The organism is Pseudomonadota bacterium (assembly GCA_018823135.1).
GTDB lineage: Bacteria > Desulfobacterota > Desulfobulbia > Desulfobulbales > CALZHT01 > JAHJJF01.
Genome location: JAHJJF010000101.1, coordinates 1 through 40,857, shown reverse-complemented (window position 1 = coordinate 40,857; position 40,857 = coordinate 1). Strand labels below are relative to the sequence as shown.

General features: G+C 47.7%; 41 protein-coding genes. 28 read left to right on the top strand and 13 right to left on the bottom strand.

Going from position 1 to position 40,857, the window contains the following annotated elements:
* On the top strand, positions 1-534 hold a 534-nt coding region (locus KKE17_11230), incomplete at its 5' end, for an AI-2E family transporter (GenBank protein ID MBU1710566.1).
* A 183-nt stretch (positions 535-717) separates the two neighbouring features.
* Here KKE17_11230 and KKE17_11225 read toward each other — a convergent pair.
* From KKE17_11225 to KKE17_11205, 5 genes are all read right to left on the bottom strand, one after another.
* Entirely contained in the window at positions 718-1,263 is a 546-nt protein-coding gene (locus tag KKE17_11225; GenBank protein MBU1710565.1) for a C-GCAxxG-C-C family protein, read from the bottom strand.
* 33 nt (positions 1,264-1,296) lie between these two features.
* A complete protein-coding gene (locus KKE17_11220; protein MBU1710564.1) occupies positions 1,297-1,560 on the bottom strand; it encodes a hypothetical protein in 264 nt (87 codons plus the stop codon).
* 432 nt (positions 1,561-1,992) lie between these two features.
* Positions 1,993-2,283 (bottom strand): 4Fe-4S dicluster domain-containing protein, encoded by a 291-nt coding sequence (locus KKE17_11215; protein MBU1710563.1) that lies wholly within the window; start codon positions 2,281-2,283, stop codon positions 1,993-1,995.
* 54 nt (positions 2,284-2,337) lie between these two features.
* A complete protein-coding gene (locus KKE17_11210; protein MBU1710562.1) occupies positions 2,338-3,450 on the bottom strand; it encodes a hypothetical protein in 1,113 nt (370 codons plus the stop codon).
* A gap of 202 nt (positions 3,451-3,652) precedes the next feature.
* A complete protein-coding gene (locus KKE17_11205) occupies positions 3,653-3,958 on the bottom strand; it encodes a metalloregulator ArsR/SmtB family transcription factor (protein MBU1710561.1) in 306 nt (101 codons plus the stop codon).
* Between the two features lie 356 nt (positions 3,959-4,314).
* Between KKE17_11205 and KKE17_11200 the strand changes: the two genes are divergently transcribed.
* From KKE17_11200 to KKE17_11150, 11 genes are all read left to right on the top strand, one after another.
* Positions 4,315-4,917: an RlmE family RNA methyltransferase gene (locus KKE17_11200; protein MBU1710560.1), complete on the top strand. Its 603-nt coding sequence runs from the start codon at positions 4,315-4,317 to the stop codon at positions 4,915-4,917.
* A 65-nt stretch (positions 4,918-4,982) separates the two neighbouring features.
* Positions 4,983-5,732, top strand: coding sequence for a YebC/PmpR family DNA-binding transcriptional regulator (locus tag KKE17_11195; protein ID MBU1710559.1), 750 nt, complete (start codon positions 4,983-4,985; stop codon positions 5,730-5,732).
* A 17-nt stretch (positions 5,733-5,749) separates the two neighbouring features.
* The gene (gene ruvC / locus KKE17_11190) at positions 5,750-6,235 is read left to right on the top strand and encodes a crossover junction endodeoxyribonuclease RuvC (GenBank protein ID MBU1710558.1); all 486 of its coding nucleotides are present in this window, start codon (positions 5,750-5,752) and stop codon (positions 6,233-6,235) included.
* 14 nt (positions 6,236-6,249) lie between these two features.
* Positions 6,250-6,867 carry a Holliday junction branch migration protein RuvA gene (ruvA, locus tag KKE17_11185; protein ID MBU1710557.1) on the top strand — a complete coding sequence of 206 codons (618 nt, stop codon included), beginning with the start codon at positions 6,250-6,252 and terminating at the stop codon, positions 6,865-6,867.
* On the top strand, positions 6,864-7,904 hold the full coding sequence (gene ruvB, locus KKE17_11180; GenBank protein MBU1710556.1) for a Holliday junction branch migration DNA helicase RuvB: 1,041 nt from the start codon (positions 6,864-6,866) through the stop codon (positions 7,902-7,904). The genes ruvA and ruvB overlap by 4 nt, the downstream gene beginning before the upstream one ends.
* A 169-nt stretch (positions 7,905-8,073) precedes the next feature.
* Positions 8,074-8,928 (top strand): 3-methyl-2-oxobutanoate hydroxymethyltransferase, encoded by an 855-nt coding sequence (panB, locus tag KKE17_11175; protein MBU1710555.1) that lies wholly within the window; start codon positions 8,074-8,076, stop codon positions 8,926-8,928.
* A gap of 67 nt (positions 8,929-8,995) precedes the next feature.
* On the top strand, positions 8,996-9,754 hold the full coding sequence (locus KKE17_11170; GenBank protein MBU1710554.1) for a MotA/TolQ/ExbB proton channel family protein: 759 nt from the start codon (positions 8,996-8,998) through the stop codon (positions 9,752-9,754).
* A gap of 81 nt (positions 9,755-9,835) precedes the next feature.
* Positions 9,836-10,570: an OmpA family protein gene (locus tag KKE17_11165; GenBank protein ID MBU1710553.1), complete on the top strand. Its 735-nt coding sequence runs from the start codon at positions 9,836-9,838 to the stop codon at positions 10,568-10,570.
* A gap of 42 nt (positions 10,571-10,612) precedes the next feature.
* Positions 10,613-11,215 carry a PilZ domain-containing protein gene (locus tag KKE17_11160; protein MBU1710552.1) on the top strand — a complete coding sequence of 201 codons (603 nt, stop codon included), beginning with the start codon at positions 10,613-10,615 and terminating at the stop codon, positions 11,213-11,215.
* Between the two features lie 83 nt (positions 11,216-11,298).
* Positions 11,299-12,135 carry a fumarate hydratase gene (locus KKE17_11155; protein ID MBU1710551.1) on the top strand — a complete coding sequence of 279 codons (837 nt, stop codon included), beginning with the start codon at positions 11,299-11,301 and terminating at the stop codon, positions 12,133-12,135.
* 185 nt (positions 12,136-12,320) lie between these two features.
* Positions 12,321-12,896, top strand: coding sequence for a FumA C-terminus/TtdB family hydratase beta subunit (locus KKE17_11150; protein MBU1710550.1), 576 nt, complete (start codon positions 12,321-12,323; stop codon positions 12,894-12,896).
* Between the two features lie 13 nt (positions 12,897-12,909).
* Here the strand turns inward: KKE17_11150 and KKE17_11145 are convergent, their stop codons facing one another.
* The 4 genes from KKE17_11145 to ftsE form a co-directional block, all read right to left on the bottom strand.
* Positions 12,910-14,334, bottom strand: a complete 1,425-nt coding sequence (locus KKE17_11145) for a S41 family peptidase (GenBank protein ID MBU1710549.1) — start codon at positions 14,332-14,334, stop codon at positions 12,910-12,912.
* Between the two features lie 310 nt (positions 14,335-14,644).
* Entirely contained in the window at positions 14,645-15,913 is a 1,269-nt protein-coding gene (locus KKE17_11140) for a peptidoglycan DD-metalloendopeptidase family protein (protein MBU1710548.1), read from the bottom strand.
* 1 nt (position 15,914) lies between these two features.
* Positions 15,915-16,802 (bottom strand): ABC transporter permease, encoded by an 888-nt coding sequence (locus KKE17_11135; GenBank protein MBU1710547.1) that lies wholly within the window; start codon positions 16,800-16,802, stop codon positions 15,915-15,917.
* A gap of 172 nt (positions 16,803-16,974) precedes the next feature.
* Positions 16,975-17,634: a cell division ATP-binding protein FtsE gene (gene ftsE / locus KKE17_11130; GenBank protein ID MBU1710546.1), complete on the bottom strand. Its 660-nt coding sequence runs from the start codon at positions 17,632-17,634 to the stop codon at positions 16,975-16,977.
* A 661-nt stretch (positions 17,635-18,295) separates the two neighbouring features.
* Here ftsE and KKE17_11125 point away from each other — a divergent pair.
* From KKE17_11125 to KKE17_11070, 12 genes are all read left to right on the top strand, one after another.
* Positions 18,296-19,672 (top strand): sigma-54 dependent transcriptional regulator, encoded by a 1,377-nt coding sequence (locus KKE17_11125; protein MBU1710545.1) that lies wholly within the window; start codon positions 18,296-18,298, stop codon positions 19,670-19,672.
* Between the two features lie 164 nt (positions 19,673-19,836).
* Positions 19,837-21,921, top strand: a complete 2,085-nt coding sequence (locus KKE17_11120; protein ID MBU1710544.1) for a tetratricopeptide repeat protein — start codon at positions 19,837-19,839, stop codon at positions 21,919-21,921.
* Between the two features lie 167 nt (positions 21,922-22,088).
* On the top strand, positions 22,089-23,516 hold the full coding sequence (locus KKE17_11115; GenBank protein ID MBU1710543.1) for a sigma-54 dependent transcriptional regulator: 1,428 nt from the start codon (positions 22,089-22,091) through the stop codon (positions 23,514-23,516).
* A 377-nt stretch (positions 23,517-23,893) separates the two neighbouring features.
* On the top strand, positions 23,894-24,280 hold the full coding sequence (gene flgB, locus KKE17_11110) for a flagellar basal body rod protein FlgB (protein MBU1710542.1): 387 nt from the start codon (positions 23,894-23,896) through the stop codon (positions 24,278-24,280).
* Positions 24,281-24,286: 6 nt separating this feature from the next.
* Positions 24,287-24,721: a flagellar basal body rod protein FlgC gene (flgC, locus tag KKE17_11105; protein ID MBU1710541.1), complete on the top strand. Its 435-nt coding sequence runs from the start codon at positions 24,287-24,289 to the stop codon at positions 24,719-24,721.
* Between the two features lie 104 nt (positions 24,722-24,825).
* On the top strand, positions 24,826-25,122 hold the full coding sequence (fliE, locus tag KKE17_11100) for a flagellar hook-basal body complex protein FliE (protein MBU1710540.1): 297 nt from the start codon (positions 24,826-24,828) through the stop codon (positions 25,120-25,122).
* 77 nt (positions 25,123-25,199) lie between these two features.
* Positions 25,200-26,816, top strand: a complete 1,617-nt coding sequence (fliF, locus tag KKE17_11095) for a flagellar M-ring protein FliF (GenBank protein MBU1710539.1) — start codon at positions 25,200-25,202, stop codon at positions 26,814-26,816.
* A gap of 3 nt (positions 26,817-26,819) precedes the next feature.
* Positions 26,820-27,848, top strand: a complete 1,029-nt coding sequence (fliG, locus tag KKE17_11090; GenBank protein MBU1710538.1) for a flagellar motor switch protein FliG — start codon at positions 26,820-26,822, stop codon at positions 27,846-27,848.
* On the top strand, positions 27,835-28,593 hold the full coding sequence (locus tag KKE17_11085; protein MBU1710537.1) for a hypothetical protein: 759 nt from the start codon (positions 27,835-27,837) through the stop codon (positions 28,591-28,593). Before fliG ends, KKE17_11085 begins: the two co-directional genes overlap by 14 nt.
* Before the next feature lie 54 nt (positions 28,594-28,647).
* The gene (locus KKE17_11080; protein MBU1710536.1) at positions 28,648-29,961 is read left to right on the top strand and encodes a FliI/YscN family ATPase; all 1,314 of its coding nucleotides are present in this window, start codon (positions 28,648-28,650) and stop codon (positions 29,959-29,961) included.
* 31 nt (positions 29,962-29,992) lie between these two features.
* The gene (fliJ, locus tag KKE17_11075; protein ID MBU1710535.1) at positions 29,993-30,439 is read left to right on the top strand and encodes a flagellar export protein FliJ; all 447 of its coding nucleotides are present in this window, start codon (positions 29,993-29,995) and stop codon (positions 30,437-30,439) included.
* A 33-nt stretch (positions 30,440-30,472) separates the two neighbouring features.
* Positions 30,473-30,988, top strand: a complete 516-nt coding sequence (locus KKE17_11070; GenBank protein MBU1710534.1) for a hypothetical protein — start codon at positions 30,473-30,475, stop codon at positions 30,986-30,988.
* A gap of 331 nt (positions 30,989-31,319) precedes the next feature.
* Here the strand turns inward: KKE17_11070 and arsB are convergent, their stop codons facing one another.
* A complete protein-coding gene (arsB, locus tag KKE17_11065; GenBank protein MBU1710533.1) occupies positions 31,320-32,453 on the bottom strand; it encodes an ACR3 family arsenite efflux transporter in 1,134 nt (377 codons plus the stop codon).
* A gap of 455 nt (positions 32,454-32,908) precedes the next feature.
* Here arsB and KKE17_11060 point away from each other — a divergent pair, with 455 nt between their 5' ends.
* The gene (locus tag KKE17_11060) at positions 32,909-33,226 is read left to right on the top strand and encodes a hypothetical protein (GenBank protein ID MBU1710532.1); all 318 of its coding nucleotides are present in this window, start codon (positions 32,909-32,911) and stop codon (positions 33,224-33,226) included.
* A gap of 378 nt (positions 33,227-33,604) precedes the next feature.
* On the opposite strand, the gene KKE17_11055 is transcribed toward KKE17_11060, so the two are convergent.
* Positions 33,605-33,790 carry a hypothetical protein gene (locus tag KKE17_11055; protein ID MBU1710531.1) on the bottom strand — a complete coding sequence of 62 codons (186 nt, stop codon included), beginning with the start codon at positions 33,788-33,790 and terminating at the stop codon, positions 33,605-33,607.
* 160 nt (positions 33,791-33,950) lie between these two features.
* Here KKE17_11055 and KKE17_11050 point away from each other — a divergent pair, with 160 nt between their 5' ends.
* From KKE17_11050 to KKE17_11040, 3 genes are all read left to right on the top strand, one after another.
* On the top strand, positions 33,951-35,600 hold the full coding sequence (locus tag KKE17_11050; protein MBU1710530.1) for a flagellar hook-length control protein FliK: 1,650 nt from the start codon (positions 33,951-33,953) through the stop codon (positions 35,598-35,600).
* A gap of 18 nt (positions 35,601-35,618) precedes the next feature.
* Entirely contained in the window at positions 35,619-36,284 is a 666-nt protein-coding gene (locus KKE17_11045; GenBank protein MBU1710529.1) for a flagellar hook assembly protein FlgD, read from the top strand.
* Between the two features lie 66 nt (positions 36,285-36,350).
* Positions 36,351-38,693, top strand: coding sequence for a flagellar hook-basal body complex protein (locus KKE17_11040; protein MBU1710528.1), 2,343 nt, complete (start codon positions 36,351-36,353; stop codon positions 38,691-38,693).
* A gap of 215 nt (positions 38,694-38,908) precedes the next feature.
* Here KKE17_11040 and KKE17_11035 read toward each other — a convergent pair whose 3' ends face one another.
* Positions 38,909-40,231: a hypothetical protein gene (locus tag KKE17_11035; protein MBU1710527.1), complete on the bottom strand. Its 1,323-nt coding sequence runs from the start codon at positions 40,229-40,231 to the stop codon at positions 38,909-38,911.
* Positions 40,232-40,671: 440 nt separating this feature from the next.
* The coding region (locus KKE17_11030) for a hypothetical protein (protein ID MBU1710526.1) at positions 40,672-40,857 on the bottom strand (186 nt) is incomplete at its 5' end.

Below are 40,857 nucleotides of genomic sequence, written 5' to 3'. Positions count from 1 at the left end.
TGGCTGCCAAACAACAGTTACGAGCTCGGCTGGTTGATTTATTACCGGGTGACAAAGCAGTTGCAGAAGTATATTCGTGGCGTGCTCATTCAATCCTTTATCGTCGCACTGGTGGTCAGTATCGGTTTTTTTATGCTGGGGATTGAGATGGCGGTGCTGTTCGGCTGCCTTGCCGGGGTGCTGAATCTCATCCCCTATGTCGGGCCATTGCTCGCCATGGTCATGCCGCTGTTGATGGTTGTGGGATCCGGCGCCTTTGAGCCGATGCAGGCTGTTGGTATTATAGGAGTCGTGCTGTTTGCCCAGATAATCGACAACGTCATTGTCATCCCGGCGGTTATTGCCAGCACCGTGGATCTGCATCCCCTGACCGTTCTGCTCGGGGTAATGATCTTCGGTTATCTGTTCGGCTTTATCGGCATGCTCGTTGCCATCCCGCTCATGGCAACCTCAAAGATAATCTTCAATGGCCTGCTCTACGGTCTTGAGGGCCATGACCTCCCGGAATCGGAAAGATCCCCTGTTTCCGAATAATTATTAAACTCTTGAGTTTTCCCCCGGCAATCAGGGCCGCAATAATCGTGGTCTGTCCCGAATTCACTTAGTTCAATTTCCTATTATTTCAGCCCGTAAAAAAGGAGGGCAGGTCCTTTCTGAGAACCTGCCCCCTTATCATGTCCAGGCAGCCGTGAAAAGCTGCATCAAAAAACTGGAATCCTACTTGGTGTGGTCGTCATGGCACATATCACATACCATCCTTCCCTGTTGATTGTTTTCTGCCCCTGCAGGTCCATGACAGCTGAGGCAATGCGCGGTCGCGGCTGAGACGGCTGGAAGCGACTGTTTGTATTTCCCATCCGCATAGTCATTCAGCATCAAGACGGTCTGGAACGCTACTTCACCCGCCACCTTGGCGCAGCGGTCCTTTTTTTCTTTGGAAGATACCTGCACTCCGGCTTTCATGGCCCAGGTGGATACCGAGATGTGACACAGGGGTGAATTCGGAACTACACGGACCTGCTTCGGAAAATAGCAGATGGCATCAAAACGATCAGTTGGGAAGTTGGATACTGCGTACCAGTTGAGCAGGTGGGCGACCATCTGTGTATGTGTCTGGTTCTTATCCATGGTAACAAGATTGATGAGGGCAGAGCAGGCACCGAGTGAACCGCAGAGTGTCCCCTGTCCGCCGTAACCTGCGGCCGCGTGTTGCATCATATCATCAGAAAGCATGGTGTAAGGAAAACCGATTTTTTCTTTCATAAGGCTGAGGACCCCCAGCCAGGCACCGGAGCCTCAGCCACCCTTTGCGTGATAATTCTTGTAGGCCCTCTTCCCTGCTTCGTCCGCATCGAGCTTGCTATATTTCCAGGGGAGGGGAGGCGCTGTCGGGGGAGCAGCCGCAGTCGCTTCCTTGCCAGAAAGCAGACCTCCACCGGCTGCAACCAGCAGGCCACCTGCGGCGGCAGCACCGGCAGTGTTCAGAAAACTTCTCCGGGAAATTCTTTCAGACTCATCTTGTTTGACTTCATCTCTTGGCGGGTGTTTGTACATCGTCATCCTCCTTAACTTGGTTCATGATTATCGGCAGTTACAGCCGTGTTAAAAGCACGAAAAGGATTCATTTTTTTTTAAGGGCAGGACTCTACCGCTCAAACATCAGCTCGGCCGATCGTCTCAAACCCGATAAATCTGATTACCAGGCGAATTCGCACCTGTCAAACAAATTAGGCCTGAACCCGAACTGTTCTTTAAAATAATTTCAAGGTGTTTTCGGCAACGGAATTCATTGCCGAGATCACCCCGTATATCCTGGAGAAGTCATTTAAGTTCGTGCGCTATTACAGTTGGTGTTCCAACCGATCCAGAGGAGAATGGCTGAAAGCGGAAAAGGTTGTAGTTGGCAAGGAAATTGAACTGGTTCATCTTTCTTCTGAAAGCGGGGGTATCTCAATGTGACCCTTAATCTGTTTTAGGAGCATATTATGATTCTCAGCAGCAGTCCGGGCCGCAGTCTGCAGCCTCTTTTCCTTTAAGCCAGACCTGGATGATGTAGGAGGCGCATCCTACGCCGGGAGTGACGCTGATCGCTTTCACCGGGCAGTTGGTGGCGCAGGCGCCACACTCCATGCACAGATCATGGGCAATGATTGTTGCCTTTTCTCCCTTTTCAACCTCGAAGACGCCATGGGGGCAGACCGTACTGCACATGCCGCAGCCAATGCAGGGCTCTGGATCGAGTTTCAGGGTGGCAACGCCGGGCAGGTATCTGAAGGTATCCATTATGTTTCTCCAAAATAATCAGCAAGTTAAGCTGTTAAATCGTTTTGATTATCCTTAAATAAACGGTGCTGCAACCCAGGCAATGATTGCGCCAAGCACGGCAAGGGCCTGCACCGGCATGAAGCGCCGCATTTCCTTTTCAACTCCGGAAGGGGAGGTGTAGGGGGTTGCGCCGGTAAAGTTCATCGCAGCATACGAACTGATCGCAACCGCACTGAGCACCATTGCGGCGATTTCCAGAGTGGAGATATTCCCTTTATGGAGGAATATAGTTGCGTATCCGGCCATGAGTCCGAGAATAATTCCCTTTAAGGCAAATTGTTTTCCCGGAATCCACGGAAGCAGCGCCGGGGTAAGTACCGCGCCGGCGATGACTCCGGAGAAAAGCGCGGCAATTGCCATGAGTCCGCGCTGCCAGGCGGCGGAAATAGAAAAAATTTCCGTGCCGATTCCAGAAAGAAGCATAATTCCGAAAAGAACCAGGACCGTGGTCCGGCTCAGGATAAGGGATAATTCCACCGGCACCAGGACCAACCGGTCAGCCAGAGTAAAAGTCGGGCGCCGCATGTGAGGTTCGGCTTTTTTCCCGGCGCGGATAAACTCCGGGATGTCGTTTGCTTGTACCGGACCCCAGATAACTTTGAATCGGCAGGCCTTTCGCACATCAAAGGCTGATACTCCGGGCGCTCCAAGCTGTGGCAGGATGAGTTCCCGGTGTTTGATGATTTTATCCAGCTGGGTGGCCTTGACCTGTCGGCAGACTTCCTCTGTGGAAAAGGTCTTTTTACCTGCCGCACACCAGACATTGATTCCCCGGGTGTCCAGGACCAGGATCCAACCGCTGATTCCGGTAAGTTCTCTGCGCAGGGCATCAAAGGAAAGCTTGTAGTTTGCCGTGACAAAGACAGGATCTTCCGGGCCGGGAGATCCAACACAATAGAGTCCCGGCGCGACTTTATAGTCATTGCGCTTATAACCCAGTCGCACCCGTATGGCTCCCATCTGGTCGCTCATGACAAGGTTGGTGGAAACTTTGGGCACAGGACCCACAGGCGTTTCAACCAGATCCTCAACAAAATGCCACAGCTGGTATCCGGGACGTTCAATATGGCTGCTGGGAGGTCCGGCCGGGGCCCCGCAGCAAGGTTCATCGTCAATCTTCGCCATGGGAATATTCAGCGGCCCAACTGATGGCGCGGGGCAACAAGAGGTTGTTTTGCGCTCTGTCGGCGGACAGCATGAGGAAGTTGATTGCTCTTTCGGGGGGAAGCATTGCGAAGCATCCGGTCCGCAACTCTTACCCTGGTATTTTTCCAGGGGGATTTTAAGTTGTATCATATGATCTGATCCTTGATATTCGGTAAGAACTTTAGAGCTGTTCCACCATCTGCTTGAATTTTTCAAAAACATCCTTGTCCAGACAATAACAGGTGCATGGCCCGTTGATTTCGCCTTTGATCAGGCCGGCATCTTTGAGACTTTTGAGATGCTGGCTTACTGTTGACTGGGCCAGCGGCAGGATGTCGACTATCTGGCCGCAAATGCATTTATCCATCTTTTTCAAGTATTTGATGATCTTAACCCTTGCCGGATGGCCCAACGCCTTACAGAGATTTGCAAGAGGGGTTGATTCCAAGGAGATTTTGCTGTTATTGTCTAGTGTTTGTGGAGGCATGAGCTGGTTCCTTATGGTTAATCGTTAAATTACGATAAGTAATTGATGAGGTCCTGTCAACCTTGTTACAATAAAAAAATCTGATTTCACCTGGCTTGAAGCAAGGCTATGGCTTAGCGATGAAGGTAATCGGAGCAGATGCAAGCCTGTTTTACTTCAACGCAATGACATATTTTCCATTTCGAGGGTGATGATCATAAAAAATATTTGCAAAAAGAGTCTTTGGGGATGCGGCAATTTAACTTGTCAATATGGGCCAAATAAGCTAGTTTTTACACGCATAGTAAGAGATTTTAAGATCTCGCCTGTGGTGACAATTTCTTCAGATAAAATCCTTAGAGCAGAAAGTTTTATACGTGAAAAAAGTTCAGGATCATTATTTCAGGCGGGCAAAAAAGGAAGGCTATCCTGCCCGGTCCGTTTATAAATTAGAAGAAACGCAGCAGAAATATAAAATAATTAATAAAGGGGATATTGTTCTTGACCTTGGGTGCCAGCCAGGCAGTTGGTCCCTTTATGCGGCAAAGGTGTCCGGCCCTCAGGGGCTGGTGATTGGCGTTGATATGCACAAGGTGGGGGATTTATACCGTACCGGGGCTGCAAAAATCATCAGTATCCAGGCCGATATAATGGACGAAAACATAATGGAGCAGCTCAAGGAACAGGCCATTTCCTATAATGTTGTATTGAGTGATATTGCACCGCATACAACCGGAAACAAATGGACCGACCAGTGTCAGTCAATTACTCTTGCGAGTCGATGTTTTGAAATTGCTGGAAATGTGCTTCATGAGGGTGGAAATTTTTATTGTAAGATTTTTCAGGGAGAAGATGCGAATGATTTTGTGAAAACAGTGAACAAAAAGTTTCAAACGGTGAAAACAGTCAAACCGAAAAGTTCCCGTAAAGAAAGCGTCGAGATGTTTGTTTTGGGGATGAATTATACCGGGAATAGATAAGGATATTATTAAGATATGGCCCAGGATTTCAGGTCTTGTGCCCGATGCGGACTAGAGGAGATACAATGTCAGGTCACTCAAAATGGGCTAACATAAAACACAGAAAAGGCGCGGCAGATGCCCGGCGCGGTAAAATATTCACCAGACTTAACAAGGAAATCACCGTTGCAGCCAGAATGGGCGGCGGCGATCCCCTGGGCAACCCCCGGTTGCGTTCTGCCATCGCCTCAGCCAAAACTGAAAATATGCCCAAGGACAATATCGATCGGGCGATAAAAAAAGGCACCGGTGAACTTGAGGGAGCGGTTTATGAAGAAATTACCTATGAGGGTTACGGCCCCGGTGGAGTGGCGATCCTGGTGGATTGCATGACCGACAACAAAAACAGGACGGTTGCCGATGTCAGGCATTATTTTGCCAAGAGCGGCGGCAATCTCGGCGAAACGAATTGTGTCGCCTGGATGTTTGATCGGAAGGGGTCCATTTTAATCGATAAGGAAACGGTCTCTGAAGAAAAGCTTATGGAGCTGGCCCTTGATGCGGGTGCTGAAGATGTTATTGAGGAAGAATCCGCATTTCAGGTATTCACTGCGCCCGATGATTTTGACGCGGTCCGTGAAGCGCTTCAAGCAGCAGGAATTTCCTTTATTGAAGCATCTGTTTTAATGGTTCCCAAAAATATCGTTGAAGTCGCTGAGGAAAAAGTTGCCAGGCAGGTTTTAAATCTCCTTGAGAAGCTTGAGGATTATGATGATGTTCAGAATGTCCATGCAAATTTTGATATTCCGGATGAAATAATGGAGTCATTGCAATAGCCATCAGCAAAGGGAAAATTCGCATACTGGGGCTGGATCCCGGTTCCCGGATCACGGGCTACGGAATAATCGACAAGATCGGCCCTGATTTGGAGTTTGTCACCTGCGGCGTTATACGTGGGGATCAGAGGCTTACATTTCCGGAAAGACTGCTTGCTATCCATAATGGCGTCTGTGATGTTATTGACCAGTTTCAACCGACTGTTGCCGGGGTTGAGGATGTTTTTGTTTCGGTGAACCCCAGGTCCGCCCTGAAGCTCGGTCATGCCAGAGGAGCGATAATCATTGCCGCTTTGAAAAACGGCATCAGCGTCAGGGAGTATACCGCCCGGGTGGTCAAACAGGCGGTTGCCGGATACGGGCAGGCGTCAAAAGCCCAGGTTCAGCAGATGGTTCGGGCCTTGCTCAGCCTGTCAGCGACGCCGAGTCAGGATGCCTCGGATGCCCTGGCAGTGGCGATGTGCACCGCTAATCACCTCGGCTCCATGCCCCTAATTTTGTAACCGGAGATGAGATCATGATCGCCTGCCTTGAAGGGGAATTATTCAGTAAATCGCCGGACAAGCTGATCATTAATGTCAGCGGCGTCGGCTATGAAGTTTTTTTCCCGCAAACCGGATTTACCCGCCTGCCGGAAATCGGCGAAAAGATTTTTCTTCACATTTATACCCACGTCCGGGAAGATATTCTGGCGCTTTATGGGTTTATCGAAGCAGAGGAAAAACAGATGTTTCTCCTCCTGGTAAGTGTCTCAGGCGTCGGTCCGAAACTTGCCTTGAATATTCTTTCCGGTATTTCTCCTCAGGACCTGAGCCGGGCCATTGTTTCAGAAAATCTGCATACCCTGACCAAACTTCCCGGGGTCGGGAAAAAAACCGCGGAACGCCTTTGTCTGGAGTTGAAGGACAAGGTGCAGTTTATTCCGGCATTCGGGCAGAACCTGGAAAGAAATGAAAGCAGAATGGACGGCGGCAACCAGAAGATCGCAGATGTTATTTCCGCGCTGGTCAATCTTGGCTATACTCCGCTGAGAGCCCGTGAGGCTCTTGAGATTGTTCGGCGTAAGGTCAAGGATGACTTTCAAACCATGACCCTTGAGGAATTGTTGCGTCAGGCGTTGAGGTCGGTTGGATGAATTATGAAGAACGCATAGTCAGTACCGCGGTTAAGCGTGAAGATCTGTCCGCTGATGTTGATTTGCGGCCGAAATTTCTTTCCCATTATGTCGGCCAGGATCAACTTAAAAAGAATCTTGATATCGCGATGATGGCTGCCAAGGGGCGTGGCGAGGCCCTGGATCATGTATTGTTTCATGGTTTTCCTGGGCTGGGCAAAACCACTCTTGCATACATTATCGCCAATGAGATGCAGGCGAATATCAAGGTGACATCCGGCCCGGTTATTGAACGGGCCGGCGATCTGGCGGCAATACTCACCAGTCTCCAGGAAGGCGATGTACTGTTCATTGACGAAATTCACCGGCTTAATCACGTGGTTGAAGAAATACTTTATCCGGCAATGGAAGATTTTCAGCTGGATTTGATTATCGGCCAGGGTCCCGGAGCCCGTTCGGTGAAAATGGATCTTCCCCGCTTTACTCTGGTGGGCGCCACCACCAGAACAGGGTTGCTCACCCCGCCGTTGCGGGACCGTTTCGGAGTCATCCTCCGGCTTGATTTTTATACTGTTTCAGACCTTGAGACCATCATCAAGCGATCTGCAAAAATTCTCGGCATTCCTCTGGATGAAGCCGGCGCCAGGGAAATCGGCAGCAGGTCACGTGGTACACCGCGGATTGCCAACCGATTGCTCAAAAGGCTGCGAGACTATGCTCAGGTGAAGGCGGAAGGCAAGATTACCGCGGAGGTCGCTGACGCGGCCCTGAACCTGCTGGCAGTGGATAAGCTGGGACTCGATGAAATGGACCGCAGAATATTACTGACGATAATTGATAAATTCGACGGCGGTCCCATCGGCATTGATACTCTTGCCACCGCAGTCTGCGAAGAAAAGAACACCCTGGAAGATGTGTATGAGCCGTTTCTGATCCAGAACGGTTTTCTCAGCAGGACTTCTCGCGGCAGGGTGGCGACTCTTGCTGCTTATGAGCATTTCGGCAGAACCTTCAGGGACCGTGATACAGCTGTAGAGAATAACCGGAGGTTGTTTTAGCTTTTGCGATTAACCGCAAAAAAAGTGGGAAAGAAGGTTGGCTTTGGACGCTTAATCGATAATCAGTTTAATAAAACAGCAGCTTTTTTTTATAAGAAGAATTTGCAAAAGTATGGTCAAGGTATTCAGGATTATTTTTTTTAAGAAGATGTGGTATTCTCTATAACGTATGAATAACAAGATAACCATAGCAGAGATTAGGGCGATGAAGAAAGCCGGTGAGAAGATCACCATGCTTACCGCCTATGATTCAGGTTTTGCCGGGATCCTTGACCAGTGTGGCCTTGATATGGTTCTGGTTGGCGACTCCCTGGGCATGGTTGCTCTGGGGTATGATTCCACTATTCCGGTTACCATGGAAGAAATGTTGCACCACGCAAGGGCCGTTAGCAGGAAGGTGAGCCGCGCCGTTCTGGTTGGGGATATGCCGTTCTTGTCCTACCAGACCGGCATTCATGACGCGCTTATCAATGCCGGTCGTTTCATGAAGGAAGCCGGTTGTGACGCAGTAAAACTTGAGGGTGGCGTGGAAATGTGTGAAATCGTCGCCGCTCTGGTCAGGGCAGGGATTCCTGTAATGGGTCATATCGGCCTTACGCCGCAGACCGCAAGTCAGCTTGGCGGCTATAAGGTGCAGGGTCGGGACCGTGAATCCGCCATTCGCATGCTGGCCGATGCGAAAGCCCTTGATGCAGCAGGGGTGTTTGCCATTGTCCTTGAATGTATCCCGGATAAACTCGCAGCAGCGCTTACCGGGGTGGTCAATGTGCCGACGATCGGCATCGGCGCAGGAGCCTCCTGTGACGGGCAGGTGCTCGTCACCCATGACCTGCTGGGAATTTTTGATAAAAAGATTCCAAGCTTTGTGAAGCGATACGCAAATATGGCACCCCTCATCAAGGAGGCCATAGCAAGTTACCACAAAGAGGTCAAGTCCGGAGATTTTCCTGATAATGATCATAGTTTTCAAATGCAGATTGATATTGAAAGCTTGTTGGACGATGCGGATAAGCCCGACCTTTAAATAATTGTGTTTGAGGGTGTTAACTGATCGCCGGTGACCGCCGGTTAAATACAAGGGAAGCCTTTTTATGGACATCGCAACAATAATAGGTCTGGTTTCTGGTTCTGTAATCCTCCTTTCCGCCATTATTCTGGGCGGATCTCCCCTGATGTTCATCAATATACCTTCGGTCCTGGTGGTCGGGGGTGGCACCTTTGCCACCATTTTTATCCGTTTCAGTATGAAGGATGTGGTCAACTGCATGAAGGTGACGATGAATGCTTTTTTTGTCAGGTTGAGCGTCCCTCAGGAAGTTATCCAGGAGATCGTCAATCTGGCGAATATTGCCCGTAAAAATGGCTTGATTGTTTTGGAGCAGCAACCCATTGAAGACAAGTTTTTGAAAAAAGCAATCATGTATTGTGTTGACGGACATGAAGCTGAATTCATCGAAGAAGTGCTTAAAAAGGAAGTCAATCTCACCGTGGAACGCCATGAGATCGGCCAGGGTGTGTTTAAGGGCATGGGGGATGCGGCGCCGGCATTCGGTATGATCGGCACCCTTGTCGGCCTGGTGCAGATGCTCGCAACCATGGATGATCCAGCATCCATCGGCCCCTCCATGGCGGTGGCGCTGCTTACGACACTGTACGGCGCAGTGCTTGCAAACCTGATCTTCCTGCCCCTTGCCGATAAGCTTGTACTGAGAAGTAAGGAAGAAGAAAGAAATAGAAAATTGATTATTGAAGGGGTTCTTGGAATTTTAAAAGGATTGAACCCACGAGTCATGGAAGAGTTCCTTGAGACTTTTCTGCCGCCCAAAGATAGAGGTAAGGCCGAAAAGTAGCGTTTTTGCGAAGCAGGTGCCGGTTCGGTCCTGTTTCGACGGTTCCACGATATAAAAGAATGAAATCGTTTATGGAAAGCCATGGCTGAAGAAGAAGTTAAACAAAAGAAACAACCTGCCGGTGCTCCCGTGTGGATGTGCACGTTTGCGGATCTGATGTCCCTGCTGATGTGCTTTTTTATTCTTCTCCTTTCGTTTTCCGAGATGGACAAGCAGAAATTCAAGCAGGTGGCGGGTTCCATGGAAAAGGCTTTCGGCATGCAGAAAGAGGAGCGTGCCGAGGATTCCTTGAGTGGAACGGATATAATTTCCACGGAGTTCAGGTCTATTCCAATGACCGTCCAGCTTCAGATCAGAGATGCGATTGTCGATGAAATGCAAGGGGGGCTCATCGAAGCGGATTATGGTCCGGACGGCTTGATTCTTCGCGTCAAAGGTGGGGTGGCTTTTGATTCTGGAAAAGATCTGATTCGGGACCAGTTCAGCACTATCCTGGACAAGCTCGGCAAAGTCCTGGTTACCCATGATGTCAATATTTCAGTCAGCGGCCATACTGATAATGTAACGCTCACTAAAGGGGCTGATTTTTCATCCAACTGGGGTCTTTCCGCATCCCGCGCTGTGCGGGTGATTGAATACTGGACTGAAAAGTATAATTTTCCTCCGGCACGTTTGTCGGCAACCGGATATGCGGACGGGCAGCCACTTGAGTCTAATGATACGGCTCAGGGGAGAGCAAGAAACCGGCGGGTTGAATTTAAAATCCGCCCAAACCAAACCAATATTGCTTTTGACGGCCTGGAGATTATTGAGTAGGGCCCACTTGCTTTTGACACATTTAGGACTGAGGTTGTTGAAATGAGCACAGAGAAGACCAGTGACGCAAATCGCCGACAATCAGTCAGAGTTTCGGACCGGGCACTTTTTGCTTGCGGAAAACTCTTGCCTGATGAGTACAAGGAAATTCTGGATGACTACAGCCGCGGCATATTACCTCGAAGGCATAAGGGCATAGCCGATATCGAGATGTTTATCGGCGCGCAGAGCGCCTTGTCAAGACTCCGGGAAAAGGATGAAGACCTTGCGGATTTTTTGCAGCACATGGATGCCAAAATCAGCCAGGTCCTGAAAAATGTCACCAATATGCCCTCTCCCCTGGATGAACTCCAGCTTCAGGAAATCAATATCAGTGGGGCTGGGATAGGTTTCGATACTGAGACTTCCTATGCCCTGAATGATATTGTTGAATGTTCCCTTGTCCTGTTGCCGAATTACTCATACATCCACTGCATTGGGAAAGTTGTAAGCTGTGAAGAAATGAAAAAAGAAGACAAGGCCAAAAAATACAGGGTGGCTCTGGAGTTTACGCTTCTCATCGAAGAAGACCGGGAAAGGATTATCCAACACAGTTTTAAACTACAGAGTGTAGCGCTTCGAAGCAGACGACTTGAAAATTATTAGCCTTCCTGAAACAGTAAGATGGACTTTTCGAAGTCTACATATCTACGAGTCCATCAATCATCCTCTACGGTAAGTATTTTGCGATGAGAGAAATAAGCAGCGCTGAAATTACTCAAGCAGTCAAAAAAATGGCGATGACCGCAGCCTGCGACCTTGAGCCCGATATCCTTGATGCCCTTCTAAAGGCACGAGACACCGAGACAGGTTTCCTTGCCAAAAATGCCATTGAAATGCTTCTTGCCAATGCCGATATTGCCAGCCGGGAAAAGATGCCCATTTGCCAGGATACCGGCATCTGCGTGTTGTTTGTATCTTTGGGTCAGGATGTTCATATCTCTGGAGACCTCGATGATGCTATTCAGCAAGGGGTGCGGGATGGCTATCGTGAAGGATATCTTCGCGCTTCGGTATGCGATCCTTTGACCAGAAAAAATACCGGGACTAATACCCCGGCAATTGTCCATGTTGAACTGGTTCCCGGTGATTCGCTGAAACTCAGTTTTTTGCCCAAGGGCTGTGGCAGTGAAAATATGAGTGGGCTCACCATGCTGCCCCCCTCGGCGGGAATTTCCGGAGTTGTTGAATTTGTCACCGAAAAAGTTGTGGCCGCAGGACCGAATCCCTGCCCGCCGGTTGTTGTCGGAGTGGGAATGGGAGGGACTTTTGAAAAAGCGGCTTATCTGGCAAAAAAATCCCTGCTGCGGCCGGTTGGAACGCCAAGTGCACGACAGGATGTGGCGGCCCTTGAAAAGGAAATACTTGCGGCAATCAATGCCAGGGGCCTTGGGGTTCAAGGCCTGGGAGGAATCAACACCGCCCTGGCAGTGCATATCGAGGTATTTCCTTCTCACATTGCAAGCCTGCCGGTAGCGGTGAACATTCAATGTCATGCGCATCGTTATAATCAGGTAGTATTGTGAGTGATTAGCCATTTAGGCTGAAGGTGTTTAGGTTACGAGCGAATAAAAAAATGTTTTTGTTGAAGTCGTCTTGCGATAAACCTATCTGTGATTAATACAAAAAACACTTAAAGTCTAACAGCCTTCTGCCTAAATAACCTTAACGTTGATCGATTGCCATTAAACCAATTGGCCAAGAGAAAACCATGTCATTATTGCGATATCGGCCGGAATTTTTAGATAATCTCAAGAATATAGTTCTGCCTTTTGCCGAAGGCGTGTTGGAGACCATCGAAGCTGGTGATCTTGTCAGTCTTACCGGATCTTTTTATACCGGCAGGGACCAGACCCATCGACGACTTTGCGCCCTGCTTGATGAGGGGAAAGAACTGCCGGTGGATCTGGCAGGACAACTCCTCTATTATGTGGGCCCGACGCCCGCGAAGCCTGGTCAGGTGGTGGGTGCGGCAGGGCCGACCACAAGTTATCGGATGGATCCCTACACGCCACGTCTTCTTGCTCTTGGATTAAAGGCGACCATGGGGAAAGGGGTGCGGTCTCAACCGGTCCGGGAGGCGATGGTCAAGCACGGCGCAATATATCTCGCAACCATTGGGGGGGCCGGGGCGCTGCTGTCCAAATCTATTAAGAAATGTGATTTGATCGCTTTTGAGGACGCAGGTCCGGAAGCGCTTTACAGAATGGAAGTGGAAGAATTTCCGGCCGTTGTGATCAATGATCTCAACGGCCGGGATTTTTATGAAATTGTCGCTGGGAAATAAGCCGGCACAAGAGTTACGGAGTTTTCAACCCACCGAAAACATTCAAGCCCTTGAGCAGGGTGAGAGCGGTCCGCAGCTGATTATCTTTCTCAATGGATTCTTTGATTAATTCCTCTTCGGATTTTTCCGAATCCTTATCGTCGATAATTTTTTTGTTCTTGTCTTCTGCCGGTTCTAATTCGTCAGAGGAATTTTTGCCCTCGATGTCTTCTTCAGCGGGTTCACCTTCCTCGGACTCATTGCCGTTTTCAATATGGTGTTTCAGGTCTTTTTCACGCAGGAATTTTGGTTTCTTTTTGGATGCGGCCGGCTCTTCCCTGTTATTGTGCACTTCAGTGGGAACTACTATATCAGGTGTAATGCCTTTTGCCTGTATGGAGATTCCGCTGGGGGTGTAATACTTTGCGGTAGTCAGGCGTAACCCCGCACCATTATTGATGGGGATAATTGTCTGGACGGAACCTTTGCCGAAAGTCTGGGCGCCGAGGATAATCGCTTTTTTATGGTCCTGAAGCGCTCCGGCGACAATTTCCGAAGCGCTGGCGCTTCCTTCGTTAACCAGAACGACCAGCGGGAAATCATAGGAGGTTCCTGCCGAGTGGGCTTTAAACACCATATTCTGCTCTTTGATGCGACCTTTTGTCGAAACGATAATTCCGTCGTCGATAAACACGTCTGAGATTTTTACAGCCTGATCAAGCAGTCCACCGGGGTTGTTGCGGAGATCAAGGACCAGACCTTTGATGTCATTATCATTGGTAAGATCTTTGAGGGCCTTTTTGAAATCTGTGGTGGTTTTTGACTGGAAATTGATGATGCGCAAATAGCCGTATCCGGGTTCAAGCATCTTTGATTTAACACTTTGTAAGGGGATATCATCCCTGACAATGGTGATTTCCTTGAGATCAGTCCAGCCCTTGCGGTGAATGGATATGGTGACGTTGGATCCCTTGGGGCCTCGAAGTTTTTTGACTGCCTGTACCAATGTCAGGTCACTGGTTGTTTCATCACCGATTTTGATAATCTTGTCGCCGGCCTTAAGTCCTTTTTTAAAGGCAGGAGTGCCTTCAATGGGGGATACCACCGTAAGAATTCCATCTTTCATGGTTATTTCAATTCCAATGCCGGAAAAACTCCCCTGAGTCTCAACTTTCAACTCTTTAAAATCATCGGGCTTCATATAGGATGAATGAGGATCCAGGGAGCTGAGCATTCCTTTTATCGCCCCTTCTATTATCTGCTGCGTATCGACATCCTCAACATAGTTTTTCTGGATTATGCTTAAGACATTTGAAAAAGCTTCCAGGTTTTTGTAAGTGTCTTGTGTCCTTGCAGAGACACCGCTGTCGTGGGACCAGAAAATTATTGAAAAAATTGTAACGCTTAATGCTGCGGTGAAGATGAGTTTTTTTACAAGTGGTTTTGTTTTGAATTTCATGCTGTTTCCCATGCTATAGACTGAAATTAATGAATATACTTTCCAGTTTCCATCCGAAAAGGTCTCTTTTCAAGTAAAAACGATGTCGATCGTAAGGATTTCGCGAGCGATGTACTCTACGAATTCGCGTAATTTTATGATCTCTTTGATGTTTTTGAAAATTGACTGTTTCCGACATTAAATGAACTCATTAGAAAGGTATGAGCGGTTTCAAAATTGATATTTTTTTATAGTATCACGATGCGTCTGGTCCTACAATCCATTAATCAAATTGTATGCAATTGTTGTTGTATTCCCTCAAGTAAAATAATTATTGACTGCGGGTGGCTTTGATTTTGAGTTTTGCATTATTTACCCAGTGGAGTGGATTCTCTGGTTTTGAGCCATGCCTGATTTCAAAATGCAGGCCTTCGCCGAGCAGACCTCCCTGGTCTCCCATTATGCCGATTACTTCACCCGTTGCCACATGTTCGTTTTCCTTCTTGAAGAACTGGGCCGCCCGGGAAGTCAAGCTGTAATACTGTTGTCCGTGGTCAATTATCATGAGATTGCCATATCCCCTTAAATGACCGGCGTAGACCACCTTGCCGCTGTAAATGGAGGTTATTTCATTTCCGGCCTCGGATTTGATATCTATGCCGTTTGCATAAGTCGTAATGCCGAATTTGCCTTTTTTGTTACGGCCGAAATAGGTGGTAACCGTTCCCGGTATGGGCGGATCAAGCCGTCCTTTTTGCGCCCCGAAACCATGACTTGGACCGGGGGGCCTTTTTTTGGGGAGTTCGGATAAGGTCTGGAGCTTCTGTTTTTCGGTGGAAGCCTGCTTTTTGAGATTATCAATGGTGCTGGTCAGATTTACAGAGGCTTCTTCCATCTCAAGCAGCGCCTGCTGGTATAATTTTTTTTCGGTGTTGATCCGGGTGAGAAGCACCATGCGCTCCTGTCTTGTTTCAGCAAGTTGCATCTCTTGTTGCTTGATCTGTTTGATGACGGCCATCAGCTGTTTGATGCCTTCCTGGAGCGTGTCGCGGGTCTCGGAAAGGGATTTGATTTTTTCACGGTAAGAAGCGATTACCTCCTGGTCGTACAGCATGAGATGACGGAAATATTCGTTGAAAGTCAGGAGGTCCGGAAGTTTGGCAGAGGAGAAGACAACATTCATAACCCCGATTGAGCCCAACTGATAATAGGCTGTAAGTCGTTTTTCCACATGGGTCTGGATAGTTTCCTTCTCGGTAAGAATTTCGACAAGTTCTTCCTGCTTGATTTTTATAAGTTTTTCCTGTTCATCGAGTTCTTTTTTATACTTTGCCAGTTTTTCACGTTCTTCTTTGAGGTTGGCGTCGAGTCTTTCCAGTTCGGTGAGGAAATTGATTTCTTCACTTCTGGAATCACGTATGCGGCTTTTATGATCTTGTATCCCCTTGTTCAGGCGGTATACCTTTTTCTGTTGATTGAGGATTTCCACCTCAAGGTTTTCAATGGTTTCCGGGCCGGATGCGGCATGGACGATGGCAGCAAGGAATACACCAATGAAAACAAGGAGTAGAAGTGATGTTTTTGGTGCAACGATTTTCATTTTAGATTCGCAGAAATTTACGGATGGATAAAAGACTTCCGCCGGCACATAACGCAGTCCCAATAAAAAGGATGGTAAGGGTGGTCAGCGGCGAAAAGAAGGAGAACTCCAGAAGATTGAGGAATCCAGGGCCGCTGAATTTGGCTTTGATCCATTGGAATAGCACGAAGAGAAAGATCAACCCGGTTGCCGACCCCAATAATCCCTGGAGTATGCCCTCGATAAACAGCGGACCCTGGATATATGAGTTGATCGCCCCAAGGAGCCTCAATACCTCAAGTTCGTCTTGCCGCGCAACAACGGTTAACCTGATTGTATAGGAGACAATGAATGTCGTGGTAAGAATCAGCAGACTGCCGCTCAAAAGTACAATTATTCTCAGGAGGTTGGTAAAATATCCCATGCGTTCAATCCAGTTGTGGCCGTATTGGACCTTGGATGCGCCGGGCAGGGTAGCGAGATAGTCAGCAAAAGATTTGATCTGCGTGAGATGTTTCAGACTTTTTTTCGGGTAGACCTCGATTGAAGGGGGTAGGAATGCTGAGCCAAGATCATTTAATACGTCTTTTTCTTTTCCAAGTTGATTGGTCAAACGTTCAAATGCGTCGTCCTTGGAAACGTAGACCACTTTTTCCACATCGCTGAATTCGCGGATTTTGCGCTCCATCTGTGCCTGCATCTCAGGGACGATTTCGCCTTCAAGGTACAGAATAATTCGTAGGTCATCGTCAAATCGGGAACCGGCCTTGATCATATTTATATAGATCAGGAAGAAAAAAGCGAAGATCAGCACAGACAGACTTACGGTGAGCAAAGTCATAACCTGTGTTCCCCAGGTGCTTTTTATGTTGCGGCCGGCTTGTGTGAAAATTGCGGACATGTGGCCCATGTCTTATCTCCTGCTTCGTGTCTGTCCGGAAAAGGTTAATTTGTCGTAACAGCAATGGTTAAGGCTGTCGATATGTGAACGGGCAAGCCAATGCGCGCCGTTTTTGTTTCAACCTGCTGCGTTTACTCAAAAATATATTCACGACCGGTCAGGCATTAATTTGATTCATCGGTTACATAAGTGAGGTTAGAAAGCCATGCTTTAAATCTAGAATCCGGTAATTTTTATTTTTATAGATCTCTTCGTCGTGGGTTGCGACCACAACAGTAGTCCCTTCCCTGTTAAGCTGCAGGAAAAGGTCGACAACCCTGTCAGACATCTCCCGGTCAAGGTTGCCGGTAGGTTCGTCGGCAAGCAGGAGCGGTGGTTTATTTGCTGCTGCCCTGGCAATTGCCACTCTCTGTTGCTCCCCTCGTGAAAGTTTTCCTGCCGGGGTATTCTGCTTGTCGGAAAGATTGAGCATGTCGAGAAGATCGGCGACCCGTGCGCGGATTTCCTGGGTATCCTTGTATAAAACCTCCATGGACATGGCAATGTTTTGGAGTACTGTTTTTTGGGGCAGTATCTTGAAGTCCTGATAAGCAACTCCGATATTCTGTCTCAGTCGCTGTATTCCGGAAGGGGTGATTTTACTGAGATCCCGCCCGGCCACTTCAATTAAACCTTTTGTCGGTCGTTCTATGCAGCAGATAAGTTTAAGAAAGGTGGTCTTGCCGGCGCCGCTCATGCCGGTCAAAAAAACCATTTCCCCCTTGTTTATAGACACGGAAACTTCCTGCAGAGCTACAACATCCGGAGTATAAACTTTAGTTACTTTGACCGCCTCGACGATTGGGCGGTTATTGGGATCGAAATCATTCATGTGTTTTAGAGGCTGTTTTTTTTATTTTCATTGAATCTCCCCGTGGTAAATAGCGGAGAATCACCATGGGTTGGGAAGATATATTGTTATTAGATGCGTTTGCTAATCCTTAGAGCGGAGAAGCACCCTTCGGGCATAAACGAAGAGTTATGGATAAGGGGAATGCATTTTTTTGCTGCATTCCCATGTATACCTTTTGAGGTATAACTGATTTCTACAATAAAACCAAGACATTATCTTCATGACGTTTAATTAGATGCATTTTGGTATAGTTTTGTACCGGTAAAGTCAGGTCATTGGTAACTATCTTAAATGTTTGCATATAGTGCCATCTCCCGACGCTCCGTGGAAATTTAAAGGCTTTGGGTGAAGTTATGAGCTATTTGATTCTACCGGCATTTGTCGGGCAGGTTTATTTTCATGCAGTGTTTCAGTGATGATGGGGGTGTGTTTCAGGGTATTATCCTTCAGTTTACCCTCGTAACTGTTTTATTAAGCCATGCTTTTATGTATACTGAATATGTTTTTGATGCAAAATGATAAAAAGGCTGCCACTTTTCTGTTAATATTGTATATAAAATAAATAATATCCAAAACTTATAACATTAATTCTTTTGCTTCAGCGCTGGCTATGAATACTATTTCCATCCTATTACTGGACGAATCTTCAGGGGACAGCCTGGGTCTCAGCACTCTATCAAAACAGGATCAGTTGTCTGTTTTCAGGGTAAGCCGGCGGGAAGAAGCCCTGGAGCACCTTGAAAACGAACAATATGATCTTTTTCTGGTGGTATTCGAATCCCTGAAAAATAAAGAATCCCTCATTCAGGAACTGGTTGATGCGGCAGTTGATACGCCGATTATCGTTTCATCGCACAATCCGAAGATTGCCGAGGTGGCTTCGATTATGCGTGCCGGTGCCGGAGATTATCTGGAAGCGCCGATCAGTCCTGAAGCGCTTAAGGTCTCCTATGGAAAACTCGTTTCCCGGCCGGGAGATGGCCTGAGATTGCCGAGTTCCTCCCGGACGAAGAAAAAAGATCTTGGCTTTGCCAGAATCATCGGTAAGAGCCGGAAAATGAAACAAGTCTTTTCTCTCATAGAAAAGGTTTGCAATGCCGATACAACGGTATTGGTTTTTGGTGAATCCGGCACGGGCAAGGAGCTTATTGCCCAGGCGTTGCATTACGAGGGCGCAAGGTGCGACGGACCTTTTGTGCCGGTCAACTGCGGCGCTATTCCCGGAGAACTTCTTGAAAGTGAGCTGTTCGGTCATGAAAAAGGAGCCTTTACCCATGCTATCCGGACAAGGACCGGGCGTTTTGAGATGGCTCATGGCGGAACGGTTTTTCTTGATGAAATATCAGAGATGAGCCCGATGCTTCAGGTCAAGATATTAAGAGTTCTGCAGGAGCGGCAATTTGAAAGAATCGGCGGCACCAAAACGATAAAATCTGATTTCCGGGTTATAGCCGCCACCAACAGAAACCTTGAAGAAGAGGTGAATGCGTCCCGTTTTAGAAAAGATCTCTATTATCGCCTCAATGTTATCCCCATTGAAGCGCCGCCACTCAGGGATAGAGCCTCGGATATTCCTCTCCTGGTGGATTTTTTCATGATTAAATACAAGCGTCATCAGCGCAAGGAACTTCATGAGATTACTCCTGAGGCCCTTGATTATCTCCTGAAATATTCATGGCCCGGCAATGTCCGGGAACTGGAAAACATGGTAGAAAGGATGGTCATCCTGTCCACCGGCGACAGGATCTCTGTCGATGATCTTCCTGAACGTCTGCTTGAGGCGGGCGGAAGATCATCTCATAATATTGAAGAAATTCCTTTAGAAGGGTTTTCCCTGAGTCAGTCAGTGGCAGACTTTGAAAAACGGCTTATTACCCAGGCCCTTGATCAGGCCGGCTGGGTGAAGAACCGGGCCGCCAAGTTGTTAAATGTTAATCGCACAACCTTGCTTGAGAAGATGAAAAGGCACGAACTTTTTAATCCGTAATGGTTGCCTGAAAAGGCGAAACCAGGATTGTCGTCTTCAATATCGAGAAATGAGCGGCTCAATAAGCGGCGGCGTCTAATCTATCCGGAGTCTTGCGGGGCTCGTTTCCCTGAGATGCCGACAATCCTTAAAGGATGATCATGGTGGGTTTTTTGGTTATTCTTATGAAAACAATAGTGAAAATCATCAAGAATTTTTCCCTTATCATTCAATTCTGTTGCGTCTTTGTTATCCTGATCGCTTTTCCTCTGCAATCTTCTGCAGAGGAAACCTCCACTAAGCCCGCAGACGCAGTAATTCAGCAACAACATCCCTCTGAGAGATTATGGGATAAGGCGATGATAGCTCTGGGCAAGGAAGATACCAAAAATGCCGCGGCCTATTTTTATCGGATTTATGATAAATACCATACAGCAGCCAATGCTGCTGATGCCTTATGGGAGGCGGTACAGATCTATAAGTCGCTAGCCAATGCCAGCCCGGTTGGGGATTGGCAAAAGGTTCGCGATCTGTTCAAAAGATTCATAACCGATTATCCGGACTCCCCGAAATATACAGAGGCCTATTTTGAGGTTGGAGTCTCCCATTTCCGTATGGGATATTATCGCGAGGCCCTGGTGTATCTCAATCTGTTTCTCGATCGCTTTCCCGATTCGGATTTTGTTCCGAAAGCAAAGGGCTGGCGCGGTAAAACCCTTATACAATTGAATCTGCCGGACGAGGCTGAAGAAATTTACCGCGAGCTTGTAAAAAGCAATGACCAGAATGTTCGGATAATGGGTCTCGTTGGCATTGGCGACACCCAGATTGCCAAACGGGAATACCCGGGCGCCCTGACATCATTTCTTAATGTAAACACCAAGTATCCTGCATATTATAAGGATAATCCCGAGTTTCTTATTCAGCTTGGCAGCGCTTTCTTCAAAAATAACCGGGAAGAAGAGGGAAGAAAGAATCTTTTCTTCTTTGTCAATCTGGCGGAAAAATCGTATCGAAGAACCGAGGTCATATTTGAGCTTGCGGAAAGTTATTTCCGCGAAGGGCAGGATGCCGCCGCCCAGAAACTTTATGAGAAGGCGGTTTTGGAAGGTGAAAAAGGTGAAAGAGCAACAATGCTCAGCAGCCTCCGGCAGGCCCAATACCTCGATGATCCGCAGATTAAGCTCAGCAGGTGGCAGCGTAAAGGCGATCTGACCGATCCCAAAGGTGACAAGGAATATCAGGAAGTATTAACATCCTATCCTTCTGACCCTGTTGCCCAGGATGCACGATACGGCCTTTTCATGCGCTATGTTGCCCGTCAGGAATTTGATCGTGCATATGAAGTCGGGAGAAGTTTTTTGAAACATGATAACCCCAAGGGAGACAAAAAGTCATCCGTGTTATCCGGGGAAATACTGCTGTATCTCATTCAGGAGTTTCTGAAACAGGAAAATTATAAAAAGGTGTATGAGCTGTATCTATCCGAGTATCGCCATGTAAGCTCCTATGAAAATGGCCGCCTGCTTTTTCTTGTGGGCCAGGCCCTTGAATCCCTGCTTCTTTATGATCAGGCTTCGGTTGTCTATTACCGGGCTCTTGCACTTCCCTTGAGCGATGCTGACAAGATTAATCTCTACTCCAGGCGTGCCGAAGTTTACATAGCCAAGAAGGATTGGACCGCCGCGAACCGGCTCCTGGAATACCTGCGCAAGATTTATAAGGATAAAAAGGAAGTGGGTGAGATTTATTATCAGAGCGGCAGGCTGGAGGAAGCGCTAGGCCAGGAGAAAAAAGCTCTTGAATACTATACTCAGGCGGTTGAAATTCTTACTTTTATTGAGAAAAAAGATATCTACACCCAGGCTCGCCTCAATATGTTATTTGAATTGAAGCGCTATAAGGAGGCCGCCGACGCCCTGGAAAATTTCAGAAAAGACGAGTTGCTTGCTTCCGACGTCCTTCAGGGATGGTATGGTCGGCTCGGGGATGCTCTCCGTGAGGAGAATAATTTTTCTGAATCTGCGCGGGCGTATCTTGCCGGGTTGACCGACGATATGCCCCAGGAAGGGAATCAGGCGCAGGGCATTCATTTGCATCTGGGCGATGTTTATTTCCGGATGGGTGAAAAGGAAAAAGGTATACAGCAGATGGAAAAGGCCCAGGAAGGCCCCAATGCGCTGTGGCAGAAACTCGCCATGGAAAGAATGAAACAGAGCAGTATTGATATTGCTGTATCAAAAGTTGGTTCCATTCTTGATAAACAATAATTTCTAAGCGAGCAAATAGTAATGAGTAAAAAGTCACGAGTGACAGGTGACGAGTAAACACATCAACTACTATTTACTTGTCACTTGACACTAAAAGGCTCGAAGTCACATCACATTCGCTATCTCGTTGTCCCCCTCTAAGGTGATAAGGTTAATTCCCAAATCAAATGGCCGATCCTGCAAAAAAAATACTGGTTGTGGATGATGACCGGGAAATCCGCATCTTTCTTTTCGAGGTATTGAAAGGCGCCGGATATGATGTGGAGGTTGCCGAAGACGGCTTGATGGCTCTTGAGCTTATCGAGAGAAACACCCCGGATCTGGTAATTGCCGATATCCGGATGCCGCAAATGGACGGTATCAAGCTTTTACAGAAGATCAAAGCCAAAGCCCCTCAGCTCCCGGTGATGATTATCACCGGGTATGCCTCCATCGAAACGGCGGTTCAAGCCATGAAAGCCGGAGCCTTTGATTATATCATCAAACCTCTTGCCAGAGAGAGTGTCATTGAAAATGTCGTCCGGGTATTTGCTGCGGAAATTGAAATTCCGGATCAGGTTTTGCCGGAGTCCAGAAAGGCAATAAAGCGGCAGAAACGACCGATAATCGGCATGAATGAAAAGTTGCTGCAGATTCTTGCCAAAGCAAAGACCGTTGCTTCGAGCAAGGCCACGATACTTGTCTTGGGTGAGTCAGGAACCGGTAAGGAAGTTTTTGCCCGGTATATCCATAATGAAAGTGACAGGGCCAAGGGATCTTTTGTGGCGCTTAATTGTGCGGCATTACCTGAAGGACTTCTTGAGAGCGAATTGTTTGGCCATGAGAAGGGGGCGTTTACCGGGGCCATAGTGACAAAGAAAGGCAAGTTTGAGCTTGCCGACGGCGGCACATTATTGCTCGACGAGATCGGCGAAATCCCTCTTCATCTTCAGGCAAAACTCTTACGGGTTTTGCAGGAGGAAGAAATAGACAGACTTGGCGGGCAGGCACCCGTGAAAATTGATGTGCATGTTGTGGCCACCACCAACCGGTCTTTGCAGGATGCGGTCAAGGCAGGTGAGTTTCGCGAGGATCTTTTCTATCGATTGAATGTCATTCCCTTGCGCCTGCCTTCCTTAAGAGAGAGAAAGGATGATATCGAGCTTCTGGCCGAATATTTTATCGGGAAATTTTCCGCCCAATATAATAAGCCGACCAAGAAACTCTCAGCGAGATCTGTAGAGGTTTTTAAACAATATTCCTGGCCTGGGAATGTCCGGGAAATGGAGAACCTTATTGAAAGGGCTGTGCTTCTCGGCTTCAGTGAGGAGTTTGAGCCATGGGATTTCTGGGATGAGGAAGAACTCCGACAGGCAGGGGTTGCCGCAAGTGCGGCCGGCGGAATTCCAGTTAATCGTCAATCTGGAATTGCACAGAATTCCGGGAGTTCAAGTGAAGGGACGGCAAGCCTCAAAGACGTCGAGCGTCAAATGATCCTGCAGGCCCTTCACAAAACCGACAATAATCGGACACATGCTGCCAAAATGCTGGGCATCAGCGTCAGAACCCTGCGAAATAAATTACATGAATACAGAAGCCTGGGTACTATTGAGTAAGCCTGCCCCGTAGTACGTTTGTTTTCAGCCACTTTCCCCAGCCGATAAAATTAGTTAAAGATATTGATCCGTATAATTCGGGTTTGACCATTTTTTAAAAAATATATTTATTACAGTTAGTTATGCGTTTCTTGTGAGTTCTTCTATCTTTCTCCTTGCCGCGGCAGATCTTTTTCCTGACCAAAGATTTACTGGTTGCCGATGGGCCTTTCAGCTCGGTTTTTTTCCAAGAAAAATGTTCACTTTCGTAACAGTATATTGGTTTCGAACCAGAAGGACTTGCCGGATAGTCATGTATATTTTCCTGATGGCATTTAATTTGCAAGAAAAGTGATTGCGATTAACTCTGACATGCATAAAGACCCATGGAGGAATCTATGCCGATAGATAAATTATATGGCGGAACCCTGGCCTTGACCGCTAAAGCGCTTGATCTGAGAGCCGAGAAACAGGGACTTATTCAAACGAATATCGCCAATATGGAAACACCCGGGTATAAGACCCAGGATTTCTCTTTTGAAAAGGTAATGGCGAGTCTGATGACCGGTAAAGGCCATCTTGATAAAACCCATAAAAAACATATGGAACTCGATCCTATGGCACTGGAGAGAAGCCTGAGTGTCAGGTCTGAAGACAGGCCGGTTGATCTTGATGAAGAAATGCTTAAACTTTCTGAAAGTCAACTGATGTATCAGATCGGCACACAAATAATTGCTAAAAAATTCGATGCGTTACGTTATGTTATTGATGAGGGAGGTAAATAGTAAATCATGGATTTTATCACAGCAATGAAGATCAGTGGTTCGGCCCTTAAAGCTGAGCGGACAAGGATTAATATAGCTGCAATGAATCTTGCCAATGTCAACACGACAAGAACCCTTGAGGGCGGGCCATACAAGGCAAAATCCGTGGTTTTCGGTTCAAAACCTCTTGAAAACAGTTTTCAGGAAAAATTGAATTCTGCGGCGGCCAGTTTGCGTGAAGTCGAGGTGAGCGCCATTGTTGAGGATGATGCGCCTTTTAAGGAGGTGTACGATCCTTCGCATCCTGATGCCGATGAGAATGGCACGGTCAGACTTCCCAATGTGAACGCCACCGAGCAGATGGTGGATATCATGGAGGCGAAGCGGGCCTATGAGGCCAATGTCGCGGCCCTTGATGCGATAAAGAATATGGCGATGAAAGCGCTTGAGATCGGCCGCTAATCTGTGACCATTCAAAAATGGTTTTTTTGCTCGGTCATTGTGTTAATGCAAAGGACTGAGATACCGGTCTGTAACGTGTTAATTTTTAAAATCAGGGGGACTTAATGAATGACATAGGAATTAAACCGCTGACTGGCGCTGTAACTACTCAACCAGGGAAAGGCGTTTCCGGGGCAGGTGAATCAGGTTTCGGTGATATGCTCAAAAATTCCATAGATTCGGTGAATCAGAAGATGCAGGAGGCGGAGACCTCGGTCGCCGGTCTGGTGAGCGGTCAGCACTCAAATATTCATGAGACAATGATTGCCATGGAAAAGGCAAATATATCATTCAGGCTGATGACCAAGATCCAGAACAAGGTGGTAAACGCCTATCAGGAAATAATGAGATTGCAGCTCTAGCGGCAGGTGTAGTGCTTATCGTGCTACATGACCTATGCGGGCATAAAAAGTCATAATACATCGAAGAAGGAAAGACCATGGCAAATGCAAAAGAGATGCTCGAACAGATTGCAACGATATTCAAGGAGTTTTCAGTAACACAGAAAATAGCATTTGCTGTTATACTGGTCGTGGTTGTAGGCGGCTTGTACGCCCTGACGACGACCGGCGGCAATCTGCAGTATAAGGTGCTTTTCAGCGGTATGACCCAGGAGGATGCCAGTGACATCGTGGCCAAACTCCAGGAACAACGGCATCTATACAAACTCTCTAACAATGGTGCCACAATACTGGTTCCGGCCGACAAAGTCCTTGACATCAGGCTGGCTATGGCCGGAGAAGGACTGCCGAGAGGTGGTGGCGTGGGGTTTGAGATTTTTGATAAAACCAGTTTCGGGACAACCGATTTTGTTCATCGCCTAAATTATCAAAGAGCCCTGCAGGGAGAATTGGCAAGGACTATCCGTCAGTTCCAGCAGGTGGAAGAGGCCAGGGTGCATATCGCAGTTTCAAAGGAATCAGTCTTTATTGAAGATGAAAAACCGCCCAGCGCATCGGTCAGTGTGAAATTGCGTGGCCGGGAAAAACTTTCCCCCCATCAGATCCAAAGTATAGTCAACCTGGTTGCAAGCGCCGTGTCCGGGATGACCACGGACAATATAACTGTGGTCGATACCATGGGGAGGCTTCTGTATCGAAAGCAGGGGAATGAAGAAGGAGTTATTACGGCGAATCAGCTGGAATATCAGGTTAAAATAGAGGAATCGCTCCGGCAGAAAGTGGAGAGTATGCTTGAAGAAGTTGTGGGAATCGATCGGGTCCGTGCCGAAGTGACCGCTGAGATGGATTTTGACCGGATTGAATTGACCGAAGAGAATTTTGATCCGGAAACACAGGTTGTAAGGAGTGAGCAGCTTCAGGCTGAAGGTGATTCCAGAGGCGGTGCCGATGCCCAGGGAATACCTGGAGTCAAAGGAGATCTGGCCACTTATGCGGACAGTGGCGTGGCATCAGGGGGAAGTGCAAATTATAATCGAAATAATGTCACGCGCAATTATGAGATCAGTAAAGTAACCAGGCATATCAGGGAATCAGTCGGCAGTATTAAGAGACTTTCCGTCGCGGTAATGGTCGATGGGACATATGACAAGAAAAAAGATGATCAGGGTGATAATACTCTGCAATATAAGTCAAGAACCCCTGAAGAGATGCAGCGATTTGACAAACTGGTGAAAAATGCCATAGGCTATAATGAGGATCGTGAGGATAAGGTTGAGGTTGTAAATATGTCCTTTGCTCTTTCTTCAATTGTTGAACCTGAAGTGGATCCCATGGATAAATGGTGGGATATGGGTGAAAGATTTTCAATGCCGGCGTTTTATCTTATAATTGTGTTAGGTGTTTTTCTTCTGGTGTTGAGGCCTCTTTTGAGGATATTGACAAGCGGCCCGGTTGCAAGGGCGACAAGACCGTTGACCGGACAGAGGTTTGCAGCGGTTGTCGGAGGGGCGCCTGGTGAAGAAATGGAGGAGGAAGAGGATCTCACCCTGCATCCAAAAGGAATGACCGACAAGGAAAAAATATACCGTCTGGCGCAAAGTGATCCTGACCGGGCGGCAGACCTGGTACGGCGGTGGTTGCGAGAAGAGGCTTAATTCATGGCAAAATCAAAAAAACGAGAAGGACCGTCAGAAAATCTAACCGGGCCTGAAAAGGCGGCAATATTCATGTTGACCGTCGGTGAGGAGTTCAGTTCCCAGGTTTTCAAGCGGCTTGACCCGGACGAGATAAAAAGCGTCGGTCGGCAGATGGCCAAGGTCGACAAGGTTGACAAGGAAGATATCGCTTCGCTGTTGAGTGAATTCAAGATGGACGCCGGTGATCACGACATTTTTCTATCCGGCGATGATCTGCTCGAAACCGCCTTGAAACGGGCATTGAGTTCAGATAAGGCTAACCAGCTTCTTGATGAAATCCGTTCAGACTGGAAACTGACCCTTTTTCAAAAAGCAAGAAAGCTCGAACCCCAGGTGCTGGTCAATTTTCTCCGGAATGAACATCCGCAAACCATTGCCTTGCTGCTGGCTGTGCTGGATAAAACCCAGGCTGCTGAAATTCTCAAGGAATTCAAAGAAGACGTTCAGATTGAAGTGGTCATCCGCATGGCGGAGCTTGACAAGGTGAGCCCTGAGATTCTTGTTGACCTCGACCGGGTTCTTCAGGAAGAGCTGCTGTCGGTGGAGGGCATGGAAGGACAGCGACTGGGCGGGGTTGAGGCTGTCGCCGAAATGCTGAACAATGCCGATCGAGCCCTTGAGGCTCTGATACTTGAAGGCGTTGAGGAACAGCGGGAAAGCCTTGCCGATGAAATTCGCAAGCTGATGTTTGTTTTTGAGGATCTTGTGACCCTGGATGATCGGGGCATCATGGCGATTCTCAAAGAAGTGAGCACCGACGATCTTAAACTCGCGCTGAAAACCGCCTCTGAAGACCTGGCGAAACTTATATTCAAGAACATGTCTTCCCGTGCTGTTGAAATGTTGAAAGAAGACATGGAGATCATGGGTCCGGTGCGGGTCAAGGATGTTGAAGGCGCGCAGCAGTCAATCATAAAAGTCGCCAAACGCCTTGAACAGGAAGGGAAAATCCACCTGATACAGGGTGGTGGAGAAGATGAATTTGTCTAAGGTATTCAAGGTGCATAACGGGGTTGGTAAACAGGACGGACCACAATCATCTGTCGGCGGCTTAGACCTTACGGAAACGGAATTTCTTTCTTATGAAGCCCTCTGGCAGCTTACCGAAGAAAAATACGGCCCCACCGGAGATGAGGGGAGCGAGTTTGCCATTGCCCTACGGAATGCGGATGCAATCATCCAGAAGGCTCAGGATGACGCCGCCCGCATCGAGGAAGAAGCTTACAACAAGGGGTATGATCGTGGGCAGCGTGAGGCATCCGCGGCCGGTAAAAAAAATATTACCCAGGTCATGCAGCAATATGATCTGCTGCTTGCGGCGATCAGAGACCAGCAGTCGGTAATCATAAAAAAATACGAACAAGATACACTCCATGTCATAAAAGCCATGGTCAATAAGCTGGTTAATCACGAGGTTTCAGTCAATTCGAGGGTAATCAAGGCAATTCTGCAGCAGGCAATGGAAAACGTCATTGAAAATTCAACGGTTAAAGTCCATCTGAACAAAGAGGATTTTGCGCGGATCAAGGAAGCCGGGCTTTCTGATCCTGCTTTTCTGGAAGGCGCAAACCGGGTTCATCTTATTGAGGACCCAAATGTTTCAATGGGCGGATGTCTTCTGGAAACGGGTTTCGGGGAGATTGATGCGACCCTTGAAAATCGCAACGCGTTGATTTTCAAGGCCATTGACCAGGCTTTTCTCGTTGCCCTTTCTCAGGATCATCCCGATGATTGATCTGCAGCGGCGGGAAAGTACTGTCGCAGATCAACAGGAAAACAGGTTTTATTGATGAATTTGGCAACATGTATAGAGGCACTGGATAAAACATCACTGATGACGGTTCAGGGCCGGGTCAGCCAGGTTATCGGTATGGTTATCGAAAGCCTTGGACCGGGTATACCGGTGGGCAGTGTCTGCGAGGTAGAAGTCTATCGGGGTCGCGGCAGTATCCTTGCGGAAGTGGTGGGTTTCAGGGAGGGTCGTGTCCTGTTGATGCCCCTTGGTGAGATGCGCGGTATTGAACCGGGCAGCGCCATTCGTCTGGTCAGCGGCCAGGCCACTATGCCGGTTGCGGAATCTCTGTTGGGGAGGGTTATTGACGGTCTTGGAAATCCCATGGACGGCAAAGGTCCTCTGGAGCAGGGAATTTCCTACCCGTTATATGCTGAACCACTGAATCCCATGCAGCGTGAGCGTATTGTCGAGCCGGTGGATGTGGGAATCCGTTCGGTTAATGGTCTGTTGACCCTTGGCAAGGGGCAACGTATTGGGATTCTGGCTGGTTCAGGTGTCGGCAAGAGCACAATGCTTGGCATGGTGGCACGTCATACAGCTGCAGATGTCAGCGTCATTGCGCTGATCGGCGAGCGTGGTCGGGAGTTGCGGGATTTTATCGAACGTGATCTTGGCCCTGAAGGTCTGGCAAGGTCGGTGGTGGTGGTGGCGACATCGGATCAATCACCTCTGGTGCGTATGCGCGGCGCCTACCTTGCAATGGCGGTTTCCGAGTTTTTTCGCGACCGCGGCAGGGATGTTGTTCTGATGATGGATTCCGTGACCCGTTTTGCCATGTCTTCCAGAGAAGTAGGCCTTGCAATCGGCGAACCGCCTACCTCAAGAGGATATACTCCTTCGGTCTTTGCCCAGTTACCCAAGCTTCTTGAGAGAGCCGGGAACTGTGTCGGCAAGGGAAGCATCACCGGCATTTACAGCGTCCTGGTGGAGGGCGATGATATGAATGAGCCCATTGCCGATGCGGTTCGTTCCATAGTGGACGGGCATATTATTCTCAGTCGCGATCTGGCAAACCAGGGACATTATCCTGCTGTTGATATTCTGGGGAGTATCAGCAGGTGCATGAGTGATGTTGTTGCCAAAAAGCAGGTGAAAATGGCCCAGCGTTTCCTGGAGACCATGTCCGCATACAGACGGGCGGAGGACCTTATTAATATCGGTGCGTATGTGAACGGCAGCAACCCGAAAATTGATTATGCAATTAAGATGATAGACCGCATGAATGCGTTTCTGCGGCAGGAAGTTGATGAAAAGGTGCCGTTGAAGCAGTGCGCTGAGCGGCTCGCGGGGCTTTTTGAAGCGGCATAGATTTTATTGACTCGGGAATCGGGATATTTATATGGGGTATACATACAAACTCGAAGCCCTGCTTACATTCCGGCGGAATCTTGAGGAGCAATCCCAGCAATTATTGGCCCGGGAATTGTTACTGCTTGAAAATCATAAGCATAAGCTCCAGGAATTAAAAGACGCCAGGACGCAGTTGATTGCGGATTTTGAAGAACGTAAGAAAATGACCATGACCTCGTATTTTTTTTCTTTTTATATGGATGGAATCAGCAATAAGGAACGGGAAGTTATTCGGCAGGAGCGGGTAATTCAAGCGCAGGCAAAAGTCTTTGAACTGGCGAGGCTGAAACTGCTTGAAAAAGTCAAATCAAGAAAGGTCATCGAAAAGGCGAGGGAAAAAGATTACAGCAGGTACCTCAAAGAACTTTTAAGCAAAGAGCAAAAGGAAGGCGATGAAGCGGTTCTCCTTCGTTACGGGAGAAAGGGCCATGCTTAAGTTATTAGTGCCAGAAATAAACCGGAGACGCCCATGGTAGATTTATTTAAGAAAATAAGCAGCGGAATGCCGGGTAATTGTCTGGGATTGATAATGATTATCTGTCTGTTATTCCCGGCCGGGGTCGGATCAAAGGAAAAAAAACCTGTTCAGATTGCACCGGGGGAGATTGAGTTTGCCGAATCACTCAAAATCCGGCAAGCCGATCTTCAGAAAAGAGAAGATCTCCTCGCTCAACATCAAAAAGAATATGAGGCACTCAAGATAGAAGTGGATGGGAAACTTGTAAGCCTTACCGAACTGCAGGATAAGATTCAGAGAAAGCTGGATGAATTGACGGTTGTAAAAGACAAGCAGTTCAAAAACCTTGTGAAGGTTTACAGTGCCATGAGCGTTTCAAAAGTCGCGCCGCTGCTCAATAAAATGGATGACGATACGGTGGTGATGATTCTCCGGTCGATGAAATCCGACACCGTGGCGAAACTCCTGCCCAAATTCGATCAGGAAAAAGCGGTACGCGTCAGCAAACAACTCGGCTTGATCGAATGAACTCGGCCACCGAGTGGTTGATAAAACTGTAAGACTCTCCAGCAGCATTGATTCGGATAAAAAGTACAAACAGGCAGTATTTTTTTTGGTTTTGAAAAACATTTTTTAAGCCTTAAGAGCACTCATTGCCCAGCGTTTTTTTTATCAGATTCAGGGTTAACATCTGACTTATTCTTTCATATAGCCCCTCCCCTCATATTTGTCAGTTTACAAGACATCCATTTTCCTTTATGGCTCTCAGCAGTTTTCTCCCTGATCAGTTCGAAATTCGGCACTGGCGCAACTGGTCGCAAAGATTTTATAAATCAGCTGATAATTCTTAAGAACCATATTATTTATTGCGTTTTGAATGTGCTACCGGGTGGTTTTTTTGGGGCTCACAGCTGAGATGACAGACTCCGGCGGGTGTTTCTTTGGCAAAGGGAAAATATTTCTTTTTAAACCAGAAGGCAACACTGACAAGGGAGATGAGCACCGGCACTTCGACGAGAGGGCCGATAACCGCTGCAAAGGCCTGGCCGGAATCTATGCCGAAGACGGCGATGGCCACGGCAATGGCCAGTTCAAAATTATTGGAAGCGGCAGTAAAGCTCAAAGTCGTTGACTGCTCGTAGGTGGCGCCGACTTTTATGGACATGAAGAAGGAGAGCATAAACATGACCAGAAAATAGATAGTCAACGGGATGGCTATCTTTATGACGTCAAAGGGTAATTGCACGATATATTCACCCTTGAGGGAAAACATCACAAGAATGGTGAAAAGCAGGAAAACAAAGGTCAACGGGCTGATTTTCGGCAGAAGTTTTTCCTGATACCATTCCTCTCCCATGGTTTTGACGCCCACAAATCGTGTGAAAATTCCGCCCAGGAATGGAATACCCAGGTAAATGAATACCGACATGGCGATCTCTTTCATGGAAATATCGACAATCGCTCCTTCCAGGCCCAGCCAACCCGGCACAATCGTAATAAAAATCCATGCATATAAAGAGAAGAAAAGCACCTGAAAGATGGAATTGAAGGCGACAAGGCCTGCACAATATTCGCGGTCGCCCTCTGCCAGATCGTTCCAGACAATGACCATTGCTATGCAGCGGGCAAGTCCGATAAGGATCAGGCCCACCATGTATTCATGATGATCGGACAAAAAAATGACCGCAAGTCCGAACATGAGGACAGGGCCGATGAGCCAGTTCTGAACAAGAGAGAGCGCGAGGACTCTTGTATTGCGGAATACCTCATGGAGTTTTTCATACCGTACCTTGGCCAACGGAGGATACATCATCAAGATCAAACCGAAGGCGATTGGAAGGTTTGTTGTGCCAACCTGAAAGGAATTTATTATATCTTTGATTCCTGGATAAAAATAGCCGCCCATTACCCCGATAAACATTGCAAGAAAAATCCAAAGGGTAAGAAACCGGTCAAGAAAGGAAAGTGTTTTTTTAGAAACAGTCATGGTCATTTCGTGATTATTTTAATATTTGAAGGCCTGGTCCTCTGGTCCCGAATATTAACCGATCGTCTGGTAATAATGGACTATTACTGACAATATATCCGCCTGGAAGGATATGTTCAAAGCTTATTTAAATAATTCACGGACGCAAAATTTGCGGGGAAGAGACTTACCCAAGGGACAGGCGAGAAAAATGGGTGTTTTATAATTCGAGGAAATACTTAGAATGTGTTTGACATGCCGTACTCATTTTTGATACCCTTTTGATTTAAAGCTGATAATTTATGAATGTTTAACCCGCTGTTCAATTGTATTATTTTTGGTCGTATTTTTTGCGGGATTAATTGTAAAAGAGTTTACTAAATATAAAAAATACGGGTGATGTCATGAAAGCGATGATGCGGAGAAGCGCGACGATTTTCAGTGTAATCTTAATTGTATCATTTTTAACGGGTTGTGCCTCAATGCAATCCGCGAAGAACGACACGTCTGCAAAAGATGCCAAACCGGATGTCACCTATGGGTACACCCCCAAACCCCCTACCTGTGCCGAACTGGTAAAAATGCTTAATGGCAAGAGCGCTGAAGAAAAGGTGGCATTGAGCATGTCGGTCAGCCCTACTCCTGACGAACAATGCGGAAAGCTCGCTTATGAGCTGGGAATGGCGCATTATAAGCTCGGCGATAAAAGGAATTCCCGTGAGCAATTCGAGAAAGCAATGCAGGATGAAAAGTATCAGGCAAAGGCTTATGCCTGGGTTAATTCCCTGGGCGAGAGATGATCCGGAATTTTTTTAGAGAGTCCCTGAAAAGCAGAGCCTGAGCGCTCTGTTTTTTTTTGTGAAGAGTCACTTCTTTTTGTACATCCCTGTTTTTCCTCTTTCGATTTCATGCCGCTCCGGCAACCCGGGTTATATCCAGTAGATCCTCATGAAGATAGGCCGGCGCTACGGGTAATCAGTCATGCGCTTATCTGCTGTGGGTTCCAATTGAAACAGAATAATCTAAGGGAATAAATCATAGGATTAAACGGTCTTTTTTCAGATAAGGCAAAAACTTCTTATCCGGGATATGATTTGCAGGCAATAATTTCCCACTTGGCCTGTTTGCGGTATAAGCATGGTCCTGCAGAAAGATAGAATTGAAAAATATCTCAAGGATTATTTCAAAAATAATTCCTGCCGGATTCCCATCATTGTTTCTCCGATGTGTCCTCGCTCCTCATCATACGTAATAGCTGCCCTTAGCGCGGTGTTAGCCTTTTGCACGGTTTTTGTTTTTCGCTGATCGGGCGAATCAGAAAAAGCTTCCCGGTTCATTCCGATGGCAATAAATGAATCTGGCATAGTGTTTGCACAAAGGCTTATCAGGTGCGTGTTTTATGAGGCAATACTGGATGGGGACCATATACAGGAGAATCTGCAAGTGAATACTTTGATGAATCCGATAGCGTGTATCACAAATTCCACACCGGCAACAACGCAGGGAAAGGGGGCGAAGACGTCCGTGACTTCATTCCTGCAATACATGCAAGCCAAAAAAACTACGGAATCCAATAAGAGTCTCCTGGGTGTTTCCGATAATAAAGCGGCAAATGAGGCCGGTTTGCCGGTGGGAGCAAATGCCGGGGGTGGTTTCGATACATCACAGCAAAACTTATCAGGGATTGCAGGGATTCTCGGTAATCTCGTCAGGGTTCTTGAAGAGGCGGTCAGCGAGGTCGGGACCGAACCCGGTGAATGGATTTTCAATCTCCCGGATACCTCTCTCATTGAAAAAATATGCCTTGGGGCCGGGATGACAAAAGAAGAGACAGCCGTGTTACTCCAGAATCTTGAAGAAAATAACGGCAACATCGGTCTTGAGGATTTCCTTGGCGACCTGAAGATGTATTTTGAACGACTTGCCAAGGTTAAAACTGTGACGGTCCCAGAAACAGACCTGCCTTTGCTTGAGGCAATACTCAACAAGATGGGCGTTGATATCGAAGAAATCCAGAAAATTTCAGAATACGCGGTAAACGGCGATGATCAGGTTGACCTGGCGCTTTTCCTTGAAGGGCTGATAAATGCTGAAAAAGCTTCCGGGCAGAAACTGCAGGCTATTTCTCTTACTCCATGGGAAGCCGAACAATTGCAGGATATCCTCTCCCGTGCCGGGGTGAGTGAATATCTCCAGAATGCAATGTTCAGTGAGGGCGAGAATCAGCAGATTCTTTTCGGGATGGAGCGTCTCAAGGCAATGCTGACCAACGGAGTCGCTGAAGTTGAGTCAAGCCGCAAACAGGCGGATGTGCCTGTTTTCATGAACAATCTTTTCGATCTTCTTGCCCAGGCCGGGTTTGATAATAAATCCGGAGGCTGGTCGCCGGTGGTATTGGACTCCATCGGTTCCGCATATAAGGAACTTCTGGTTGCAGTGGATAAATCCACCGTACAGATCAAGAATATAAAAGGCGATATGCCTTCCACCGAGGAATTCTTCTTTGATGAGGCGGTACAGCCCTGGTTTTCAGAAATTGAAGACGGAAGCATAGATTTAAAACTGCTGCCGAAGAATAAAAGCCTTGAAGGATTTAAAACAGGCGCATTCCTTAAGGATCAGGAAACTATCACCAACACCGGTGCCAAGACGGATTTCATCGCGCAGGGTGCCAATTCTCTTCAGCAAGGCTTTGCCGGAGTTGTTGATGAGCCGGAAATCATCCTGCCGCAGACACGACTTTCATCATCATTTCAACAGCAGGTATATCAGCAGTTAACCGAAAGTGTTTCCCGTGGGTTGAAGAATAACGAACACCATCTGGTTCTCAAACTGTATCCGCCGGAGCTTGGCGAAGTGAAGGTTGATCTCTTTATCCGGGATGAAAAAGTTTCGGTGTCGTTCAACATGGAAAATAACAAGGTCAAGCAGATCATGGAGAACAATATGGAGCAGTTCCGCAGCGATATGGAACAGCGCGGTTTTGACCTGGAAGATTGCAATGTTTCAGTGGGTCAACATGATACGCCGGAAGATGCCAAGCGCCACGAACTTGCATGGCATGGTACGCGGGCGGGACAATTTGAAAACCTCTCCGACCTTCCGGAAGACGTGCTTTATCTCAGGGCACAGCAGCTTCTTGAAAGAGAAGGCGGGGTCAGTCTTTTTGTTTAATCGTCAAGGAGAAAAATAATGGCAATAACAAGCATAAACGCTTCGGCGTACGTTCCGGAGTCCGACCCGTTTCCGGTGGTCGGCAAAAAAGAATTGAATCGCCAGGATTTCATGACGCTGTTCATTACGCAGCTGCAGTATCAGGATCCGATGAAACCCATGGACAGCTATGAAATGGCTTCGCAGCTTGCGCAGTTCAGCACCATGGATTCCACCATGCAGATGACTGAAACCATGGAGGAGCTTCTGGCCTACCAGACATCCCAGAATAACTTGCAGCTCTTGACCCTGCTTGACAGCGAGGTTCAGGCCAGCGGCAATATGATCGGCGTCAATGAGGGTGGCACAACGGTAACTGAATTCATCATACCGGATGTAACCAGTGACTGCCGGGTGGAGATTTACGATGCAGCAGACCACCAGGTCAGGGTTATTGACATGGGAGCGATTTCAGCCGGCACCTATGAGCTTGACTGGGATACCAAGGATCAGCGTGGTGACCAGGTTCCTGACGGCGCCTATTATTACAAAGTGAAAGCATTGAACGTCGCAGGAAATAATATGGAAGCGGATTATCGCAGCACCGGCAGGGTGACCGGGATTGAATTCGAATCCGGCCAGGCACTGCTGACAGTCAACGGTTACGTAAATCTCAGCGTCGCTGAGGTTCTAAAAGTCAATTAACGGATTGTAAAAAAGAGCTGGACAGTTAATAAACAGCCGCATGCAAGAATAAAGGAGGAATAAATCATGGGTATATCGAGCTCATTATACTCGAGCATCAGTGGTCTTAACACAATGGGTAATGCCATGTCGGTTCTGGGCGACAACGTGGCGAATGTAAACACAATTGCCTTTAAATCCAGTCGCGCGACCTTTCAGGATGTCCTTTCGCAGTCGGTTTCAACGGCGTCCGGCGCAGCCCAGGTTGGCCGCGGTGTAACCCTGAGTACGGTTGACGGTCTTTTTGCCCAGGGTTCTTTTGAGAGTTCCTCGACGCCCACGGATATGGCAATCGGCGGCCAGGGGTTTTTCATGCTCCGCGGACCCGAGAGTAATGAGGCTGACAATTACACCCGGGCCGGTGAGTTCAGGTTTGATCAGGAAGGTCACCTGGTGAATCCCAAAGGGTATTTTGTGCAGGGATGGAGCATCGCTTCCAACACCGGCAACCGCCAGGGCACCATCGGCGATATCACCATCGGCAAGAGCACTCCGCCGGTTGCAACCACCGATATTGAGGTTATCGTCAATGTCGACTCGCGGCAGCAGAACGAGACCACCGAGGTCAGGCTTTTTGATGCCTGGGACGGCAGAAACGCTGCAGCGGTCAATCCAACTGATCCCATTGATAGCGCCAATTATGAATATACCAGTGCGATTAAAATATATGATACAGTGGGCGCAAGTCATGACGTAACCATTTATTTTGACCGGACCACCAATGATAATGAATGGGAATTTCTGGTGACCTGCGACCCTTCAGAGGACCAGCGGTATCTGGATGCAGCGGACCAGACGGTTTATGCGCCTAATCTGCGCTATGATTACGCGGACCATAAAGGCGCCGGCGCCTTGATGTACGGCATCATCAATTTCAGCACTTCCGGTGATATTGACAGGATAGACGCATTCTCAGTGCCACCTGATGCCGAAGTTGATCCGTCATTAAATGATAACCGTATGGTGCTGGGCTCCTCGGAGAGCTATTTCAGCTTTCCGACAAATTTTACCGGTGACACGATCAATCAGGGGGTGACGATTAATTTAGGGGCGCGGTTCAGCGGCTCTCCCACAAATCTGACCCAGGTGGTTGTGAGTGACCTGGGCGCATACTCTGATCCGGCGGCAACAACCCGTATCACTTCGGAGACGTTTTTATCAAGTGTTTACGATTCAAACGGCAATGCCATTGCCAATGGTGACGTGTTTACCTTTGCCGGATTTCAGCACGACGGCACCAGGGCCACGACCCTGGTCTATACGGTAGCTAATGCCAACACCACAAAAGTTCAGGATATCCTGGATCAGCTGGAAACGACTTTTACCTGCACAGCCAGTATTGATGCAACCGGCAAGTTGCGGATTACCGACCAGCAGGGCGGTGACAGCGGCATGTACATCAGCAGTTTTACTAATACAAGCGCCGCCAATCCCTGGGGCACCCAAATAAATTATACAACCTCAAAGCGTAAGATAGTTTCCACTGAACGCGCCGTGCAGACAGCTACCGACACGGTTCCGGTCATCAGCGGTCTCAGTACCTGGGCCAACGTCTATGATACTGCGGGCAACCCGGTGGTTGTCGGTAATACCTTTCAGTTTGCCGGCACTGCAACCGATGGAACCACCATTGCAGGTGCGGCGGGTTTGTTCGATAGCGCAGTGGCAGCAGATTCGCCAAACGGCACGGTTCAGGATATGCTGGATTGGCTGGAGTCGACGTTCCTCTGTGAAGCGGAAATCGACAATGCCGGGCGTTTGGTGCTTACCGACAGAGTTGCCGATACCTCAGCGGTGACAAGTCCCCTTGATATTGCTTCCATCGCCTATAGTGGCGCTGGTGCTCCGTTTGGCTTGGCACAGTTTGATATCCTTGCCGGCGACACCGGCGGTGAGGACGGCAGTCGCCAGGGTGATGAAGTAACCTCTGAATTTGATGCCGAGGCTCTTGCCTCCACTCAGTATGCAAACTCTTCCACGACGATCTTTCAGGATCAGGATGGTTTTGCCTCAGGGTTCCTCCAGTCGGTATCCGTAGATACTGAAGGAGTCATTACCGGGCATTATTCCAACGGCCAGGTTTTGAAAAAGGCACAGGTTGCTCTTGCAACATTCAATAATCTTGCGGGATTGTTCAAGGAGGGCGGTAACGTCTTCAGGGAAACAACCGATTCCGGCGCTCCGATAACCGGCGCGCCGGGAACCAACGGTCTGGGATCCATTGCACCCAATGCCCTTGAGCAGTCAAACGTTGATATCGGCACCGAGTTCGTAAAACTGATCACCACCCAGAGGGGTTTTCAGGCAAACTCGAAAATTATTTCCACAACCGATGAGATGCTTGCCGATCTGATCAATATCAAACGTTAATAACAATCAAATATACAGTGCATAAAAAAGCCGGAGGTTTTACAGCCTCCGGCTTTTTTTATGCTTATTACGCACTTGCTGTTTTAATGTCAGCGTATCAAGTCGAACCCTTGATTCTGACTCAGGTTGCTTCACCCAAGTCGATTGGATCGTAGTTGCGCTGCGGGCGCAAACTGCCCGTCTGAGAGGAAATGCTCCTCCATTTTTTAGTTGAATTATGTGATCAGGTTTTGTTTCTGTAATGGCATGTCTGTCGGCGAATTGTTTCTTTGGCCACCATCTATGATATTGTTTAATCCCATGATCATGTCCATCATGGTATCGGCCTGGGCATTCAACTCTTCAGACGCTGAAGCTGATTCTTCAGCAATGGCAGAGTTTTGTTGAGTTATGCTATCCATCTGGGTGACGGCTGTATGGATTTGGCTTAACCCCTGCGCCTGCTCGTTGGAGGCGGTGGCGATTTCACTTATCAGGCTCCCGACCTTGGTACTGTTATCTGCAACTTCTTTAAATGCTTCAATTGCCCTTAGCACAATTTTTGTGCCGTTCGCTACTTTCTGGACCGTACCGTCTATCAATTCGGAAGTGTTTTTTGCAGCATCTGCGGCCCGCATGGCAAGATTCCGTACCTCGTCTGCCACCACCGCAAATCCTGCTCCTGCCTCTCCGGCTCTTGCCGCTTCTACGGCAGCATTCAAGGCCAGCAGGTTGGTCTGGAAGGCAATTTCATCAATGGTTTTGACAATCCTTGAAGTCTCTTCACTGGCAGTTGAAATCTCTCTCATGGAAGTATTCATCTCTGCCATGGAGGTGTCAGCGGTTTTGATGACCGTCAAAGTCGTTTTCATCAGGTTATCAGCCTGATTGGCATTATCAGAATTCTGCTTGGTCATAGAAGACATTTCTTCCATGGAGGCAGAAGTTTCTTCAAGGGCTGCTGCATGTTCCGATGCGCCGTTTGCCAAGCTCTGACTGGAGGACGATACCTGGCCTGCAGCGTCGGAAACCTGCTCTGCGCCGGAAGTAAGGCCATTGATTGCAAACCTGATTGGTTTGGTTATGGATTGGACTATTAACCAGGTGCCTAAAATGCAGAAGGAAATACTGATAATCCCGATAATAATGTTAAATCGTTGAAGTTTATCCACCGCGGCTTTTACTAACTCAAGAGCGGAAGCTCCCTGTAACCCCTGTTCCTGGATCAGAGGATCAAATGCCTCGGAAAGTGTTGCGGCAGCATGGTCAAAACTGGCCATCAGCTTATTGCCGCCTTGAGGGCCAATTTCAACATAGGCTTTCGCCATATTTTTTCCGGTTATATAATATTCGTTAAATGCCTTTTCGATATTGTTGATGATTTGTGTGTTCTTGTCATCTTGTTTGCTGGCATAAAGTTTTTTAAATCTATCAAGTCCTGTAATGAATAATTGTTGGCTTTTTTCTGCTTCGCTGAAACCGTCGTCAAGTCCATCCAGGCCACGGGTGGCGGAAATATCTGTCAACCATTGTTGGACCTGAACAATATTCAATTTCATGCTTTGTGCCAGCAGAGCATATTCGAAGCTTTCCTGACTGGAATTCTGGGCGTTTTTCACATTCTCCTTCACACTGGTTATAGCAAAATATGACCCGATAATAATTACTATAATAGCAATAACTGGAACGGTGAAACCAAGGATCAGTTTGGAAGACAGTTTAAGATTTTTTAGCAAGAGGTTCTCCTTTTTAGAAAAAATGTATTTTGATTATATCATATCCCTACACAATTGTGTCAAGCGTTTTTGTTTCCATTAATGCTCTTTAACTCCATGAAATTAATAGGGAAACCATGTGTTGCTGTATCGGTGTTTTAGGGTTGTTGGGTTTATAAACTCAACTGACCCGACCTGATTGCCACCCAGTGGGGTTTTCTGGCAATTTCGAAAAAAATTTCCACAACCGATCAAATGCTTGTCGATCTGATCAACATCAAACGTTAATAACAATCAAATATACAGTGCATAAAAAAGCCGGAGGTTTTACAGCCTCCGGCTTTTTTATGCTTATTACGCACTTGCTGTTTTAATGTCAGCGTATCAAGTCGAACCCTTGATTCTGACTCAGGTTGCTTCACCCAAGTCAATTGGATCGTAGTTGCGCTGCGGGCGCAAACTGCCCGTCT

Bases quoted from the DNA above. Each gene is read 5' to 3' on its own strand.
- KKE17_11225 (MBU1710565.1), bottom strand. From the start codon at position 1,263: ATGAAAGAAAAAATCGGTTTTCCTTACACCATGCTTTCTGATGATATG.
- KKE17_11220 (MBU1710564.1), bottom strand. From the start codon at position 1,560: ATGACGATGTACAAACACCCGCCAAGAGATGAAGTCAAACAAGATGAG.
- KKE17_11215 (MBU1710563.1), bottom strand. From the start codon at position 2,283: ATGGATACCTTCAGATACCTGCCCGGCGTTGCCACCCTGAAACTCGAT.
- KKE17_11210 (MBU1710562.1), bottom strand. From the start codon at position 3,450: ATGGCGAAGATTGACGATGAACCTTGCTGCGGGGCCCCGGCCGGACCT.
- KKE17_11205 (MBU1710561.1), bottom strand. From the start codon at position 3,958: ATGCCTCCACAAACACTAGACAATAACAGCAAAATCTCCTTGGAATCA.
- KKE17_11195 (MBU1710559.1), top strand. From the start codon at position 4,983: ATGTCAGGTCACTCAAAATGGGCTAACATAAAACACAGAAAAGGCGCG.
- ruvA (MBU1710557.1), top strand. From the start codon at position 6,250: ATGATCGCCTGCCTTGAAGGGGAATTATTCAGTAAATCGCCGGACAAG.
- ruvB (MBU1710556.1), top strand. From the start codon at position 6,864: ATGAATTATGAAGAACGCATAGTCAGTACCGCGGTTAAGCGTGAAGAT.
- panB (MBU1710555.1), top strand. From the start codon at position 8,074: ATGAATAACAAGATAACCATAGCAGAGATTAGGGCGATGAAGAAAGCC.
- KKE17_11170 (MBU1710554.1), top strand. From the start codon at position 8,996: ATGGACATCGCAACAATAATAGGTCTGGTTTCTGGTTCTGTAATCCTC.
- KKE17_11165 (MBU1710553.1), top strand. From the start codon at position 9,836: ATGGCTGAAGAAGAAGTTAAACAAAAGAAACAACCTGCCGGTGCTCCC.
- KKE17_11160 (MBU1710552.1), top strand. From the start codon at position 10,613: ATGAGCACAGAGAAGACCAGTGACGCAAATCGCCGACAATCAGTCAGA.
- KKE17_11155 (MBU1710551.1), top strand. From the start codon at position 11,299: ATGAGAGAAATAAGCAGCGCTGAAATTACTCAAGCAGTCAAAAAAATG.
- KKE17_11150 (MBU1710550.1), top strand. From the start codon at position 12,321: ATGTCATTATTGCGATATCGGCCGGAATTTTTAGATAATCTCAAGAAT.
- KKE17_11145 (MBU1710549.1), bottom strand. From the start codon at position 14,334: ATGAAATTCAAAACAAAACCACTTGTAAAAAAACTCATCTTCACCGCA.
- KKE17_11140 (MBU1710548.1), bottom strand. From the start codon at position 15,913: ATGAAAATCGTTGCACCAAAAACATCACTTCTACTCCTTGTTTTCATT.
- KKE17_11135 (MBU1710547.1), bottom strand. From the start codon at position 16,802: ATGGGCCACATGTCCGCAATTTTCACACAAGCCGGCCGCAACATAAAA.
- KKE17_11125 (MBU1710545.1), top strand. From the start codon at position 18,296: ATGAATACTATTTCCATCCTATTACTGGACGAATCTTCAGGGGACAGC.
- KKE17_11120 (MBU1710544.1), top strand. From the start codon at position 19,837: ATGAAAACAATAGTGAAAATCATCAAGAATTTTTCCCTTATCATTCAA.
- KKE17_11115 (MBU1710543.1), top strand. From the start codon at position 22,089: ATGGCCGATCCTGCAAAAAAAATACTGGTTGTGGATGATGACCGGGAA.
- flgB (MBU1710542.1), top strand. From the start codon at position 23,894: ATGCCGATAGATAAATTATATGGCGGAACCCTGGCCTTGACCGCTAAA.
- flgC (MBU1710541.1), top strand. From the start codon at position 24,287: ATGGATTTTATCACAGCAATGAAGATCAGTGGTTCGGCCCTTAAAGCT.
- fliE (MBU1710540.1), top strand. From the start codon at position 24,826: ATGAATGACATAGGAATTAAACCGCTGACTGGCGCTGTAACTACTCAA.
- fliF (MBU1710539.1), top strand. From the start codon at position 25,200: ATGGCAAATGCAAAAGAGATGCTCGAACAGATTGCAACGATATTCAAG.
- fliG (MBU1710538.1), top strand. From the start codon at position 26,820: ATGGCAAAATCAAAAAAACGAGAAGGACCGTCAGAAAATCTAACCGGG.
- KKE17_11085 (MBU1710537.1), top strand. From the start codon at position 27,835: ATGAATTTGTCTAAGGTATTCAAGGTGCATAACGGGGTTGGTAAACAG.
- KKE17_11080 (MBU1710536.1), top strand. From the start codon at position 28,648: ATGAATTTGGCAACATGTATAGAGGCACTGGATAAAACATCACTGATG.
- fliJ (MBU1710535.1), top strand. From the start codon at position 29,993: ATGGGGTATACATACAAACTCGAAGCCCTGCTTACATTCCGGCGGAAT.
- KKE17_11070 (MBU1710534.1), top strand. From the start codon at position 30,473: ATGGTAGATTTATTTAAGAAAATAAGCAGCGGAATGCCGGGTAATTGT.
- arsB (MBU1710533.1), bottom strand. From the start codon at position 32,453: ATGACCATGACTGTTTCTAAAAAAACACTTTCCTTTCTTGACCGGTTT.
- KKE17_11060 (MBU1710532.1), top strand. From the start codon at position 32,909: ATGCAATCCGCGAAGAACGACACGTCTGCAAAAGATGCCAAACCGGAT.
- KKE17_11055 (MBU1710531.1), bottom strand. From the start codon at position 33,790: ATGCCAGATTCATTTATTGCCATCGGAATGAACCGGGAAGCTTTTTCT.
- KKE17_11045 (MBU1710529.1), top strand. From the start codon at position 35,619: ATGGCAATAACAAGCATAAACGCTTCGGCGTACGTTCCGGAGTCCGAC.
- KKE17_11040 (MBU1710528.1), top strand. From the start codon at position 36,351: ATGGGTATATCGAGCTCATTATACTCGAGCATCAGTGGTCTTAACACA.
- KKE17_11035 (MBU1710527.1), bottom strand. From the start codon at position 40,231: ATGAAATTGAATATTGTTCAGGTCCAACAATGGTTGACAGATATTTCC.